This window comes from Streptomyces sp. NPDC001415 (genome assembly GCF_053597395.1).
Genome location: NZ_JBSFIE010000015.1, coordinates 113118 through 169809, shown reverse-complemented (window position 1 = coordinate 169809; position 56692 = coordinate 113118). Strand labels below are relative to the sequence as shown.

Annotated in this window: 47 protein-coding genes and 1 tRNA gene (2 of these 48 only partly in view); 27 read left to right on the top strand and 21 right to left on the bottom strand. The window is 70.9% G+C overall.

Annotated features, from left to right (window positions below; translation table 11 throughout):
• A protein-coding gene (locus ACWC2B_RS21605) for a GntT/GntP/DsdX family permease (RefSeq protein ID WP_450718876.1) crosses the window boundary here: on the bottom strand, positions 1-1080 show its 5' portion. Its footprint begins 327 nt before the window's first position; only the first 1080 of its 1407 coding nucleotides appear in the window; it begins with the start codon at positions 1078-1080; the stop codon falls past the left edge of the window.
• Between the two features lie 12 nt (positions 1081-1092).
• On the bottom strand, positions 1093-1599 hold the full coding sequence (locus ACWC2B_RS21600; RefSeq protein ID WP_450718874.1) for a gluconokinase: 507 nt from the start codon (positions 1597-1599) through the stop codon (positions 1093-1095).
• Between the two features lie 215 nt (positions 1600-1814).
• Here ACWC2B_RS21600 and ACWC2B_RS21595 point away from each other — a divergent pair, with 215 nt between their 5' ends.
• Both ACWC2B_RS21595 and ACWC2B_RS21590 read left to right on the top strand, forming a co-directional pair.
• Positions 1815-2516 carry a FadR/GntR family transcriptional regulator gene (locus ACWC2B_RS21595; protein ID WP_450718872.1) on the top strand — a complete coding sequence of 234 codons (702 nt, stop codon included), beginning with the start codon at positions 1815-1817 and terminating at the stop codon, positions 2514-2516.
• Between the two features lie 230 nt (positions 2517-2746).
• Positions 2747-4204, top strand: coding sequence for an amino acid permease (locus ACWC2B_RS21590; RefSeq protein WP_450718870.1), 1458 nt, complete (start codon positions 2747-2749; stop codon positions 4202-4204).
• A gap of 52 nt (positions 4205-4256) precedes the next feature.
• Here ACWC2B_RS21590 and ACWC2B_RS21585 read toward each other — a convergent pair whose 3' ends face one another.
• Positions 4257-4964 carry a TetR/AcrR family transcriptional regulator gene (locus tag ACWC2B_RS21585; protein WP_450718868.1) on the bottom strand — a complete coding sequence of 236 codons (708 nt, stop codon included), beginning with the start codon at positions 4962-4964 and terminating at the stop codon, positions 4257-4259.
• A 69-nt stretch (positions 4965-5033) separates the two neighbouring features.
• Between ACWC2B_RS21585 and ACWC2B_RS21580 the strand changes: the two genes are divergently transcribed.
• The 4 genes from ACWC2B_RS21580 to ACWC2B_RS21565 all read left to right on the top strand — a co-directional run bounded on the left by ACWC2B_RS21580 (position 5034) and on the right by ACWC2B_RS21565 (position 10055).
• Positions 5034-6575: an APC family permease gene (locus ACWC2B_RS21580; RefSeq protein WP_450718866.1), complete on the top strand. Its 1542-nt coding sequence runs from the start codon at positions 5034-5036 to the stop codon at positions 6573-6575.
• Between the two features lie 67 nt (positions 6576-6642).
• Positions 6643-8286, top strand: coding sequence for an amidohydrolase (locus tag ACWC2B_RS21575; protein ID WP_450718864.1), 1644 nt, complete (start codon positions 6643-6645; stop codon positions 8284-8286).
• Between the two features lie 48 nt (positions 8287-8334).
• A complete protein-coding gene (locus tag ACWC2B_RS21570) occupies positions 8335-9420 on the top strand; it encodes an S-(hydroxymethyl)mycothiol dehydrogenase (protein ID WP_450718862.1) in 1086 nt (361 codons plus the stop codon).
• The gene (locus ACWC2B_RS21565) at positions 9420-10055 is read left to right on the top strand and encodes an MBL fold metallo-hydrolase (protein ID WP_450718860.1); all 636 of its coding nucleotides are present in this window, start codon (positions 9420-9422) and stop codon (positions 10053-10055) included. Before ACWC2B_RS21570 ends, ACWC2B_RS21565 begins: the two co-directional genes overlap by 1 nt.
• A 52-nt stretch (positions 10056-10107) precedes the next feature.
• On the opposite strand, the gene ACWC2B_RS21560 is transcribed toward ACWC2B_RS21565, so the two are convergent.
• The 4 genes from ACWC2B_RS21560 to ACWC2B_RS21545 all read right to left on the bottom strand — a co-directional run bounded on the left by ACWC2B_RS21560 (position 10108) and on the right by ACWC2B_RS21545 (position 13294).
• The gene (locus ACWC2B_RS21560; RefSeq protein WP_450718858.1) at positions 10108-10974 is read right to left on the bottom strand and encodes an amidohydrolase family protein; all 867 of its coding nucleotides are present in this window, start codon (positions 10972-10974) and stop codon (positions 10108-10110) included.
• A complete protein-coding gene (locus ACWC2B_RS21555; protein ID WP_450718856.1) occupies positions 10971-11282 on the bottom strand; it encodes an L-rhamnose mutarotase in 312 nt (103 codons plus the stop codon). Before ACWC2B_RS21555 ends, ACWC2B_RS21560 begins: the two co-directional genes overlap by 4 nt.
• Positions 11279-12238, bottom strand: coding sequence for an aldo/keto reductase (locus ACWC2B_RS21550; RefSeq protein WP_450718854.1), 960 nt, complete (start codon positions 12236-12238; stop codon positions 11279-11281). Before ACWC2B_RS21550 ends, ACWC2B_RS21555 begins: the two co-directional genes overlap by 4 nt.
• A gap of 120 nt (positions 12239-12358) precedes the next feature.
• Positions 12359-13294, bottom strand: coding sequence for a pseudouridine synthase (locus tag ACWC2B_RS21545; RefSeq protein WP_450718852.1), 936 nt, complete (start codon positions 13292-13294; stop codon positions 12359-12361).
• 196 nt (positions 13295-13490) lie between these two features.
• Here ACWC2B_RS21545 and ACWC2B_RS21540 point away from each other — a divergent pair, with 196 nt between their 5' ends.
• Positions 13491-15017: a beta-ketoacyl-[acyl-carrier-protein] synthase family protein gene (locus tag ACWC2B_RS21540; protein WP_450718850.1), complete on the top strand. Its 1527-nt coding sequence runs from the start codon at positions 13491-13493 to the stop codon at positions 15015-15017.
• 61 nt (positions 15018-15078) lie between these two features.
• On the opposite strand, the gene ACWC2B_RS21535 is transcribed toward ACWC2B_RS21540, so the two are convergent.
• Positions 15079-15166: transfer RNA gene (locus ACWC2B_RS21535), tRNA-Leu, on the bottom strand.
• Positions 15167-15353: 187 nt separating this feature from the next.
• Here ACWC2B_RS21535 and ACWC2B_RS21530 point away from each other — a divergent pair.
• From ACWC2B_RS21530 to ACWC2B_RS21520, 3 genes are all read left to right on the top strand, one after another.
• Positions 15354-16685 (top strand): M20/M25/M40 family metallo-hydrolase, encoded by a 1332-nt coding sequence (locus tag ACWC2B_RS21530; protein ID WP_450718848.1) that lies wholly within the window; start codon positions 15354-15356, stop codon positions 16683-16685.
• Between the two features lie 184 nt (positions 16686-16869).
• The gene (gene chpH, locus ACWC2B_RS21525; protein ID WP_189962051.1) at positions 16870-17103 is read left to right on the top strand and encodes a chaplin ChpH; all 234 of its coding nucleotides are present in this window, start codon (positions 16870-16872) and stop codon (positions 17101-17103) included.
• 139 nt (positions 17104-17242) lie between these two features.
• Positions 17243-18094: a chaplin family protein gene (locus ACWC2B_RS21520; RefSeq protein ID WP_450718845.1), complete on the top strand. Its 852-nt coding sequence runs from the start codon at positions 17243-17245 to the stop codon at positions 18092-18094.
• A gap of 79 nt (positions 18095-18173) precedes the next feature.
• Here ACWC2B_RS21520 and ACWC2B_RS21515 read toward each other — a convergent pair whose 3' ends face one another.
• Positions 18174-18362: a DUF5703 family protein gene (locus ACWC2B_RS21515; RefSeq protein WP_018535088.1), complete on the bottom strand. Its 189-nt coding sequence runs from the start codon at positions 18360-18362 to the stop codon at positions 18174-18176.
• A gap of 47 nt (positions 18363-18409) precedes the next feature.
• Between ACWC2B_RS21515 and ACWC2B_RS21510 the strand changes: the two genes are divergently transcribed.
• Positions 18410-19081, top strand: coding sequence for a hypothetical protein (locus ACWC2B_RS21510; RefSeq protein WP_450718843.1), 672 nt, complete (start codon positions 18410-18412; stop codon positions 19079-19081).
• A 68-nt stretch (positions 19082-19149) separates the two neighbouring features.
• Here the strand turns inward: ACWC2B_RS21510 and ACWC2B_RS21505 are convergent, their stop codons facing one another.
• Positions 19150-21561: a helix-hairpin-helix domain-containing protein gene (locus ACWC2B_RS21505; protein WP_450718841.1), complete on the bottom strand. Its 2412-nt coding sequence runs from the start codon at positions 21559-21561 to the stop codon at positions 19150-19152.
• A complete protein-coding gene (locus ACWC2B_RS21500; RefSeq protein ID WP_450718839.1) occupies positions 21558-22541 on the bottom strand; it encodes an aldo/keto reductase in 984 nt (327 codons plus the stop codon). The genes ACWC2B_RS21505 and ACWC2B_RS21500 overlap by 4 nt, the downstream gene beginning before the upstream one ends.
• Before the next feature lie 170 nt (positions 22542-22711).
• Here ACWC2B_RS21500 and ACWC2B_RS21495 point away from each other — a divergent pair, with 170 nt between their 5' ends.
• On the top strand, positions 22712-23767 hold the full coding sequence (locus ACWC2B_RS21495) for an LLM class F420-dependent oxidoreductase (protein ID WP_450718935.1): 1056 nt from the start codon (positions 22712-22714) through the stop codon (positions 23765-23767).
• A gap of 263 nt (positions 23768-24030) precedes the next feature.
• The gene (locus ACWC2B_RS21490; RefSeq protein WP_450718837.1) at positions 24031-24819 is read left to right on the top strand and encodes a ferritin-like domain-containing protein; all 789 of its coding nucleotides are present in this window, start codon (positions 24031-24033) and stop codon (positions 24817-24819) included.
• Here the strand turns inward: ACWC2B_RS21490 and corA are convergent, their stop codons facing one another.
• Entirely contained in the window at positions 24820-25815 is a 996-nt protein-coding gene (gene corA, locus ACWC2B_RS21485) for a magnesium/cobalt transporter CorA (protein WP_450718835.1), read from the bottom strand. It abuts the gene before it with no gap.
• 59 nt (positions 25816-25874) lie between these two features.
• Between corA and ACWC2B_RS21480 the strand changes: the two genes are divergently transcribed.
• The 4 genes from ACWC2B_RS21480 (at position 25875) to mshC (ending at position 29349) form a co-directional block, all read left to right on the top strand.
• Entirely contained in the window at positions 25875-26561 is a 687-nt protein-coding gene (locus tag ACWC2B_RS21480) for a histidine phosphatase family protein (protein ID WP_450718833.1), read from the top strand.
• A gap of 68 nt (positions 26562-26629) precedes the next feature.
• Positions 26630-27220, top strand: a complete 591-nt coding sequence (locus ACWC2B_RS21475) for a DUF3090 domain-containing protein (RefSeq protein ID WP_344375820.1) — start codon at positions 26630-26632, stop codon at positions 27218-27220.
• Positions 27184-28005, top strand: a complete 822-nt coding sequence (locus ACWC2B_RS21470; RefSeq protein WP_450718831.1) for an SCO1664 family protein — start codon at positions 27184-27186, stop codon at positions 28003-28005. Before ACWC2B_RS21475 ends, ACWC2B_RS21470 begins: the two co-directional genes overlap by 37 nt.
• A 114-nt stretch (positions 28006-28119) precedes the next feature.
• Entirely contained in the window at positions 28120-29349 is a 1230-nt protein-coding gene (gene mshC / locus ACWC2B_RS21465; RefSeq protein WP_450718829.1) for a cysteine--1-D-myo-inosityl 2-amino-2-deoxy-alpha-D-glucopyranoside ligase, read from the top strand.
• A 112-nt stretch (positions 29350-29461) separates the two neighbouring features.
• On the opposite strand, the gene ACWC2B_RS21460 is transcribed toward mshC, so the two are convergent.
• From ACWC2B_RS21460 to ACWC2B_RS21445, 4 genes are all read right to left on the bottom strand, one after another.
• Positions 29462-29986, bottom strand: coding sequence for a hypothetical protein (locus tag ACWC2B_RS21460; RefSeq protein WP_450718827.1), 525 nt, complete (start codon positions 29984-29986; stop codon positions 29462-29464).
• A gap of 55 nt (positions 29987-30041) precedes the next feature.
• Positions 30042-31778, bottom strand: coding sequence for a S8 family peptidase (locus ACWC2B_RS21455; RefSeq protein ID WP_450718825.1), 1737 nt, complete (start codon positions 31776-31778; stop codon positions 30042-30044).
• A 374-nt stretch (positions 31779-32152) separates the two neighbouring features.
• A complete protein-coding gene (locus tag ACWC2B_RS21450) occupies positions 32153-33559 on the bottom strand; it encodes an NADP-dependent succinic semialdehyde dehydrogenase (RefSeq protein WP_450718823.1) in 1407 nt (468 codons plus the stop codon).
• Between the two features lie 90 nt (positions 33560-33649).
• Complete coding sequence (locus tag ACWC2B_RS21445) at positions 33650-34633, bottom strand: PAC2 family protein (protein ID WP_450718821.1); 984 nt, start codon at positions 34631-34633, stop codon at positions 33650-33652.
• Between the two features lie 367 nt (positions 34634-35000).
• On the opposite strand from ACWC2B_RS21445, the gene ACWC2B_RS21440 reads away from it, so the two are divergent.
• The 6 genes from ACWC2B_RS21440 (at position 35001) to ACWC2B_RS21415 (ending at position 42917) form a co-directional block, all read left to right on the top strand.
• Positions 35001-36320: an enolase C-terminal domain-like protein gene (locus tag ACWC2B_RS21440; protein WP_450718819.1), complete on the top strand. Its 1320-nt coding sequence runs from the start codon at positions 35001-35003 to the stop codon at positions 36318-36320.
• On the top strand, positions 36317-37093 hold the full coding sequence (locus ACWC2B_RS21435) for an SDR family NAD(P)-dependent oxidoreductase (RefSeq protein ID WP_450718817.1): 777 nt from the start codon (positions 36317-36319) through the stop codon (positions 37091-37093). The genes ACWC2B_RS21440 and ACWC2B_RS21435 overlap by 4 nt, the downstream gene beginning before the upstream one ends.
• A 26-nt stretch (positions 37094-37119) precedes the next feature.
• On the top strand, positions 37120-38154 hold the full coding sequence (locus ACWC2B_RS21430) for a sugar ABC transporter substrate-binding protein (RefSeq protein WP_450718815.1): 1035 nt from the start codon (positions 37120-37122) through the stop codon (positions 38152-38154).
• A gap of 2 nt (positions 38155-38156) precedes the next feature.
• Complete coding sequence (locus ACWC2B_RS21425; RefSeq protein ID WP_450718813.1) at positions 38157-39695, top strand: sugar ABC transporter ATP-binding protein; 1539 nt, start codon at positions 38157-38159, stop codon at positions 39693-39695.
• 41 nt (positions 39696-39736) lie between these two features.
• Entirely contained in the window at positions 39737-40735 is a 999-nt protein-coding gene (locus ACWC2B_RS21420) for an ABC transporter permease (protein ID WP_450718933.1), read from the top strand.
• A 265-nt stretch (positions 40736-41000) separates the two neighbouring features.
• On the top strand, positions 41001-42917 hold the full coding sequence (locus tag ACWC2B_RS21415) for a serine/threonine protein kinase (protein ID WP_450718811.1): 1917 nt from the start codon (positions 41001-41003) through the stop codon (positions 42915-42917).
• 59 nt (positions 42918-42976) lie between these two features.
• Here ACWC2B_RS21415 and ACWC2B_RS21410 read toward each other — a convergent pair whose 3' ends face one another.
• The 5 genes from ACWC2B_RS21410 to ACWC2B_RS21390 all read right to left on the bottom strand — a co-directional run bounded on the left by ACWC2B_RS21410 (position 42977) and on the right by ACWC2B_RS21390 (position 48866).
• The gene (locus ACWC2B_RS21410; protein ID WP_450718809.1) at positions 42977-43648 is read right to left on the bottom strand and encodes a FadR/GntR family transcriptional regulator; all 672 of its coding nucleotides are present in this window, start codon (positions 43646-43648) and stop codon (positions 42977-42979) included.
• A 143-nt stretch (positions 43649-43791) separates the two neighbouring features.
• Positions 43792-45402: an FAD-dependent oxidoreductase gene (locus ACWC2B_RS21405; RefSeq protein ID WP_450718807.1), complete on the bottom strand. Its 1611-nt coding sequence runs from the start codon at positions 45400-45402 to the stop codon at positions 43792-43794.
• Between the two features lie 5 nt (positions 45403-45407).
• Positions 45408-46934, bottom strand: coding sequence for a glycerol kinase GlpK (glpK, locus tag ACWC2B_RS21400; RefSeq protein ID WP_450718805.1), 1527 nt, complete (start codon positions 46932-46934; stop codon positions 45408-45410).
• Positions 46935-46973: 39 nt separating this feature from the next.
• Positions 46974-47750: an MIP/aquaporin family protein gene (locus ACWC2B_RS21395; protein WP_450718803.1), complete on the bottom strand. Its 777-nt coding sequence runs from the start codon at positions 47748-47750 to the stop codon at positions 46974-46976.
• Positions 47751-48101: 351 nt separating this feature from the next.
• Entirely contained in the window at positions 48102-48866 is a 765-nt protein-coding gene (locus ACWC2B_RS21390) for an IclR family transcriptional regulator (RefSeq protein ID WP_450718801.1), read from the bottom strand.
• A 290-nt stretch (positions 48867-49156) separates the two neighbouring features.
• Between ACWC2B_RS21390 and metH the strand changes: the two genes are divergently transcribed.
• From metH to ACWC2B_RS21370, 4 genes are all read left to right on the top strand, one after another.
• The gene (gene metH, locus ACWC2B_RS21385) at positions 49157-52669 is read left to right on the top strand and encodes a methionine synthase (RefSeq protein ID WP_450718799.1); all 3513 of its coding nucleotides are present in this window, start codon (positions 49157-49159) and stop codon (positions 52667-52669) included.
• Between the two features lie 129 nt (positions 52670-52798).
• Positions 52799-53500: an HAD family hydrolase gene (locus ACWC2B_RS21380; protein WP_450718797.1), complete on the top strand. Its 702-nt coding sequence runs from the start codon at positions 52799-52801 to the stop codon at positions 53498-53500.
• Between the two features lie 493 nt (positions 53501-53993).
• A complete protein-coding gene (locus ACWC2B_RS21375; RefSeq protein ID WP_450718795.1) occupies positions 53994-55598 on the top strand; it encodes an ABC transporter substrate-binding protein in 1605 nt (534 codons plus the stop codon).
• A 71-nt stretch (positions 55599-55669) separates the two neighbouring features.
• A protein-coding gene (locus ACWC2B_RS21370; RefSeq protein WP_450718931.1) for an ABC transporter substrate-binding protein crosses the window boundary here: on the top strand, positions 55670-56692 show its 5' portion. 570 nt of this gene lie beyond the right edge of the window; 1023 of the gene's 1593 nt are visible here — the first part of the coding sequence; its start codon is at positions 55670-55672; its stop codon lies beyond the right edge, outside the window.

Sequence of the window (56692 nt, the reverse complement as noted above, 5' to 3'; positions counted from 1 at the left end):
GTCCTTGGAGAGGTCCAGGATCATCCGGCCGACGCCCACGTCGATCAGCGTCTGCTTGAAGCCGCCGCCCGCGCCCACGATCAGCAGGATGCCCGCGATCGGGGCGAGGGACTTCTCGACGGTCGTCGAGATCCGCTCCCTGGTGAACCCGGCCGCCCGCCCCAGCGTGAAGATGCCGACCAGGACGGCCGCGAGCAGCGCGATCAGCGGCGAGCCGATGACGTCGGTGACCCGCTGGACGTGGTTCTTCGGGTCGTCGACCACGATGTCGACCAGCGCCTTGGCCAGCATCAGGACGACCGGAAGGAGCACGGTGGAGATGGTCGCGCCGAAGCCCGGCCGCTTCTCCAGGTCCTGGGAGGGGCGGGTCGGCACCATCTTGTCCGGGGCCGGGATGTCGACCCAGCGGGCCGCGTACCTGGAGAACACCGGCCCCGCGATGATCACCGTCGGAACGGCGACGACCACGCCGAGCGCCAGCGTCACCCCGAGGTTGGCGCCGATCGCGTCGATGGCGACGAGCGGCCCCGGGTGCGGTGGGATCAGCCCGTGCATCACGGACAGTCCGGCGAGCGCGGGGATGCCGATCCGCATCAGGGAGTAGTTGCCGCGCTTGGCGACGAGCAGCACCACGGGAATCAGCAGGACGATGCCGACCTCGAAGAACAGCGGGAGCCCGATGATCGAGGCGATCGCCACCATCGCCCAGGGCATCGCCCGTTCGCCGGACTTCCCGGCCTTGGCCAGGATGGTGTCGACGATCTGGTCCGCGCCGCCGGAGTCGGCGAGCAGCTTGCCGAGGATGGCGCCGAGCGCGATCAGTACGCCGACGCCCGCCACCGTGCTGCCGAGGCCGCCGCTGAAGCTGGCGATGGCCTTGTCGAGCGGGGCGCCCGAGAAGGCGCCGAGCGCCAGCGAGCCGATGGTCAGGGCCAGGAAGGCGTGCAGCTTGAACCTGGTGATGAGCAGGACGATGACGGCGATGCCCGCGAGTACCGCAACGCCCAGCTGGGTGTTGCCGGCCGAGGTGATCGGCTGCGTGGCGTCCGCTGCCAGGAACTCGACGCTGAGTCTGGTCACGGTGGGGATTCCTTAGGTGGTGAGCGTTCGCAGCGCGGCGGCGGCCCGCTCCGCGATGTCCTCGGGGGTGCCGGACACGTCGACGGCGACGCCCGCCTCGTCCCGGCCAAGGGGCTCCAGGGCGGCGAACTGCGAGTCCAGCAGCGCGGCCGGCATGAAGTGCCCCCTGCGCTCGGCCATCCGGTGCTCGATGAGCGCGCGGTCGCCGGTCAGGTGCAGGAAGACGAGGCCGGGGGCGGCCGCTCGCAGCCGGTCGCGGTAACTCCGCTTGAGCGCGGAGCTGGAGACGACCCCGCCGAGCCCGGCCCGGCCGTGCGCCCAAGCGCCGATCGCGTCGAGCCAGGGCAGGCGGTCGTCGTCGTCCAGCGGGATCCCCGCGGACATCTTGGCGACGTTCGCCACGGGGTGGAAGTCGTCGCCCTCGGCATAAGGAACGCCGAGCCGTTCTGCGACCAGCGGCCCGATGGTCGTCTTGCCGGTCCCGGCGACGCCCATCACGACGATGGTGGGGGAGTTCATGCGGGTGGTGCCTCGCTGTCTTCGTCGACATCGATGTCCGTCGCGCACACTCAAACCCATTAGGTACGACATATTCAAGAGGTCACGCTTTAAAAGTCATACTTTTGAGATCTGGCGCTGCGGCGCCGAGGCTCGCAGCGCCGAGGAGGCCCCCAGTGCTGAGGCCCGCAGCGCCGAGGCGCCAGGGCCCCGACGGCGGCCCTTAGGCTTGCCCCATGACGACTCAGGCCCGGGGGCTCCACACGCATGTGCTCGACAGCCTGGGTCTGGCGATCACCGCGGGCGAGTACCCGCCGGGCAGTGTGCTGCGCACCGACGAGCTGGCCCAGCGCTTCGACGTCTCGCGCACCGTGGTCCGCGAAGTGGTCCGCGTCCTCGAATCCATGCACCTGGTCGAGTCCAGGCGCCGCGTCGGCGTGACGGTGCGGCCGGCCGAGCAGTGGAACGTGTACGACCCGCAGGTGATCCGGTGGCGGCTCGCGGGCGCCGACCGGCCGCGCCAACTGCGCTCGCTGACGGTGCTGCGCTCCGCCGTGGAGCCGGTCGCCGCCGGGCTCGCCGCCATGAAAGCCACCCCGGCCCAGTGCGCCGACCTCACCGAACAGGCCCTCGGCATGGTCGCCACCTCGCGCGGGCGCCAGCTGGAGGCGTACCTCGTGCACGACGTCGCCTTCCACCGGATCGTGCTCAACGCGTCGGGCAATGAGATGTTCGCCCGGCTCGGGGACGTGGTGGCCGAGGTCCTCACCGGCCGCACCCACCACCAGGTGATGTTCCCCGATCCGGATCCGGCCGCCGTCACTTTGCATGTGCGGGTGGCCGAGGCGGTGCGCGAACGGGATGCCGCGGAGGCCGAGCGGCTGACCCGGGAGATCGCTGTCGGCGCCCTTCAGGAACTGGACGTACTCGCTCCATAGGTACCCTAGGCAACAAAAAACGCTCAGCGGATACCTTTTAGTTACCTCTGAAACACCTCAAATCTGTCTCTACGTGACATTGGACACTGCCAAACTGTGCCGACAGCCGGGACTATGGGCCGCTGGTCCGTGCCAAGGTGACGACTAGTCCCTGCCAAGGTGACGACCTGCATCACCGGTACGGCCGGTCCCGCACGACCGCATGACCCCTCACAAAGGCGAACTACTCCATGAGTGACCGCACCATGCCTGCGGCCGAGACCCAGGATGTCCCCGCGGGGGCATCGACGGGCACCCCCCACATCGACGCCGGTGATGCCGGTTACAGCAAGGACCTCAAGTCCCGCCACATCAACATGATCGCCATCGGCGGCGCGATAGGCACCGGCCTCTTCCTCGGTGCCGGCGGCCGGATGGCCGGCGCGGGCCCCTCGCTCGCGATCGCGTACGCGGTCTGCGGCGTCTTCGCCTTCTTCGTCGTACGGGCCCTCGGCGAGCTCGTGCTCTACCGCCCCTCCTCAGGCGCCTTCGTCTCCTACGCCCGTGAGTTCATGGGCGAGAAGGGCGCCTACACGGCGGGCTGGCTCTACTTCCTGAACTGGTCGACCACCGCCGTCGCCGACATCACCGCGGCCGCGACCTACGCCCACTTCTGGGCCATGTTCAGCGACATCCCGCAGTGGGTCTGCGCGCTCGTCGCGCTCGCGGTCGTCCTCGCCGCCAACCTCATCTCGGTGAAGTACTTCGGCGAGATGGAGTTCTGGTTCGCGATCATCAAGGTCGTGGCACTGGTCGCCTTCATGATCGTCGGCATCTACCTCGTGGTCACCCAGCACGACGTGGACGGCACCACGCCGGGCTTCGGCAACATCACCAGCCACGGCGGCATCTTCCCGATGGGCATGCTGCCCATGCTGCTCGTCATCCAGGGCGTCGTCTTCGCGTACGCCTCGGTCGAGCTGTGCGGCGTCGCCGCAGGCGAGACGGAGAACCCGCAGAAGATCCTGCCCAAGGCGATCAACTCGATCATGTGGCGGGTCGGCATCTTCTACGTCGGCTCCGTGGTGCTGCTCGCCCTGCTGCTGCCGTACACCGAGTACTCCGAGAACCAGAGCCCGTTCGTCACCGTCCTCGACAAGATCGGCGTGCCGGGTGCGGCCGGCGTGATGAACCTGGTGGTCCTCACCGCGGCCCTCTCCAGCCTCAACTCGGGCCTGTACTCCACCGGCCGGATCCTGCGCTCGATGTCGCTGGCCGGCTCGGCGCCCAAGTTCGTCGGCGTCATGAACAAGGGCAAGGTGCCCTACGGCGGTGTCCTGTTCACCGCCTTCTTCGGAGTCCTCGGCGTCGCCCTGAACAAGTTCGTGCCGGACGACGCCTTCGAGATCGTGCTGAACTTCGCCTCCATCGGCATCCTCGGCACCTGGGCGATGATCATGATCTGCTCGCTGCTGTTCTGGCGCCGCGCGCAGGAGGGCAGCCTGCAGCGCCCCTCCTACCAGCTGCCCTGGGCTCCGTACACGCAGATCGTGACGCTGGTCTTCCTCGCGTCCGTGGCGTTCCTGATGTGGTACGGCGGCGGCGTCGGCCGCACCACGATCTACTGCCTCCCGATCATCGCGGCACTGCTGGTCGGCGGCTGGTTCCTGGTCCGCAAGCGGGTCGGCGCGATCGCCTCGGGCGAGTAACCCTGGCTCCTTGAGAGGGCGGCACCCCTGGTTGCGGGGGTGCCGCCCTGTTTCATGCCCGTACGTGCTGCAAGCGGGCCGCGGCCGCCGCGAGCATCATCTCCAGGGCCGCCGGATAGGCGCTGCGGCCCATTTCCGCCACCAGCGTCGACGCGGTCGCGGCCACATGCGGATGGGTGTCCGCCGGGAGCCGCGCGTACCGCTCCCGCCATGTCCGCTCCTCCAGGGTCCGGGACTCCTTCGGCAGGGTGTGCACGGCCGCGTCGAGGGCCGCGAACGACAGCGTCTGGTCGACGAACACGTGGTAGATCCGCACCGCCTCGGCGTCCGGGAACCCGGCTCCGCGCAGGATCCCGAGGATCGTCTCGACCGACCGCATCTCGTTGACCCGCCCGGTGACCCGCGTGCAGGTCAGCAGCGCCGCCTGCGGATGGGCCTGGTAGTCGGCGTGGATGCGCAACCCGAGCGAACGCAGGTCGGCCCGCCACTCGCCGGTCGGCCGCCAGGCCTTCAGGGTGCGGCCGATCAGCTCGTCGGCCAGCGCCAGCAGCAGGTCGTCAGTGTCGTGGAAGTACCGGTACAGCGCGCTCGGGTCCGCGCCGAGCGCCGTGCCGAGCCGGCGCACGGTCAGCGCCGCCGCCCCGTGCTCGCCGATCAGCCGCAGAGCCGTCTCGACGATCAGCTCCTCGGACAGGACCGTGCCCCGCTTGGTGGGCCGGCGCCGCCGCCGCTCCCCGTCCGCCACGACTCGCTCGCTCATGGCCCGCACCCTACGAAGGGGCGGCCTTTATGACAACAGCGTTGACGCAGCGACTCCCCGAAGAGTTCGATGTGCCGCCATCGGGGCCGAAAAGCGCCCCTCGGCGAAGGAGCGACCGTGCGCACTCCCTACGGCAGTGACCCACCCGTTCTCCGCAAGAGCCTCGGCGTCCTCGACGGCGTCGCCATCGCGGCCTCCTCCACGGCGGCCACCACCAGCATCGGCATCGGACTCGGCGTCACGGCCGGCGCCGTGGGCCTGCACCTCCCGATCGTCATGCTGCTCGCGTTCGTGCCCATCCTGGGCATCGCGAGCGCGTACACGCGGCTCAACAAGGTCGAGCCCAACATGGGCAGCGGCTATGTGTGGGTGGGTCGCTCGCTCAGCCCCTGGCTGGGCTTCCTGACCGGCTGGATCGGCATCGTCTCGACCGTCGTCTTCCTCTCCTACACCACCGCCGTCACGGGCTCCGCCCTGCTCCAGCTGGCGGGCGAGGCGGGCCTGCACGAGCTCGGCGGGCTGCGCCTGGATCCCGACTCCACGGCTCAGTCCACCGCCATCGGCATCGTGATCCTGGTCGCCGTCACCTTCACCGCGGTCGTCGGCACCCGCTCGGCCGCCACCCTCCAGAAGTGGCTCCTGGTCTTCGAGTACGCGGTGCTGCTCGGCTTCTGCGGCTACGGGCTGATCAAGGGCCCGCACCCCTTCAGCCTCGACTGGCTGAACCCGTTCACCATCCCCTGGGGCCAGGCCCTCGCCCAAGGGCTGCTGCTCTCCGTCTTCTGCTTCTGGGGCTTCGAGTCGACGTTCAGTGTGAACGAGGAGATCAAGGACCCCGAGGACGCCTCGAAAGCCGGACTCATCACCCTGTTCACCATGCTCGGCCTGTTCCTGCTCGGCTCCTTCGCGTTCCAACGCGTGCTCTCCGAGGACGAGTTGGTCGGCCACGGCGCGCAGGGCCTCACCTTCTTCGGCGACCGGCTCGCCGCCCAGCCGCTCGCGGCCCTGCCCCTGGTCGCGCTCACCTTCTCGGCGGTCGCCTCGCTCCAGTCCGGTGTCATCCCCACCGTGCGCGGCATGTTCGCGATGAGCCGCGACCGCACGCTGGGCCCGCTCTGGCTCAAGGTCAGCCCCCGGTACGGGACTCCGGCGGCCGGCACGATCGCGATCGGCTGCGTAGCCGTGGCCATCGCCGTCCTCTCGCTCCTCATCCCCAAGATCGGCGACCTGATCCTCGCCTCCGTCAACGCCATCGGGATCGTCGTGTCCCTGTACTACGCGCTGACCGCCCTGGCCGCCGCGAGCCGCTTTCGCGGAGCGCTGAAGGAGAGCGTGGGCGAGGCCGTACGCGCCGTCGTGATCCCGGTCCTGAGCGCGCTGTTCCTGCTCGGCCTCGGCGGCTACCTCGGCTGGACCTTCTACACCTCCGCCGACCACTTCGAAGTCAGCCCCGACAACGGGTGGTTCATGCTGTCGTGCCCCGCGGTGATGCTGCTCAGCGGCTTCGCCGCCGCGGCCTGGGCGAAGTGGGTAAGGAAATCCCCGTACTTCGTCACCGGCCGCTCGACCATGGAAACCGACCCGGCACCGCTGGGCGCGGAAGCCGTATGAACCACCGGTACTTGCTTCTTCAGGTCCGAACCACCCGTACCACCCTCTGACAGAAACGGATCCACGCATGCGCCACACCACCGCCGACCTGGTCTTCACCGGCGGCCCGGTCCTCACCCTGGACGCCGCCCGCTCGCGAACCACCACCGTGGCCGTCACGGGGGACCGCATCACCGCCGTCGGCCACGACGGAGTGCGCGAGCTGATCGGCCCGAAGACCGAAGTCGTCGACCTGGCAGGGAAGTTGCTGATCCCCGGCTTCCAGGACGCCCACGTCCACCCGGTGTCGGCGGGCATCGAGCTCGCGCGCTGCGACCTCGCGGGCCTCATTACGGCGGCCGACACCCTGGCGGCCGTACGGGCCTACGCCGACGCCCACCCCGAGCAGGAGTGGATCACCGGCGGCGGCTGGTCGATGGAGGCCTTCGAGGGCGGCAGCCCGACCCGTGGCCTCCTCGACCGCGTGGTGGCCGATCGGCCCGTCTACCTCCCCAACCGGGATCACCACGGAGCCTGGGTCAACACCCGCGCCCTCACGCTCGCCGGGATCACCCGGGACACCCCCGACCCGGCCGACGGCCGCATCGAGCGCGACGCGTCGGGCGAGCCCACCGGGCTGCTCCAGGAGGGTGCGATGGACCTGGTCGGCCGGCTGACCCCCCGCTCCACCCCCGCCGAACGGCTCGCGGCCCTGCTGCGCGCCCAGGCCCATCTCCACTCGTACGGGATCACCGCCTGGCAGGACGCGATCGTCGGCGACTTCGGCTCGATGGACGACCCCGCCGACGCCTATGTGACCGCCGCCCGCGACGGCTCGCTGACCGCGCGGGTCGTCGGCGCCCTGTGGTGGGACCGCGAGCGCGGCGCCGAGCAGATCCCCGAACTGGTCGAGCGGAGGCGGGAGTTGAGCCACGGCCGGTTCCGCGCCGGATCGGTGAAGATCATGCAGGACGGTGTCGCCGAGACCGGCACCGCCGCCCTGCTCGGCCCGTACCTCGACGCCTGCGGCTGCGCCACCGCCAATACGGGCACGTCCTTCGTCGACCCCGCCGAACTGCGCCGCTACGTAACGCAGTTGGACGCCCTGGGCTTCCAGTGCCACTTCCACGCGCTCGGCGACCGGGCCGTGCGCGAGGCGCTCGACGCGGTGCGGGCGGCCCGCGAGACCAACGGCTGGAGCGACACGCGGCCGCACCTCGCCCACCTTCAGATCGTCCACCCCGACGACATCGAGCGTTTCCGCGCGCTCGGCGCCACCGCCAACATCCAGCCCCTGTGGGCCTCGCACGAGCCCCAGATGGACGAGCTGACCATCCCCTTCCTCGGCGAGGAACGTGCCGGATGGCAGTACCCGTTCGCGGCGCTGCTCCACTCCGGGGCGACCGTGGCGGCGGGCTCGGACTGGCCGGTCAGCAGCCCGGATCCGATGCAGGGCATCCACACGGCGGTGAACCGGATCGCGCCCGGCGAGAAGGGGCCGGCCTTCCTCCCCTCGCAGCGCATCACCCTGACCGCGGCGTTCGCCGCGTACACCGCCGGAACGGCCCATGTGAACCACCTCGACGACACGGGCTCGATCCGCCCGGGCGCCCTCGCGGACCTCGCGGTGCTCGACCGGGACCCGTACGCGGGGCCGCCGGAGGAGATCGGCGCGACCCGCGTGCTGGGGACCTATGTCGGCGGCCGACGGGTGCACGATGCCACCTCGTAGGGTGTATTCCTGATACACCGGACGGTACGAACCAGAGAGTGGGGCGGCATGTCGCAGCAGGTCCAAGGGGTCATCGCACCGGGGAAGAACCAGCCCGTACGGGTCGAGACCATCGTGGTGCCCGACCCGGGCCCCGGCGAGGCGGTGGTCAAGATCCAGGCCTGCGGCGTCTGCCACACCGACCTGCACTACAAGCAGGGCGGCATCAACGACGACTTCCCGTTCCTGCTCGGCCACGAGGCGTCCGGGATCGTGGAGTCGGTGGGCGAGGGCGTCACCGACGTCACGCCCGGCGACTTCGTGATTCTCAACTGGCGTGCGGTGTGCGGCAGTTGCCGGGCCTGTCTGCGCGGTCGTCCGCAGTACTGCTTCAACACGCACAACGCGCGGCAGAAGATGACCCTGCTGGACGGCACCGAGCTGTCACCCGCTCTCGGCATCGGGGCGTTCGCCGAGAAGACGCTGGTGGCGGCGGGCCAGTGCACCAAGGTCGACCCGGCGGTGTCCCCGGCCGTGGCGGGCCTGCTCGGCTGCGGCGTGATGGCCGGCATCGGCGCGGCCATCAACACCGGCAACGTCGGCCGGGGCGACTCGGTCGCCGTCATCGGTTGCGGCGGCGTCGGTGACGCGGCGATCGTGGGCGCCCGGCTCGCGGGCGCGGCCAGGATCATCGCCGTCGACATCGACGACCGCAAGCTGGCCACGGCGAAGTCGATGGGCGCCACGCACACGGTCAACTCCCGTGCGCAGGACGCCGTCGAGACGATCCGCGAGCTGACCGGCGGCAACGGCGCGGACGTCGTCATCGAGGCGGTGGGCCACCCCGAGACGTACAAGCAGGCGTTCTACGCCCGCGACCTGGCGGGCACGGTGGTTCTGGTCGGCGTGCCGACCCCCGAAATGACCCTGGAACTCCCGTTGTTGGACGTCTTCGGCCGCGGAGGCGCCCTGAAGTCCTCCTGGTACGGCGACTGCCTGCCGTCCCGCGACTTCCCGATGCTGATCGACCTGCACCAGCAGGGGCGGATCGACCTCGGAGCGTTCGTCACCGAGACGATCGCGCTGGACGAGGTCGAAAAAGCCTTTGAGCGGATGCACGAAGGCGATGTGCTGCGCTCGGTGGTGGAGTTCTGATGACCGTTCGCGCACGAATCGATCATCTGGTCACGTCCGGCACGTTCGCTCTCGACGGCGGTACGTGGGATGTCGACAACAACGTGTGGATCGTCGGGGACGAGGAGGAGGCGATCGTCATCGACGCGGCGCATGACGCCGAGGCGATCCTGGCGGCGCTGGGCGGCCGCCGACTGAAGGCGATCGTCTGCACCCACGCCCACAACGACCACATCGACGCGGCGCCGGCGCTGTCGTCGGCAACGGGCGCCCCCATCCTGCTGCACCCCGCTGACCTCCCGCTCTGGAAGCAGACCCACCCGGACCGCCTCCCGGACGGCGAACTGACGGACGGCGAGCGGCTGTCGATCGCGGACGTGGAGCTGGAGGTGCTCCACACCCCGGGCCACGCTCCGGGCGCGGTCTGCCTGTACGCCGAGGCGCTGGGCACGGTCTTCACGGGCGACACGCTGTTCGCAGGCGGCCCGGGCGCGACGGGCCGCTCCTTCTCGCACTTCCCCACGATCATCGACTCGCTCAGGGAGCGGGTGCTGGTGCTGCCGGGGGAGACGGTGGTGCGGACGGGGCATGGGGAGGCAACGACGGTCGGCGCGGAGGCGCCGCACTTGGGGGAGTGGGTGGGGCGGGGGCACTGACTCCGGGCTTTCACCCCCGGCGGGCTCAGGGAAAGGGGCGGGGTGGGGCGGACTACCCCGGCCCCGGCAACCCGTACACCCCCCGAGCCGTCCCCCCGAACACCGCCGACCGCTCGCCCGGGCTCAACTCCGCCAGCAGCTCCCGAGCCACCCCCACCACACCCCCGTACGACGCCGCCAGCACGCACACCGGCCAGTCCGACCCCCACAGAACCCGCCCCGCCCCGAACGCATCGAGCACCGTTTCGGCGTACGGCCGAAGGTCCGCCGGGGTCCAGGAGGTCCAGGCGGCCTCCGTCACCATCCCCGACAGCTTGCACACCGTGTTCGGCAGGGAAGCCAGCGCCCGAACGTCCGAGGCCCACGGCTCAAGAGCTCCCGAGGCGATCGGCGGCTTCCCCAAGTGGTCCAGTACAAAGGTGAGTTCGGGGTGCAGAGCGGCGACCCGCGCGCACGCGGGCAGCTGGTGCGGCAGGACCACGAGGTCGTACGCGAGCCCAGCGTCCGCAACCGCCCCCAGCCCCCGCCGCACATCGGCGCGCGACAGCCATTCGGGATCCTTCTCGCCCTGCACCTGGTGCCGGATCCCCACCAGGCGCCCGCCGCCGGGCAGCCCGCGCAGCCGGGCCAGCTCATCGGCGACGCCCGGCGAGGTGAGGTCGGTCCAGCCGACCACTCCGGTCACGAGATCGCTGCCGTCCGCGAGCGCGAGAAGCTCCGGGGTCTCCTCGGCCACGGTCACGGTCTGGACGACCACCGTCGCCGTAACCCCGGCGGACGAGGCCTCGGGCCTCAGGTCGTCCAGCGTGAAGTCCCGCCGCAGTGGCGCGAGTTGGGGCCCGGAGATCCAGTCCTGGTCGCGGACTCCCAGCTCCCACACATGATGATGGGAGTCGACGAGACCGGGCGGCCCGCTCACAGCTCCCACACCACCGGCAGCCCGGCCTGCGCCCCTTCGCTCGAATAGTCGTGCACGACATCGAGCAGTTCGCCCATCCGAACCTGCCAAGCCACATTCGCAGGCAATTCCGCCAACTCGCTCAGCAGACGACCGTAATCCGCGCATTCGATCAAATGGAACAGCTCGGTGCCGCTGCGCCAGATGGTCCAGGACGTGGCCCCGGCGGCGGAGATGGCAGCCGTGAGTTCCGCGGGCACCTCGCGGTGCGCGGCCTCGTACTCCTCGATCCGGTCGGCCCAGACCCGTGTGTGCAGCGCGACCCTCATATGCCCAGCTCCTCCCACAGCGCATCCGGCACCGACGAGGCGAACATGGCGGCGGTGTCGGCGACTTCGGCCGCCGAACGCGCCCCGGCCAGCACGCTCGCCACCGCCGGATGCCGCAGCGGAAACGCAAGCGCGGCGGCCCGCAGCGCGACCCCGTGCCGCGCGCAGACCGCCTTGATCTTCAGCGCCCGTTCGACGAGCTCGGGGGGAGCGGCCGCGTAGTCGTACGTCGCGCCGGGCCGCGGATCGGCGAGCAGCCCGGAGTTGAAGACCCCGCCGACCACCACGTTCTTGCCGCGCGCGGCGGCCTCCGGCAGCAGCTCCTCGGCCGCACTCTGGTCGAGCAGCGAGTAGCGCCCGGCGCAGAGCACGGCGTCCACGTCCGACTCGCGCAGGAAGCGCGCCAGTAGCCCGGTCTGGTTCATGCCGGCGCCGATGGCCCGTACGACTCCTTCCGCGCGCAGCCGTTCCAGCGCCGGGTACGCCTCGCGGAGCGCCTGCTCGCCGTGGTCGTCCGGGTCGTGCAGGTACGCGATGTCGATCCGGTCGAGCCCGAGCCGTTCCAGGCTGGCCTCGATGCTGCGGCGCACCCCGTCCGCGCTGAAGTCCCAGCGGCGCCGGTGGGTGGCCGGGACGGCGAAGCCCTCCGCGAGGTCGTCCCCGCCGAGGTCGTCCCCGCCGCCTTCTCGGGGCTCCAGGATCCGGCCGACCTTCGTGGAGAGCGTGTACGCCTCGCGGGGCCTGCCCCGCAGCGCGGCCCCCATCCGCCGCTCGGAGAGCCCGAGTCCGTAGTGCGGCGCGGTGTCGAAGTAGCGGATGCCGACGTCCCAGGCCGCGTCGAGAGCGCCCCGGGCCGTTTCGTCGGACAGGGGCGTGAAGAGGTTGCCGAGGGCGGCGCCGCCCAAGGACAGAGCGGTCACCGGACAGGCGCCCGCACCCAGCGAGGTAGCACGCATGCCCGCATATTTATCAGACCTTTGCGGGGTTCAGGCACCCCCGAGACCCCAATTTCCGTACAGGGAAGCCTTATTGGTCCGATGTATGGCCGATGCATGGCTCCCTCGCCCTTGAGATCTTCAGGCGCTCGGCCAACCCGCCAGCCGGAGCCCGCTCTCAAACCGGTGGACCCGCCCGTCCACCGGATCGGTGAACTCCAGGACCTTGGCGAGCAGTTGCAGCGGCGCCACGAAGTCGTCCGGCGCGGCCTCCGGCAGGACCACCGGATACACCGGATCGTTGAGGATGGGCAGCCCGAGCCCGTGCATGTGGACCCGTAGCTGATGGGTGCGGCCGGTCGCGGGCAGCAGGCGGTAGCGGCCGAGGCCGCCGCGCCGCTCGGCCAGCTCGATCCGGCTCTCGGCGTTGGGCTCGCCCGCCTCCTCGCGGGCGGCGATGACCCCGCGCTCCTTCACGATCCGGCTGCGTACGGTCACGGGCAGCGCCACCCCGGGGTCGTACGCCGCCACCGCCTCGTACTCCTTGCGCACCCGGCGGCCGCTGAACAGGTTCTGGTAGGCGCCCCGGTCCTCGGGGCGTACGACGAACAGGGCGAGGCCTGCCGTCAGGCGGTCGAGGCGGTGGGCGGGCTGGAGCGCGGGCAGCGCCAGATCCCGCCGCAGCCGGGCCACCGCCGTCTCGGTGATGTGCCGGCCCCGCGGTGTGGTGGCGAGGAAGTGCGGCTTGTCCGCGATCACGATCCGCTCGTCGCGGTACACGATCCCGATCTCGAACGGCACCGGAACCTCCGGCGCGAAGTCCCGGTGGAACCACACGTACATCCCGGCCCGGTACGCCTCCGCCCCGCTCAGTGCCCCCTCGGCCCCGACGAACCGCCCCTCGCGCAGCATCGAGGCCACCCGCTCGGCGCCGACCGCCCCCTCGAACCGGCCAAGCAGATGATCACCGACCGTCGCCCAGAGACCCTCCGGGTCGGCGGGCAGCCGCACACGTACCGGATCGATGCCGTCGCGCTGAGCGAGCGGGGCGGCCGGGGGCCTGGATCTGCGTCTCACGGAACCAAGAGAACCCCACCGGACCCCGCAGAAGCAAGAATTCCCAGGTCAGCGCTGCTTCCGGGCGGGACAGGGCCGAAGGAAGCAGATGGGGCGGGCCTTCCGGGCCTGCTTTCTTCGCGATCGGGAGGCATGCTGCCTGAAGGGATCGAGTACGAAATATCCGGATCTGTCGCAATCGAGGCAAAGGGCAACGATGAATGAAGAGTCGGTTATGGGCGGCAAGTGCTGCCTGCTCACCACGGGCGAATTGGTGCCCGGGGACGTCATCGCGACGGATCCGGACGGCCCCTGGCACGTGGTGGTGCGCACCGCGCCCGCGACCGAGACGAAGACCAGGCTGCAACTGCGCCCCCTGACCGGCGGCCCGGACCTGGAGCGCGTGCTGCCGCGCTACGAACGCCAGGTCGTCCGTACGACGCGGGTCGACCCGGCCGACCCGCCGGACCCCGCGCAGTGGGCCGCGCCCCGGCGCCGCCGGGTCGTGGTGACCGGCCTCGGTGCCGTCAGCCCGCTCGGCGGCGACGTGCCGGGTCTGTGGCAGGGCCTGCTCGAAGGCCGCTCCGGGGTCTCGGTGGTGGAGGGGCCCGGCTTCGACGGCCTGCCGGTACGGCTCGCGGCCCGAGCCGCCGTCGACCCCGCCGAACTGCTGCCGAGGACCGAGGTGCGGCGGATGAACCGTTCCACCCAGTTCGCGTTGCTCGCCGCCCGCGAGGCCTGGCGGGACGCCGGACTCGACCTCGCCGGAACCGTGGCCAGCGGCCTGCGCCCGGCCCGTACCGGCGTGTCCATCGGCACGATCATCGGCGGCGCGCCCGTCATGGTCGAGAGCCGGCTCACGCTCATCGCGCGCGGGCCGAGGGCGGTCTCCCCGTACACCACGCCCATGACCGTGCCGTCCGCCTCGGCCGCCCGGATATCCAAGGACCTCGACATCCGCGGCGAGGCCAGGACCTTCGTGTCCGCCTGCGCGTCCGGTACGGAGGCGATCGGGCAGGCCATCGACGCCATTCGCGCCGGCCGGGTCGACCTCGTCGTCGCGGGCGGCACGGAAGCCGTGATCACCCCGGAGATCCTGGCCGCCTTCGCCGCGATGCGGGCGGTCTCGACCCGCAACGACCAACCGGCCCAAGCGTCAAGGCCGTTCGACGAGGCGCGCGACGGATTCGTGCTCGGCGAGGGCGCGGGCGTACTGATCCTGGAGGACGAGGAGCACGCCCGGGCACGCGGCGCCCGCATCTACTGCGAGGCGGCCGGCTGGGGCCTGTCCGCGGACGCCTTCCACATGGCGGCCCCCGAACCCGAGGGCCGTGGCGTCGAAGCCGCGCTGCGGTCCGCCCTCGCGGACGCCGGGGCCACACCCGCCGACGTCGCCCACGTCAACGCGCACGCCACGGCGACCGTCGACGGAGACCGTACCGAAGCCCGCGCTCTGGGCCGCCTGTTCGCCGGCCACACCCGCGACATCCCGGTCACCGCGAACAAGGGCGCCCTGGGCCACCTCCAGGGCGGCGCGGGCGCCGTGGAGGCCGTCGCCACGATCCTCACCCTGCGCGACGGCCTGATCCCCCCGACGGTCGGCTGCGACCACCCCGAGGAGGGCCTGGGCCTGGACATCGTCCGCGGCACCCCCCGCCCCCTGCCACCGTGCGGCGACATAGTCCTGAGCAACTCCTTCGGCTTCGGCGGCCACAACGCGGTGCTGTCTTTCCGACGGGCCTGAGCCGAGGCCTGAACTCGGGGCCACCGAAACGCAAAAGACCCCACCGAAGTGGGGTCCCAGCTGGTGTCCGAGGGGGGACTTGAACCCCCACGCCCGATAAAGGGCACTAGCACCTCAAGCTAGCGCGTCTGCCATTCCGCCACCCGGACAAGGTGTCTGTCTCGCGGGCCGTGCCCGTTCCGACGTGGAAAACAATAGCAAACATCCGGGGGTGCTCGATCACCCCCTTGGCCTGCGTGAACACGGGATGTCGGCGGGAAGCCGCCCTTGGGTGGTGCGGGGGCGCGGGGGCAGGATGGGGGTGGACCACACGGAGCGACAGCGGGAGGAAGCAGCGTGAGCGAGTCGAGCACGACCCGGACCGGCGGCGTGACCGGTGAGGACGAGGTCGTCGACCTCTGTCGCGATCTGATCAGGATCGACACCAGCAACTACGGCGACCACTCCGGCCCCGGTGAGCGTGCCGCCGCGGAGTACGTCGCGGAGAAGCTCGCCGAGGTCGGCCTGGAGCCGAAGATCTTCGAGTCGCACAAGGGCCGCGCCTCCACCGTGGCCCGCATCGCGGGCGAGGACCCGTCGCGGCCCGCGCTGCTCATCCACGGCCACACTGACGTCGTACCGGCCAACGCCGACGACTGGACCCATGACCCCTTCGCCGGTGAGATCGCCGACGGCTGTGTGTGGGGCCGCGGCGCGGTCGACATGAAGGACATGGACGCGATGACCCTCGCGGTCGTACGCGACCGGCTCAGGAGCGGCCGCAAGCCCCCGCGCGACATCGTCCTCGCCTTCCTCGCGGACGAGGAGGCCGGCGGCACGTACGGGGCGCGCTTCCTCGTGGACAAGCACCCCGAACTCTTCGAGGGCGTCACCGAGGCCATCAGCGAGGTCGGCGGTTTCTCCTTCACCGTCAACGAGAAGCTGCGGCTCTACCTCGTGGAGACGGCCCAGAAGGGCATGCACTGGATGAAGCTGACCGTGGACGGCACCGCCGGGCACGGCTCGATGATCCACAAGGACAACGCCATCACCGAGCTGTCCGAGGCCGTGGCGCGGCTCGGCCGGCACAAGTTCCCGGTGCGGGTGACCAAGACGCTGCGGCACTTCCTCGACGAGCTCTCGGACGCGCTCGGCACCGAGCTCGACCCGGAGAACATGGACGAGACGCTGGCCAAGCTCGGCGGCATCGCCAAGCTCATCGGCGCCTCCCTCCAGAACACCGCCAACCCGACCCAGCTGGGCGCGGGTTACAAGGTGAACGTGATCCCCGGGCAGGCGACCGCCCATGTCGACGGGCGCTTCCTGCCGGGGTACGAGGAGGAGTTCCTCGCCGACCTGGACCGGATCCTGGGGCCGCGCGTCAAGCGCGAGGACGTCCACGCGGACAAGGCGCTGGAAACCACCTTCGACGGCGCCCTGGTCGACGCCATGCAGGTCGCGCTGCAGGCCGAGGACCCCATCGCGCGCGCCGTGCCGTACATGCTCTCGGCCGGCACCGACGCCAAGTCCTTCGACGACCTCGGCATCCGCGGCTTCGGCTTCGCGCCTCTGAAGCTGCCGCCGGAGCTCGACTTCGCCGGGATGTTCCACGGCGTGGACGAGCGGGTCCCGGTCGACGGCCTGAAGTTCGGCGTACGGGTCCTGGACCGGTTCATCGACGCGTCCTGAGGCCGGCAACGGCCTCCGGGCGGTCGGGTGCGTGCCGAAACGACGCTGCACTAATCGTTTGAACGTACGTATCCGACTGAGAAGAGTGAATGCACTCATATGCTCGTAGCCCAATAACTTCCTCCTCGTTACAGGGTGTGCGGTCCGCGGCTGGGACCGCACATTTGCCAACAAGGAGGAAGTAATGATCAAGAAGGTCGTCGCTGCTGCGGCTGTCACTGGTGGTCTGGTTCTCGCGGGTGCGGGCCTGGCTGTCGCCGACGCGGGCGCCGAGGGTGCCGCTGTGCACTCCCCGGGTGTCGTGTCCGGCAATGTCCTCCAGGTTCCCGTGCACGTCCCGGTGAACGTGTGCGGCAACACGGTCTCCGTGATCGGGCTGCTGAACCCCGCCTTCGGCAACACCTGCATCAACAAGTGACGTTGTGCCTCAACCCGTGAGGGTCTGAGCCGGGCGGCCCCGGAGTGCGCGCCATGCACTCCGGGGCCGCCGGGCATTTCAGCCCGGGCGCAACGGCGCATCCGGGCTTTCCGGAAGGCAGAAGGCAGGGAACGAATCTATGCGACAGGTCACCCGCAAGGGACTGATCACCATGGCGGCCGCGACCGGCGTCATCGCCATGGGCAGCGGCGCCGCGCACGCCGACTCGGCGGCCCGGGGCGGCGCCACGAACTCGCCGGGCGTACTGTCCGGCAACACGGTCCAGGCCCCGGTGCACGTGCCGGTCAACGCCTGCGGCAACACCGTCAACGTCATCGGCGCGCTCAACCCGGCGTTCGCCAACAGCTGTGCCAACAAGGGCGGCGGGGCCGTGGCGACCGGCCACACCAGCAATTCGCCCGGTGTGGGCTCCGGCAACACCATCCAAGCACCCATCGACGTACCCGTGAACCTGTGCGGGAACAGCGTGAACGTGGTGGGTGTGGGCAACCCGGCGTTCGGCAACGACTGCGTCAACGACGAGAGCGGCCGGCCCGGTCAGCCGCAGCACCCGGGACACCCCGGGCACCCTCAGCACCCCGGTCAGCCCCACCACCCGGGCAAGCCGCACCACCCCGGGAAGCCGCACGAGCCGGGCCAGCACCAGCCGCCCTGCACCCCTGAGCAGCCGGGCCACCCCCAGCAGCCGGGGCACCCCGGGGTTCCGCAGAACCCGGTCAGCCCGATCGCGCACCAGCCGGCCAAGCCCTCGCAGCCCGGCGTGCCCGCCGCGCCTGGTAAGCCCGGTACGCCTGGGACGCCCGGCACGCCCGGTGCCCCGGTCACCCAGACCGTGACCGCGCCGAAGGCCCCGGCCGCCGCGCTCGCCCAGACCGGCTCCGAGGGCATGGGCTTCGCCGCCCCGGCCGCCGCCGGTCTGCTGCTCGGCGGAGCGGTGCTCTACCGTCGCGGACGCGCCGCGCAGCGGTAATCCGGAGCCGTGACGCACGGCTGTCATGACGGAGCGGGCCCCGCACATCCGCGGGGCCCGCTCCGTCATCACCGCGGGCTCACCATGTGGCCCGCACCTGGCGGATGATCCGCCTGCGCAGCCGCACTCGGCGGCTGCCGTCCCGGCGCAGACTCAGTCGGTCCAACTCCCAGTGTCCGTACTCGGCATGGTCGGTCAGCAGCCGTGTCGCCTCCTTGCGGGACACCCCGCGCGGGACGTACACGTCGACAAATTCGTATTCCGGCATCGCATCTATTGTGCGGGCAGAGGCCAGGTACGGATAGCGTCTGCACTATGTCTGATGCTGCGCAGCCCACCGCTGCCGAGGTACGTGCCGCCGCCGAGGCGGTCAAAGCCGCGCTGGACCGTCACCTCGATGCGGTGGAACGCCGCACGGGGGACGACGATCCCGACGTGTACGAGGCGTTCAACGCGCTCGCGGCGGCCGCCGAGGCGTACGACGAGCGGCTCTACGACCGCTACGACGAGGTGACCCCCTTCGAGATCCCCGGCGCCGACGACTCCCTGCCGCCCTACGCGGGCCCCGAGGAACCCAACGCCCTGAGCGTCCTCATCCGGCGCGACTACGCCGTCGCCGAGCCCCAGCGACTGCTCGCCCAGGCGCAGCGGATCACCGATCTCGACCCCGAGGCGGAGGAGACGGACGAGGGCGAGCGCCCGGCCCCGGTCGTCGGCAGCAGCGTCCACGCCGCGCTCGGTGTGCTCTTCGGCGAGTACGAACCGGACGAAATCGCCTCCCGGCACAAGGAGTTCGGCCTGGAGGAGGGCGACTCCACGCTGTGGGTGTCGGCCGCCGACGAGCTCCCGGAGCCGGGCGAGTGGCTGAGCACGCCGTTCGACCACACCGACCCCCAGCGTGTGGTGTGCCGCTTCGACGTGAGCGCCGTCTTCGACGAGGAGCTGGAGGACGACCTCGACGAGGAGGACCTCCGGCCGACCCCCTGACCCGGCTGTCACGGCAGAGGCCGCGCACCCCACGAGCGGGGTGCGCGGCCTCTGCCGTGGGCGGCGTACTACTCCGCGGTCTTCAGAAGGCCGTGCAGGAGCGGGGTCAGGCGGGTCGTGCGCGGTGCCGGGAGGATCTCCGCGACGGCGCGGGGGAGTGCCTGGTCCACGCCGTGGACGACGGACAGGTGCCGCTCCGCGCGACCGAACGCCGTATAGACCCACGCCCGGTTGAGCCCCTGCGCCGCGTCACCCGGCAGCACCGCGACCACCGCGGGCCAGCGCATCCCGACCGCCTGGTGCGCGGTCAGCGCCCAGCCGTGCCGCAGCGCGGACTCGACCCGCTCCTTCGGTACGAGGACGGGGGTGCCGGCGCAGTCGAGCCGCAGGCCCTCCGCGTCCGCCCCGACGACCGTGCCGATCGCCGTACGGCCCGGGGCCTGGGCGTACGCCACCTTGTCGGCCGGGTCGAAGCCGCCGAAGCGGCCGGGGCCGGGGTTGAGGCGCTGCTTCAGCGCCGCGTTCAGCGCGCGGGTGCCCGCCGAGCCGCCGTGGCCCACCGTGATCACCTGCGTCTGCTCCGGCGGGATGCCGATCGCCCGGGGGATCGAGTCGGCGAGGAGCTGCACACAGCGGTGGACGGCCTCGCCCGCGTCCCGCACCGGGACGATCACGACTTCCTTGCCGGGCGCCTCGACCTGGTTCAGCTCGCCGATGCCGATGCCCGAGACCAGCTCGCCGACCGGCCCGGGGTCGGGCAGCCTTGACGCCACCACGGGGCAGACCCGGGCGGCGAGCACGTCGTGGAAGACCAGGCCCGCGCCCGCCGGGCCGAGCACCCCGGGGTCCCCGCTCAGTACGAGACGGCAGCCGTCGGGCAGCGACTCCACCAGCATCGCCGCGGTCTCCACGTCGAGCTGTGTCGCGTCCTGCACCACCAGGACGTCGAGGGCGAGCGCCCCGTCCGCGTCCCGGCCCGGGCCGTCGCCCGACAGCAGGCCCGCGACCGTGAACGCGGCCAGCGGGCCGGTCAGTTGGGCCAGGCGGAGCTTCCCGTCCGCGGTGTGCGCGGCGCCCGCGGCACGCAGTCCGGCCGCCGCGGCCGCCGTCACCACCGCCGCCGACTCGGCGCGCGCGGCCTCGCCGCCGGTGTGCGCCACCAGGCCGCTGCCCGCCACCGCGCGGACCAGCTCGCCGCCCTCCGGCCACACCGAACCGTCGTCCCGCACCGGCGAGTTGAGCAGCCGGGCAAGCCCGTCGGCCAGGCTCTCCTCGGCCAGGGCGTACCGGTCGAGCCCGAGCAGCACCTCGACCGGCTCGGCGGGTTCCGCCGCCGACTCGGCGCCTTCGGCATCCTCGGAGGGCTCCGGCTCGTCCGCCAGGCCGTCCTGGAAGACCAGCACCACGCCCTCGGCGACGGCCTGCTGCACCGCCTCGTCCGGGTCGGGGACGGACCGCGCGGCCAGGGCCTTGCGCACGTCGTCGGCGGCCAGCGCGGTGTGCCCCTGCACGGCGGCCCGCTCCAGGATCCAGCCGACCAGCGCGGCCGCCCTGCGCTCGTCGTCCGGCCGGCACTCGGCGCCGAGCAGGGCCCGGGCGAAGCCGTCGGCCTGCTCGGGCCGCACCCCGGGCACCCCGAGGAGCTGCCAGGGGTCCGCGCCGAGCCGCTCGGCCGCCTGCTCCCCGAGGACGCCGGTGACCTGGGCGGCCAGCGCCTCGGGCGCGCCACCCCGGGTCAGCACGTCACGTACGGAGGCGAGGGCCTCGGCCGAAGTGGCGGGTGCCTGGGCGGGCTCGGGCGCCCGGGGGCGTACCGGAGCGGCCTGCTGGGCGGGGGCGGGCTTGCGGGGGGCCGGGGCCGGGCCGCCGAAGAACGCGGCTCCCGACTTCTCGCCGCTCTCCACGGCCCGTACGGCAGCGAGGAGATCGGCCGCCCGGCCGCTCAGCTTGGTGCCGGCCGGGATCGGCGCCTCCTTCTCCGCCTTGCGCCGCTCGATCCTGGCCCGCAGCTCCCGCTGGGCCGCGAGCTCGGCCGCGGCCTCGGAGAGCTCGGGCGCCTGGGCGTCGGTGGCCCCGGAAGCGGCGGTGGTCCCGGCCTCGCCCTCGGCACCCTCGGTATCGGCGGTCTCCGACCCGTCGGCGGGCTGGGACTCTTCGGTGCTTGCGTCAGCGGTCCCGGTCTCGCCCTCCGCGCCCTCGGAACCCTGGGCGTCCGTGGCCGCGGACTCCTCGGCAGGCTCGGCCACTTGGGCGAGAGAGCCGGTCGTCTCGGAGTCGCCGCCGGGGGTCGGCTCGGGCTCGGCGGCGGTCGTCGTCCCGGGGCCGTCCGCGGCCGCGGCTTCCGCGCCATCCACAGCGGGGTCGCCGACGGCGTCGGCCGCCGCGTCGGCGGTCGCCTTCGCGGGCTCGGGCGCCACCTCCGCCGCGGCGGATTCGTCGGCCGTGGATCCAGGGGCCGAGCCCTGGGGAAGCGCAGTCACAGCGTGCTCCAGTCCTGATCGGGATAGCGGTGCACGGGCGCCGACACGTCGTCGAGCGCCTGGCAGATCTCGTCAGGAAGACTAAGGGCCTCCACTGACAATGCGGCCGTGAGCTGCTGCGCGTTGCGCGCGCCGACGATCGGCGCCACCACTCCCGGCCGGTCCCTCACCCAGGCCAGCGCCACCTGAAGCGGTGTCGCGGCGAGTCCGTCCGCCGCTATGGAGAGGGCCTCGACGATCCGGCCGGCCGCGTCGTCGAGATAGGGCGCGACGAACGCCGAGAGCCCCTCCGACGCGCCGCGCGAGTCCGTCGGCGTCCCGTGCCGGTACTTCCCCGTCAGCACGCCCCGGCCGAGCGGCGACGAGGGCAGCAGGCCGACCCCCAGGTCCAGGGCGGCCGGAAGGACCTCGCGCTCCACTCCGCGCTGGAGCAGCGAGTACTCCATCTGGGTGCTCGCGAGCCGCGTGCGTACCCCGGGCGCGGCGAGTTGCCAGGTCGCGGCCTTGGCGAGCTGCCAGCCGCTGAAGTTGGAGATCCCCGCGTAGCGAGCCCGTCCGCTGCTGACCGCGATGTCGAGCGCCTGGAGGGTCTCCTCCAGGGGCGTACCGCCATCGAAGGCATGCACCTGCCAGAGGTCCACATAGTCGGTCCCGAGCCGCTCCAGGGAGGCGTCGAGGGCGCTCAGCAGATGGCCGCGCGAGCCGTCGAAGCGCCGGTCGGGGTCGGGCACGCTGCCCGCCTTGGTCGCGATGACCAGGTCCCTGCGCGGCGCGAGCCGCTCCACCAACTGCCCCAGGAGGTACTCCGCGTCCCCGCCGCCATACACGTCCGCCGTGTCGATGAGGGTGCCGCCCGCCTCCCAGAACGCCTTCAGGAGTTCGGCGGCGTCCTGCTCGCCGACGTCCCGGCCCCATGTCAGGGTGCCGAGCCCGATCCGGGATACGCGCAGGCCCGTGCGGCCGAGATGCCTCTGCTCCATGGGCGCTGAGATTACTGGCCAGGGGCCCACGGGGAGAGAGCCTGTGGACAACTCTGCCCTGCCGCATCGGGTCCACGCGCGCTAGAGTCCCCGACACAGGAACGTTACTCATGAGTAAGACGCGGGAGTGGGCGCGTGCGTACGCGTCCCGACGAGTAAGGGGATCGGCCATGCGGCTCGGCATCAACCTCGGCTACTGGGGCGCGGGAATGGACGGCGACAACCTCGCCGTCGCCAAGGAGGCGGACAAGCTCGGCTACGACGTCTGCTGGGCGGCCGAGGCCTACGGCTCCGACGCGCCCACCGTCCTCGCCTGGGTCGCCGCGCAGACCGAGCGCATCGACGTCGGCTCCGCGATCCTCCAGATCCCGGCCCGCCAGCCCGCCATGACCGCGATGACGGCCGCCACCCTCGACTCGCTGTCCGGCGGCCGCTTCCGCCTGGGCCTCGGCGTCTCGGGACCGCAGGTCTCCGAGGGCTGGTACGGCGTCAAGTTCGACAAGCCGCTCGCCCGCACGCGGGAGTACGTCGAGATCGTCCGCAAGGCGATGACGCGCGAGCGCCTCTCCTATGAGGGCGAGCACTGGACGCTGCCGCTGCCTGGCGGCCCCGGCAAGCCCATCAAGCTGACCGTGCACCCCGAGCGCGAGCACATCCCGCTCTACATCGCCGCCATCGGCCCCAAGAACCTGGAGCAGACCGGCGAGATCGCCGACGGCGCACTGCTGATCTTCCCGGCCGCCGAGCACATCGAGGCCACCGCGATCTCCCACATCCGCGCGGGCCGTGAGAAGGCCGGCCTGACGATGGACGGCTTCGACGTCTGCCCGACGCTGCCGATCTCGCTCGGCGCCGACGCGGACGTCCCCGCCCTCGCCGACACGTTCCGCCCGTACACCGCGCTGTACGTCGGCGGCATGGGCAGCCGCAAGCAGAACTTCTACAACCAGCTCGCGCAGCGCATGGGTTACGAGAAGGAAGCCGCCGAGATCCAGGACAAGTACCTGTCCGGCGACAAGGCGGGCGCGGGGGCCGCGGTCCCGCAGCAGCTCATCGACTCGACCACGCTGCTCGGCTCGGTCGAGCGGATCGCCGACCGGATGCAGGCGTACGCCGCCGCCGGCGTCACCACGCTGACCCTGGCCCCGGCCGGCTTCACACTCGACGAGCGGCTCGCCTCGCTGCGCGCGGGCACCGAGGCGCTGGAGCGCGGGGGCCTCGCCTGAGAGCGGATCGTCCAAGGAGATGTCACCGCGGCCGTGGTGGGGGGCAAGGAGATGGTCACCGCGGCCGTGGTGGGGGCTCGGGGGTCTTCCCCGCCACGGCCGTCACGTCTGACAACGCCCGGACACACCGCCCGGTTACGGCGGTGTGGGCACCGCACATTCCTTCGTTCGGCCCAGTGGTACCGGACCCCTGTTGCCGCCGGTCGTATGCCGCATTTGACTCGGTTTCGCATGGTCATGGTGCGCACCCCGGAGGTACGGCGATGCTCTCGGCCAAGAGCCTGTTCCAGGAGATCCTCGACAACGACGAGTCGTTCCGGCTCTTCTGCTCCATCGCGGCCAGCGGCGAGTCCCAGGGCGGCTGGGAGAACGGCCGGATCGCCACCCTCCTGCCCGACGCGTGCCGTGCCCTCGCCCCCAAGGTCGCCCGGCACGGCGCCGACGAGGACAAGCACGGGCGGATCTTCAACGCGCTGATGAAGAAACGCGGGCTGACCCCGGTCGACGTACCGCCCGACACCGACTACACGATGCTGCTCGAACAGCGCGGCATCGGCCTCGGCCACGAGCAGCTCCGGGGCGTGGTGCCGCTCACCGAACGGGACGTCGTCGTCTACCTCGCCCACAGCCGGGTCACCGAGCAGCGCGCCTCCGAACAGATGGAGCTGCTGCGCAGACACTTCGGCGCGGACCCCGGCATCGGCCGGGCGGTGCGGATGATCTCCGACGACGAGGACAACCATCTGGCGTACTGCCACGAGGAGTTGCTGCGCCTGGCCCGCGCCGGACACGGCCCCACCATCCAGCGCGTACTGCGCGAGTGCGCGCTCGCCGAGATCCGGGTGTACCGCGACGTCAGCCTCGCCGTGATGGCCCACATGGGGAGGATCCTCGACTGGCCGCGCGCCAAGGCGGCGGTCCTCGCGGCGGGCATCCACGCGGTGTACGCCTACGAACGGCTCGGCGGATGGCGGCGGATGGTCAGCCTCACCATGCCCGAGCGGCGCGACGCGCTGGGCGGCCCGGCCGTCCCCGCGCCCGGATTCGCGTAGCTACATCCAGCCCCGCCGCTTGAACAGGCGGTACAGGCCGAACTCCAGGACCGCCATCAGCAGGATCAGCGCCGGATAGCTCCACGCCCAGTGGAGTTCCGGCATGTGGTCGAAGTTCATGCCGTAGACGCCGGCCAGCATCGTGGGAACCGCCGCCATCGCCGCCCACGCCGAGATCTTCCGCATGTCGTCGTTCTGGCGGACGCTCACCTGGGCGAGATGGGCCGAGAGGATGTCGGAGAGCAGCCGGTCCAGGCCCTCCACCGCCTCGTTGGTCTTCATCAGGTGGTCGTCCACATCGCGGAAGAACGGCTGCGACCTGGCGTTCACGAACGGCACGCCCGCGCTCGCGAGCCGCTGCACGGGCTGCGCGAGCGGGCCGGTCGCCCGGCGGAACTCCAGGAGCTGCCGCTTGAAGGTGTAGATCCGCGACGCGGTGTTCTTCGTGTCGCCGCCGCCCGTCGGCGAGAAGATCTGCGCCTCCAGCTCCTCCAGGTCGGTCTGGAGCTCCGCCGCCACGTCCGTGTAGTGGTCGACGACCGCGTCGCTCACCGCGTACAGGACCGTCGTCGGCCCGTGCTTGAGGAGCTCCGGCTCGGCCTCCAGCCTGCGCCGCACCGCCTTGAGCGGGGCGCCCTCGCCGTGCCGGACGCTCACCACGAAGCAGTCGCCCACGAAGAGCATCAGCTCGCCGGAGGTCACGGTGTCGCTGTGCGGCTCGTACACGACCGGCTTCAGGACCATGAACAGCGAGTCGTCGTAGACCTCCAACTTCGGTCGCTGATGCGCCTTCAGGGCATCCTCCACGGCCAGCCTGTGCAGTCCGAACTCGGTGCTGACCAGGTCGAACTCCTGCTCCGTGGGCTCGTAGAGACCCAGCCACAGGAAGCTGTCACCGATGGCGCGCGCCTGGTCGAGGGCCTTCGAGAAATCCCTCGGGCCGTCGGTGCGGCGCCCCTCGCGGTAGATGGCACAGTCGACGATCATTGCGGGCATTGTCCCTTGATCGGGAGCCGCCCGCACCCGGGGGCCGCCGGGCGCCTAGGCTGGCGGGCATGGCCACGCTGATCCTCGTACGCCACGGACGTTCCACCGCCAACACGGCGGGGGTGCTGGCCGGCTGGACGCCGGGTGTCGCCCTCGACGAGCGCGGCCGCGCCCAGGCCGCCGCCCTGCCCGCCCGGCTCGCCTCCGTGCCGCTCGCCGCCGTCGTCACCAGCCCGCTGGAGCGCTGCCGCGAGACCGTGCAGCCGCTCCTGGACGCCCGCCCCGGACTGCCGCTGCACCCCGAGGACCTGATCGGCGAGTGCCACTACGGCGACTGGTCGGGCCGCAAGCTCTCCGAGCTCTCCACCGAACCGCTGATGGAGGTCGTGCAGCAGCACCCCTCCAACGCGGCCTTCCCCGGCGGCGAGTCGATGCGCGCCATGCAGGCCCGGGCGGTCGAGGCCGTACGGGACTGGAACACCCGGATCGAGACCGAGCACGGCCCCGACGCGGTGTACGCGATGTGCTCGCACGGCGACATCATCAAGTCGATCGTGGCGGACGCCCTCGGCATGCATCTCGACCTCTTCCAGCGCATCTCGGTGGAACCGTGTTCCCTCACCGTCATCCGCTACACCCGCCTGCGGCCCTTCCTCGTACGCCTCGGGGACACCGGCGACCTCGCCTCGCTGGCCCCGCGCGAGAAGGCCCCGGACGAACAGGCCGAGGTCGGTGGCGGTGCGGGAGCACCGTGATCGCCGCGCGCAGTAGGGTGGACGCGCCGAAAACCGCTGCTCCAACTCCGAACTAGGGAGACCAGAACGTGTCCCGTCAGGTGTTCTTCTACGACCCGCCGGACCGTTTCGTGGCCGGCACGGTCGGGCTGCCCGGGCGCCGTACGTTCTTCCTCCAGGCGTCCGCGGGCAGCCGCACCACCAGCGTCGCCCTGGAGAAGACCCAGGTCGCCGCGCTAGCCGAGCGGATCGACGAGCTGCTCGACGAGGTCGTGCGCAGGACCGGAGGAAACGCTCCTGTGCCCGCCGTGGCCCCGCCCGACGTCACGGACACCGCGCCGCTCGACTCGCCCGTCGAGGAGGAGTTCCGGGTCGGCACCATGGCACTGGCCTGGGACGGCGACGAGCAACGCATGATCATCGAGGCGCAGGCCCTGGTCGAGCTCGACGCGGACACCGAGGACGACCTCGCCGAGGCCGAGGAGCGGATGCTCCAGGACGAGGAGAACGGCCCGCCGATGCTGCGGGTGCGCCTGACCGGAGCCCAGGCCCGGGCCTTCGCCAAGCGGGCCCTGGACGTCGTGAACGCGGGCCGGCCGCCGTGCCCGCTGTGCAGCCTGCCGCTCGACCCGGAAGGACACGTATGCCCGCGCCAGAACGGATACCGCCGCGGAGCCTGACCTCCGCCGAGCTCCTCACCAAAGGCGAGCTCACCGTCCTCGGGCGGATCCGCGAGGCGTCCAACGCCGTCCTCTACTGCTCCGTCGCGTACGGGGACGACAGCGCGGAGTGCGTCTACAAGCCCGTCGCGGGGGAGCGGCCGCTGTGGGACTTCCCCGACGGCACGCTCGCCCAGCGCGAGGTCGCCGCGTACGAGGTGTCGCAGGCGACCGGCTGGGACCTCGTGCCGCCCACCGTGCTGCGTGACGGGCCCTACGGCGAAGGCATGGTCCAGCTGTGGATCGAGCCGGTCGAGGGCGACTCCGGGCTGCTCGCGCTCGTCGAGGACGAGGAGCCCGCCGAGGGCTGGAAGGCGGTCGCGCTCGCGGAGGTCGGCGAGGGCCGCACCGCACTGCTCGTGCACGCGGACGACGACCGGTTGCGGCGCCTCGCCGTGCTCGACGCGGTGATCAACAACGGGGACCGCAAGGGCGGGCATCTGCTGCCCGCGCCCGACGGGCGGCTGTACGGGATCGATCACGGGGTCACGTTCAACGTGGACGACAAGTTGCGGACGCTGCTGTGGGGGTGGGCGGGCGAGCCGCTCACCTCGGAGGCGGTGGGCGCCTTGAAGGGCCTGGCCGAGGCCCTTCGACCCCTGGAGCCGCTCGCCGTCCGGCTGGGCTCGCTGATCACGGAGGCGGAGCTGGAGGCCGTGCGGGCGCGGGTGGCGGCGCTGCTGTCCACAGGGGTCCACCCCACCCCTTCGGGGGAGTGGCCGGCCATTCCATGGCCACCGGTCTGAGCTGTCCCGGGGTGGGGACCTAGCACCCCTGGTCCTGGCGGCGCAAGAGGGCCTATTCGGCCAACACCGGGATCCGGTTCGTATCCGGAACGTGCGTCCGGTTACGCTCAAGACATGCATGCCTGGCCCGCTTCTGAGGTCCCCGCCCTGCCCGGCAAGGGCCGCGACCTCCGGATCCACGACACCGCGACCGGCGGTCTGGTCTCCCTCGACCCCGGTCCCGTCGCCCGTATCTACGTCTGCGGGATCACCCCGTACGACGCGACCCACATGGGTCACGCGGCGACCTACAACGCGTTCGACCTCGTTCAGCGCGTGTGGCTCGACACCAAGCGGCAGGTTCACTACGTCCAGAACGTGACGGATGTGGACGACCCCTTGCTGGAGCGAGCCATCCGCGACGGCAAGGACTGGGTGGAGCTCGCCGAGGGCGAGACCGCGCTGTTCCGCGAGGACATGACCGCCCTGCGGCTGCTCCCCCCGCAGCACTACATCGGCGCGGTCGAGGCGATACCCGGGATCGTCCCGCTCGTCGAGCGGCTGCGGGACGCGGGCGCGGCGTACGAGCTCGAAGGGGACATCTACTTCTCCGTCGAGAGCGACCCGCACTTCGGCGGAGTCTCGCACTACGACGCCGAGTTCATGCGGGCGCTGTCCGCCGAGCGCGGCGGCGACCCCGAGCGGCCCGGCAAGAAGAACCCGCTCGACCCGATGCTGTGGATGGCCGCCCGCGAGGGCGAGCCGAGCTGGGACGGCGCCTCCCTCGGGCGCGGCCGCCCCGGCTGGCACATCGAGTGCGTCGCCATCGCCCTCGACCACCTCGGCATGGGCTTCGACGTGCAGGGCGGGGGCTCCGACCTGGTCTTCCCGCACCACGAGATGGGCGCGTCCCACGCCCAGGCGCTGACCGGCGAGTACCCCTTCGCCAAGGCGTACGTGCACGCCGGCATGGTCGCCCTGGACGGCGAGAAGATGTCCAAGTCCAAGGGCAACCTGGTGTTCGTGTCGAAGCTGCGGCGCGACGGCGTCGACCCGGCCGCCATCCGACTGGCCCTGCTCTCCCACCACTACCGGGCCGACTGGGAGTGGACCGACCAGGTGCTCCAGGACGCCGTCGAGCGCCTCGGGCGCTGGCGGGCCGCCGTGTCGCGGCCGGACGGCCCCTCCGCGGACGCCCTGGTCGAGGAGGTGCGCGAGGCTCTCGCCCATGACCTGGACGCGCCCGCCGCCCTCGCCGCGGTCGACCGCTGGGCCGAGCGCCAGGACGCCGACGGCGGCACGGACGAGGCCGCCCCCGGTCTCGTCTCCCGCACGGTCGACGCCCTCCTCGGTGTCGCCCTCTGAGCACAGGCTCTGAGTACAGGCTCTGAGTACAGGCCCTGAGCACAGGCTTTGAGCACAGGCGGGCGCCGGGCGGGAACATTCCCACCCGGCGCCCTCTGTGCGGGAGTTGGCGCTACTGCTTGTTCACCACGATCGCCTGGATGACGCTGTTGGTGTTGTCGTAGAACCCGATGACCTGCTGCCCGAACGCGAAGGCTTCCTGGACCTCGTCATGCGTGACGGGGTTGGGGTTCGCCAGCTGGCGCCAGTTGCCGTCGATGAACAAGTACAGGATCGACGGCTGGCCGGGGAGCGGGGTCACGACGTCCCAGAACTTCGTGGCGATGCCGCTGACCAGGGCGGCGCTGTTGACCGCGGCAGGCAGCACGAGCGGCTGGCCGATGGACTGCTGACCCTGCTGGCCGCCCATCTGCTGGAGCAGCTGCTGGTAGGGCTGCTGCTGGCCGAGCTGCTGGAGCTGCTGCTGGATCTGCGGCGGCAGTTGCTGCTGCTGGCCGTACTGCGGGGTGAACCCCTGCTGGCCGTAGCCCTGCTGCTGGCCGAAGCCCTGCGGCGGGGACGTGCTGGGGCCCTGCTGGCCCATCTGCTGACCGTACTGCTGCTGGTGCTGCTGGCTCATCTGCGGGGTGGTGCTCATGCGGGTGTCACCTTCCCTTTTGTGAGTTCCGTTGGCTGCCCGGTGTCCCTGGGACTCAGCCGGCGACCACCAGGCCGACGACCTCGTCGTCCGAGAACCAGACGCGTATGTCCGGCCGTCCGGCCGCGAAGGCGGAGTGCACCGCCTGGCGGAGTTCGGGCGCGGGATTGTTCAGGTTGCGCCATGCCCCGGCCACGAACAGCCGGAGCCTCGGGGGCAGTTCATGGGGGTACGGGATCAGTTCGTCCCAGTACCGTTCGGCCTGGCCGGTGCCGACCGTCGAGGGCATCAGACGGGTCACCGCGGCCTTGATGTCGGGCCGGTTGCCGATGCGCTGGGAGGCGGGCCTGCCCGGCGCGTCCTGCTGCGGCGAACCGGTCGACCGCAGGATCGTACGGGCCCGCTCCGGCGTCATCGGGTCCTGCCCGGCGGCCTTCAGCATGCCCTGCAGCGAGGCGAGGGCACCGACCACGATGGGCGAGGCCGACGACGTCCCGGAGAATGTGTCCGTGTACCAGGCGATCTCCTCGGCACCGCCCTGGAGGTCGCCCGCCCGGTCCCAGAATCCTCCGGTCGTGGTGGTCTCGCGGCCCCAGCCCTGGGCGTCCATGCGGGCGCCGTAGTTGGAGAACGCGAGCCGCGAGCGGTCCGGGCCGTGGTCGCGGCCGTGGGTGCCGGGAGGCGGGGCGCCCGCGCCCACCAGGACCGCGCCCGAGGACTGGTTGGACGGGTTGAACGGGTTGCGCCAGTCCTGCGGGAACCCCTCGGGGCGCCGCTCGTACAGCGCGTCGTCCAGGCTCTCGGCGCCGTTGCCGCCGGCCGCCACCACCAGGACGCCCTTCGCGGTCGCCCAGCGGATGGCCGCGAAGTCGTCCGGCCACCACTCGATCGGGATGTAGCCCTCCTGGTCGTCACGGTCCTGGAAGTCGAACCTCGGCCCCGGGCGGTGCAGTTCGATCAGGACGATGTCACCGGGCGAGAGCCGCTCGGCCGCGGCATGGATCGCCGCCGCCGTGCCGATGCCCTGGAACGAGGCGGCCGCCGTGACCGCCTCCGGGGCGATCCCGGTGACGCCCTTGTCGTCCCGGTCGCCGCCGATGACCCCGAGGACGGCCGTGCCGTGGTTGCGCCACGCCACGTCCTGCACCGGGTTGCCGACCACGATCCCGGCGAGCTTGTCCGCCAGGTCCTCGTGGCCCAGCTGCCAGGCGCCCTCGACGTCGATGACGGTGACGCCCTCGCCGGAGCCGCCCGGCCGCAGCCACGCCCAGTAGGCGTCGACGCCCTCGGGCGCGGGGTTCAGATAGCCCTGCCGGCCGGTGTAGTCGGGCGTCGCGGGGGCGCCCTCCTTCAGCCGCTTGATCGTCTCCTCGTCGCGGCCCGTCAGCGAGGCGGGCACGGCGCCCGGCTTCACATAGGCCGTCTCGACCTCGGGCAGTGCGGCGAGCCGTGCGCTCAGCTCCGTGGCCCGCTCGCCCGCACCGCGTACGCGGTAGTAGAGGGACAGGTCCGGGAGTGCCTCGCGGGAAGCGCCCCGCGGGACCTGCGCCAGTCGCTCCTCGCGGCCGAACAGCGGCTCCAGGGCGATCTGTTCATCGTTGAGGAACATCGAGAGAGCCGAGGTGTCGGCTCCGGAAGCCGAGCGGACACCCTCAGCGCCGACGCGCAACCGGGCCTCGGCCCGCGCGACGACGATCAGTTCCGGCTCGGCTCCGTGATAGGTGAATCCAGCTCCATCGGGTCCTGGCCCCGCCGTTCCGGGGCCCTGGCCCGGGTGAATCCGATCGGTCATCGCTTCCGCCGCTCCCCTCGGGTGCTGTGCTTGGCGTGCCTACGGGGACACACCTTGCTACCGCAGCGCCGGAACGTAAACCCCGCTTGCGCGAACAAAGTTTGAAATCAAGCTGAATGGGCACCCCGTGCATTTGGACCGGAAACCGATGTCACGCCGCAATTAGGCCAAACACGGCGGAGGTTGGGGTCTCCCGGTGGGGCGCGAGCGGCCTGTGTGACAGGGAAGTTGACGTGTCTGTGCGGGGTGGCCGGATACGCGTCCGGGCGCCGGTGTGACGGCCCCGGCCCGCTTTCCGGTTTACGACGACGGCGGGGCCGGGGCGCGGCCTGTTCCAACTGCCCCTGGAGACCGGTCAGTTGAGGGAGGGGCGGTCAGGAATCCGAAGGCTCCGCGGCGTGCCACACCGTCGTCACGTTGCAGAACTCGCGGATGCCGTGGCCGGAGAGCTCGCGGCCGTAGCCGGAGCGCTTCACACCTCCGAACGGGAAGGCCGGGTGCGAGGCGGTCATCCCGTTGAAGAACACCCCGCCCGCCTGGAGGTCCCGTACGCACCGGTCGACCTCGGCGCTGTCACGCGTCCAGACGTTCGAACTGAGGCCGAACGGGGTGTCGTTGGCGACCGACAGCGCCTCGTCGAGGTCCCGCACCCGGTACAGGGTGGCGACCGGACCGAAGGTCTCCTCCTGGTGGATCCGCATGTCCGCGGTGATGCCGGCGAGCACGGTGGGCAGGTAGAACCAGCCCCGGTCGCTCCCCTCGGGGCGGCTTCCGCCGCACAGGGCGGTCGCTCCCTTGCGTACGGCGTCGTCGACGAGCTCCTCCAGGTCGGTCCGGCCCTGCTCGCTGGCCAGCGGGCCGACGTTCGTGTCCTCCAGGAGCGGGTCGCCGACCTTCAACTCCCGCATTCCCGACGTGAATTGCTCGGCGAACGCGTCGTAGACGTCCGTGTGGACGATGAAGCGCTTGGCGGCGATGCAGGACTGGCCGTTGTTCTGCACCCGGGCGGTCACCGCGGTCCGCGCGGCCCGCTCCACATCGGCGGAGGGGAGGACCAGATAAGGGTCGCTGCCGCCGAGTTCGAGCACGGTCTTCTTGATCTCGTCGCCGCAGATCGCCGCGACCGAGCGGCCCGCCGGCTCGCTGCCGGTCAGCGTCGCAGCCGCCACCCGCCGGTCGCGCAGCACCTTCTCGACCCCGTCGGAGCCGATGAGCAGGGTCTGGAAGCAGCCGTCGGGGAAGCCCGCCCGGCGGAACAGGTCCTCCAGGTACAGCGCGGTCTGGGGCACGTTCGAGGCGTGCTTGAGCAGGCCGACGTTGCCCGCCATCAGCGCGGGCGCCGCGAACCGTACGACCTGCCAGAGCGGGAAGTTCCACGGCATCACGGCGAGGACCACGCCGAGCGGCCGGTAGTGGACCCGGGCCCGCGCGGCGCCGGAGTCCTGGACGTCGTCCTGCGCGGGCTCCTCGTCGGCGAGCAGCGCTGCCGCGTGCTCGGCGTACCAGCGCATCGCCTTCGCGCACTTCGCCGCCTCGGCCCGCGCTGCCGCGACGGGCTTGCCCATCTCCAGGGTCATGGTGCGCGCGATGTCGTCCCGGTCGCCGTCGAGCAGGTCGGCGGCCCGCAGCACGAGCCGCGTCCGCTCCTCGAAGCCGGTCGTGCGGTAGTCGGCGAAGGCGGCCTCGGCCGTGGCGAGGCGGCGCTCCACCTCCTCGGGCCCCATGGCACCGAAGCTCTTGAGCGTCTCACCGGTAGCCGGATTCACCGTGGCGATGGCCATGACGTACGACACCTCCCGAAGGCACTGGTCCTTCGACCTTCCCGCGCGAGGGGAGGCGCCGCAACGCGAACCGGGGCCCGGCCCCGAGGGCTACTCCTCGGGGGACTCCTCGCCGGGGTCCTCCTTCTTCGGGGGCTTCGGCGGCCGGGTGCGCCCGCTGGAGGTGTCCCGCAGATAGGACCCGTCGGCCTCGGTGGCGGGGCCGCCCGCCGTGGCCTGGCCGGGGCCCGGCCCGCCGTCGCGCCGACGCAGATAGCGCTCGAATTCGCGGGCGATCGCCTCGCCGGACGCCTCGGGCAGATCCGCGGTGTCCCGCGCCTCCTCCAGCGTCTGGACGTACTCGGCCACCTCGCTGTCCTCGGCGGCCAGTTGGTCGACGCCGAGCTGCCAGGCCCGGGCGTCCTCGGCGAGTTCGCCGAGCGGGATCCTGAGGTCGATCAGGTCTTCCAGGCGGTTGAGCAGGGCGAGCGTGGCCTTGGGGTTCGGCGGCTGGGACACGTAGTGCGGCACCGCGGCCCACAGGCTGACCGCGGGAACTCCCGCATGTGTGCAGGCCTCCTGGAGGATGCCGACGATGCCCGTGGGGCCCTCGTACCGGGTCTCCTCCAGATCCATGGTGCGCGCCAGGTCCGGGTCGGAGGTCACGCCGCTGACCGGCACCGGCCGGGTGTGCGGGGTGTCGCCGAGCAGCGCGCCCAGGATCACCACCATCTCCACGCCCAGCTCATGGGCGAAGCCCAGGATCTCGTTGCAGAACGAGCGCCAGCGCATCGACGGTTCGATGCCGCGCACCAGCACCAGGTCGCGCGGCTTGTCGCCGCCGACCCGGACCACGGAGAGCCGGGTGGTGGGCCATGTGATCTTGCGGACTCCGCCGTCCAGCCACACGGTGGGCCGGTTGACCTGGAAGTCGTAGTAGTCCTCCGCGTCCAGCGCCGCGAAGACCTCGCCCTTCCATGCCCCGTCCAGGTGCGCGACCGCGGAGGAGGCGGCGTCGCCCGCGTCGTTCCAGCCCTCGAACGCGGCGATCATGACCGGGTCGACCAGCTCGGGAACGCCCTCCAGCTCGATCACCCAGTGCCTCCCTCAGAAGTTCCCTTGCGTACGTCCCAACCTTACGGCTTCAGACCTACCCATCCGCAGCCCCCGTGCACGGCCCTCCGGCATCGGGGGTGACACGGGAATGAAGGGGCCTCGGGCGGGGCAGCACCGCATTCGGATGGTGATTCATCCGAGCTGTGCGGCGCAAATTCGTGCACGACCCTGGACGCTGGTGCTCGGGCGGGGATATACATCGGATGACCGGAAGAGATCCGATGTCCAGACGGATGTTCCCGTAAAGGTTCCTGCGGACGTTCGTTCAGTGATTCATCGGTTCATTCCGGCGGAGATCCACGGGTAGTGCCACGGGTAGATCCACGTGTTCATCCAGGGGGCGTGCATGAGGCCGAGCGTCACAGGGTTCGAGGTACACGACATCCGCTTTCCCACCTCGGAACAGCTCGACGGCTCGGACGCCATGAACCCCGACCCCGACTACTCGGCCGCCTATGTGGTGCTGCGCACCGACGACGGCCACGAGGGCCACGGCTTCGTCTTCACCATCGGCCGCGGCAACGAGGTGACCGCCGCCGCCATCGAGGCGCTGCGGCCCTACGTCGTCGGCCGCCCGGCACCGGCCACCGCGGCCGACCTTGCGGCCCTGCACCACGACCTCACCCACGACTCCCAACTCCGGTGGCTGGGGCCGGAGAAGGGGGTCATGCACATGGCGGCGGGCGCCGTCGTCAACGCCTCCTGGGACCTGGCGGCGACCACGGCGGGCCTGCCCGTGTGGGAGTTCCTCGCCTCGATGTCGCCCGAGGACCTCGTCTCGCTCGTCGACTTCCGCTACCTCACCGACGTACTGACCCGGGATGAGGCGCTCGCCCTCCTGCGCGCCGCCGAACCCGGCCGCGCCGAACGCGCCCGGCTCCTGCGTGCCGAGGGCTACCCCGCCTACACCACCTCGCCCGGCTGGCTCGGCTACGACGACGACAAGCTGGTCCGCCTCGCCAAGGAGGCCGTCGCCGACGGCTTCGTCCAGATCAAGCTGAAGGTCGGCGCCGACCTCGACGACGACGTCCGCAGGCTCGGCCTGGCCCGCGCGGCCGTCGGCCCCGGCATCCGCATCGCCGTGGACGCCAACCAGCGCTGGGACGTCCCCGAAGCGATCCGCTGGATGGCCGCGCTCGCCCCGTACCAGCCGCACTGGATCGAGGAGCCGACCAGCCCCGACGACATCCTCGGCCACGCCGCCGTGCGGGCCGGGCAGCCGGTGAAGGTCGCCACCGGCGAACACGTCGCCAACCGGGTCGTGTTCAAGCAACTCCTCCAGGCGGGCGCGGTCGACTTCGTGCAGATCGACGCGGCCCGGGTCGCCGGGGTGAACGAGAACCTGGCGATCCTGCTGCTCGCCGCCAAGTACGGCGTGCCCGTCTGCCCGCACGCGGGCGGGGTGGGCCTGTGCGAACTCGTCCAGCATCTCGCCATGTTCGACTTCGTCGCCGTCTCCGGCAGCCGTGAGGACCGGGTCATCGAGTACGTCGACCACCTCCACGAGCACTTCGCCGCGCCCGCCGTCGTCGAGGCCGGCCGCTACCGCGCCCCGACCGCCCCCGGCTTCTCCGCCCGCATGCACCCCGCGACCATCGCCGCCTACCGCTACCCGGACGGCCCGCAGTGGCTGGCCCGCCGCCCGGCCCAGGAGGTCAACTCATGAGCAGCGCAAGGGACTTCGAGGACATGGCTGCCCTTGTCACGGGCGGCGCCTCGGGCATCGGCGCCGCCGTCGCCGAACTCCTCATGGAGCGGGGTGCCCGCGTCGCCGTACTCGACCGGAACATCAAGGGCGCCCCGCCCGGCACCCTCGCCCTGGAGGCCGACGTCACCGACGACGCGGGTGTACGGGACGCGGTCGCCCGGGCCGCCCGGGAACTCGGTGCCCTGCACACCGTCGTCTCCAACGCGGGCATCGGAGCCGTCGGCACCGTCGAGGACAACGACGACGCCGAATGGCGCCGGGTCCTGGACGTCAACGTCCTCGGCATGGTCCGGGTCGCCCGGCACACGCTGCCCCATCTGCGGCGCGCGGCCGGGGAGCGGCCCGGCCGCGCGTCCCTCACCCAGACCTGCTCCATCGCGGCCACCGCCGGGTTGCCGCAGCGCGCCCTGTACAGCGCGGCCAAGGGCGCGGTCCTCTCCCTCACCCTGGCCATGGCCGCCGACCATGTGCGCGAGGGGGTGCGGGTCAACTGCGTCAACCCCGGCACGGCGGACACCCCTTGGGTCGCCCGGCTGCTCGACCGGGCGGACGACCCGGAGGCCGAGCGGGCCGCCCTCCAGGCCCGCCAGCCGATGGGCCGCCTCGTCTCGGCGGCCGAGGTCGCCGCCGCGATCGCCTACCTCGCGAGCCCGGCGGCGGCAGCCGTCACCGGCACGGCGCTCGCGGTCGACGGCGGCATGCAGGGCCTCCGCCTGCGACCGAGTACCTGAGCCGCAACTCCACCAAGGACGGGACCATGAGAGTGCGTACGACAACCGCCGCCTGCACCGCACTTGTCGCCCTCGCGTTGCTCACCGGCTGCAACCGCGAGTCCGGCGGCGGTACGGGCTCGCAGAAGGTCGGCATCGACCTGCCGCGCAGCGACGGCGACTTCTGGAACTCCTACCAGCAGTACATCGAGCAGGGTGTCAAGTCCGGCGAGGTCTCCGCGCTGCCGCTCGCCAACTCCCAGAACGACGTGGGCAAGCTGGTCGCCGACGTCACCGCCTTCACCGACCAGGGAGCCAAGGCCGTGGTCATGGCCCCGCAGGACACCGGCGCGATCGCCTCCACCCTTCAGAGCCTGAGCCAGCGGGGAATCCCGGTGATCAGCGTGGACACCCGCCCGGACAAGGGCGACGTCTACATGGTGGTGCGGGCCGACAACAAGGCGTACGGCGAGAAGGCCTGCAAATACCTGGGGGAGCAGCTCAAGGGGAAGGGTGAAGTCGCCGAATTCCAGGGCGACTTGAGCTCCATCAACGGCCGCGACCGCTCGGAGGCCTTCAAGTCCTGCATGGACAAGGGCTACCCCGGCATCAAGGTCCACGAGCTGGCCACCGACTGGAAGGGCGACGTGGCCTCCGCCAAGCTCCAGTCCACGCTCGCCGCCCATCCGGGCCTGAACGGCATCTACATGCAGGCCGGCGGCGTCTTCCTCCAGCCGACGCTGGCCCTGCTCCAGCAGAAGGGCCTGCTGAAGCCGCCGGGCACCGCGGGCCACATCACCATCGTCTCCAACGACGGCATCCCCGAGGAGTTCGACGCGATCAAGGCCGGAAAGATCGACGCGACCGTTTCCCAGCCCGCCGACCTCTACGCCAAGTACGCGCTGTTCTACGCGAAGGCGGCCCTGGACGGAAAGACGTTCAAGGCGGGCCCGACCGACCACGGCTCCACCATCATCAAGATCCCCAACGGCTACGAGGACCAGCTGCCCGCCCCCCTTGTCACCAAGGCCAACGTCGACGACGCCTCGCTCTGGGCGAACCAGCTGCGGAAGAAGAGCTAGCCATGGCACCCGGACCCGCCCTGCACGCCCACGGCATCGTCAAACGCTTCGGGCCCACACTCGCCCTCGACGGCGTCGGCCTGACCGTGCGCCCCGGCGAATCGCACGCGCTCGTCGGCCGCAACGGCGCCGGAAAGTCCACCCTCGTCGGCGTGGTCACGGGGCTGCACCGGCCGGACGCCGGCACCGTCTCGTTCGGCGGCGCGCCCGCACCGGCCTTCGGCGACCGGGCCGGCTGGCAGTCCAAGGTCGCCTGCGTCTACCAGAAGTCCATGGTCGTACCGGACCTGACCGTCGCCGAGAACCTCTTCCTGAACCGCTTCGAGGGCGAACGCATCCGCTGGAGCCGACTGCGCCGCCGCGCCGCGGACCTCCTCGCGGAGTACGGAGTGAACGTCGACCCGGACGCCCGCGCAGGTCAACTCCCCGTGGAACAGAGGCAGTTCGTCGAGATCGCCCGCGCCCTGTCGTTCGGCGCCCGACTGATCGTCCTGGACGAGCCGACCGCGCAGCTCGACGCCCGCGGCATCCAGCGCCTGTTCACCAAGCTCCGCGAACTCCAGTCGCAGGGCGTCGCGTTCCTGTTCATCTCGCACCACCTCCAGGAGGTGTACGACCTGTGCACCGCGGTCACCGTCTACCGCGACGCCCGCCAGGTCCTCACGGCCGCCGTCGCCGACCTGCCCAAGGACGAACTGGTCGCGGCGATGACGGGCGAGCGGCCGGGCGCGGCCGGCCCCTCCTGGCGTGCGGCCGCCGGTCCCGCAAGGGCTTCGGAGCCGGTCCTGCGCACCGAAGGGCTCGCGCTCGACGGGGAGTTCGAGGCGCTCGATCTCGCGGTGCGCCCAGGCGAGGTGCTCGGCGTCGCCGGAGCCGCGGCCAGCGGGAACACGGCTCTCGGCGAGACGCTGGCCGGGATGCGCCGGGCCACCGCCGGCCGGGTCACCGTGCACGGCCGGGTGGTGAAACCGGGCAGCGTGCCGCACGCCCTGGACGCGGGCATCGGCTACATCCCGGAGGACCGGCACCGCCAGGGCCTGGTCCCGAACCGCTCGGTCGCCGAGAACGCGACGCTCACCGTCACCGATCAGCTGGGGCCCTGGGGGACCGTACTCCCTTCCAGGACAAGGGAGTTCGCGCGCTCGATGATCGGCTCGCTCGACATCCGGACGCAGGGCCCCGAACAGCCCGTGTCGGGCCTGTCGGGCGGCAACCAGCAGAAAGTCGTGGTGGCCCGCGCGCTGGCCCGCGGACCGGTGGCCCTCGTCGCGGTACGACCCACGGCGGGCGTGGACGTGAAGTCCAAGGACGCGCTCCTCGGTGTGGTGCGGCAGGTGGCCGACGACGGCAGCGCGGCGGTGATCATCTCCGACGAACTCGACGACCTCAGGGTGTGCGACCGGGTGCTCGCGCTGTTCCACGGGCGGGTCGTCGCGGAGTACGACAGCGGGTGGACCGACGGCGAGTTGGTCGCGGCGATGGAAGGTGTACAGGGCATGGACGGCACGGCGGACGCGGACGGTACGGGGGAGCGGCCATGACCGATACGGCGACCGATACGGCGACCGGGGCGCCGGCCGGAATGCGGGACACCAGCGCCCTGGGGCGCCTCGCCCACATCCGCTGGAGCGACTTCTCCCTCGTGCCCGTGATCCTCGTCCTGATGGTCATCGGCTTCATCGTCTCGCCGGTGTTCCTCACCTCGGACAACCTGATCAGCGTCATCCAGCAGTCCTCCGAACTGAGCCTGCTGGTGCTCGGCCAGGCCCTGATCCTGATCTGCGGCCGCATGGACCTGTCCCTGGAGTCGACGATCGGCATCGCGCCGGTCATCGCCATGTGGCTGGTCCTGCCGTCCTCGGCCGCGGCCGGCCGCTTCTCGGGCGTCGGCCTGCTGCCCGGCTGGACGGCGATCCCGGTGTGCCTCCTGGTCGGGCTCGCGATCGGGGCGTTCAACGGCTTCCTGATGCTGAAGCTCAACGTCAACGGGTTCATCGCGACGCTCGGGATGCTGACGATGCTGCGGGGCCTGCACGTCGGCATCACCGGCGGTCGCTCCATCATCGACATGCCGCCCTCCTTCCGCTACCTCGGCATGACGGACTGGCTCGGCGTACCCGCCGCGGTCTGGATCTGCCTCGCGCTCTTCGCGATCGGCGGGGCGGCGCTGGCGTGGCTGCGGCACGGGCGGGCGCTGTACGCGATCGGGGGGAACCCGGAGGCGGCGCGGGCGGCGGGCATCCGGGTGGACCGGGTGACGTGGATCGTGCTGGGGATCGGCGGCCTGCTCGCCGCGTTCGCGGGGATTCTGTACACGGGGCACTACGGTTCGGTCGCGGCGAACCAGGGGAACGGGTGGATCTTCCAGGTGTTCGCGGCGGCGGTGATCGGCGGCATCAGCCTGAAGGGCGGGCGGGGCACGCTCTTCGGTGCGCTGACCGGGGTTCTGACCCTTCAACTGGTCGTGAACGTGATGACGTTGGGCGGGGTTCCGGCGCTCTGGAACCAGTTCCTGAACGGGGCGATCATCATCGTGGCGCTGGTGATCAGCCGCTTCGCAAGCGGCGAAAAACAGGATTAGGCTCCCCTCTCACCCTCCTGGGGCTCCGCCCCAGACCCCGTTCGCGCTGGAAGGGCGCTCGTCCTCAAACTCCCCCAAGGCCTCAAGGGCCAGGGGGGACCCCATGACGGGCTGGGAAGTGCACCCTGCCAGGATCGACGCCGCTACGGCCGCGGGGAACTGCGCGAGCGGTCGGGATGGGGGTGGGGCGGGAAGTTGGATACCCTCTCGCGGTTGGCTTCGGGGCATCGGCGGGCCGAACTGCCGTGACAGGGGACGAATTTTCATGAGCGCACCTTCCACCGACCTTTTCCAGCCCCTGGGGCCCGACGACCCGGCCACGGTGGGCGGTTACCGTCTGACGGCCGTGCTGGGCGCGGGCGGCATGGGCAAGGTGTACCTCACCTACACCCCGGGCGGGCGGCCGATCGCGCTCAAGGTGATCAGGCCCGAGTTCAGCGAGGACCCCGAGTTCCGGCGGCGCTTCCAGCAGGAGGTGAAGGCGGCGCAACGGGTGCAGGGCCTCTACACCGCGCCCGTCATCGACTTCGACACCGAGGGCACCCAGCCCTGGCTGGCCACGGCCTACGTACCCGGCCCCTCCCTCGCGCACGCGGTGGCCCGGCACGGGCGGCTGCCGCTGCGCAGCGTGCTGCTCCTTGCCGTCGGAGTCGCCGAGGCGCTGCACGTCATCCACGGCGCGGGCATCGTCCACCGTGACCTGAAGCCCGCGAACGTACTCCTCGCCGCAGACGGTCCCCGCGTGATCGACTTCGGCATCGCCCGCGCGGCGGACGCCACTTCCCTGACCGGGCACGGCGTCAGCGTCGGCACGCCCGCGTTCATGGCGCCCGAGCAGGCCTCCGCCGGCACGGTCACCCCCGGCACCGACATCTTCGCCCTCGGCCAGATCCTGGCGTACGCGGCCATCGGGGCGCCCGCGTACGGTGAGGGGTCCTCGCACGCCGTGCTGTACCGCATCGTGCACGAGGAACCCGACCTCAGCGCGCTGCCGGAGGAACTGCGGCCCCTGGTGACGCGGTGCCTCAGCCGCGACCCGGCGGACCGGCCCACCCTGACCGAGGTCATCCAGCTGTGCCACGACCTCTCGCCCGCCCCGCTCCGCCAGGGTGAGGACTGGCTGCCCCAGGAGGTCGCCGGTTCCATCACGGAGCGTCTCCGGCTGCCCGAACCGGCGAAGACCCCGCCGCCGCGGCCCGCCGTGGCCCCGACGCCGACCGAAGTCTCCCCACAGCCTCCGACGCAGGGCGCGTCCCCGTACGCCCCGACCGGTCTCGGCGTAGCCGCCGCGCCGACGCAGAGCGCCCCCGCCGCGCCGACGCACGCACCGAACGGTCCCGCCGCCCCCGCCGCCCCGGGCGCGGTGCCGTCCGGCCATCCCGGCTATCAGACGCCGCCGCCCGGGTACCAGACCCAGCCGGGTTACCAGACGCCGCCGCCCGGGTACCAGACCCAGCCGGGTTACCAGACGCCGCCGCCCGGGTACGGGCCCGGCTACCCCGCCCCGGCGCCCTCCCGCCACCCCGGCTACCCGCCCGCCGCGCCGAAGCGCAAGCGGACAGGGCTGATCGTCGCCGGGTCCGTCGTTGCGGCGGTGATCGGCATCGTGGTCATCGTTTCCCTGCTGCCGAACGGCTCCGGCGACAAGGGCAAGAGCAGCTCACGTGCCACGGGTGGAAGCAGAGCCGGGGGTGCGAGCAAGGCCGCCGGCAGCGGAACCCAGAGCGGCGGATCCAGCGGTAAGAACCAGAAGCCCGCCGATCCCACCCCGGTCTCGTACCAGGGCATCAACCTGACCGCCAATTACCAGCTCATGCTGGCCGACAACCCGCCGCGCCCCGGCACCGGCGGCAGCGCCGGCGTGTCGTACAACCACGGCGACCTGTACTTCTACATGGACACCCTCTTCGGGGACACGAAGGTCGGGACCGACAACGGCAAGCTGGTCGTCCTGAACAACTCGGAGAAGGGTTCGCTGGAGACCTGCCGCGCCGAAACCCGTTACACCGAGAAGATCGGCCTCGACCAGCTCACGGACGGGTCGGAGATCTGCGTGCTCAGCGACGCGGGCCACATCGCGGTGGCGACGTACCGCGGCAAGTCCGGTACGAACGACCCGAGCAAGTACATCACCCTCGACCTCAAGGTCTGGCGCAACGCCGAGGAGCCGAGGAAGCACTGACACACACGCCGGGTGCCCGGGTTCCCGGGGGCACTGCCCCCGGGAACCCGCCTCCCGGGCTACAGCGTTGACCTGAGCCACTGCTCCACGCTGGCGATGTGCACCGTCGCCCAGGACCGCGCCGCCTCCGCGTCCCGGTCCCGCAGCGCCGCGAGGATGGCCCGGTGCTCGTGCAGGGTGCGGCTCACCGCGTCCTCCTGAGTCAGGCCCCGCCAGATGCGGGCCCGGGTCGTCGGGCCGGACAGCCCGTCGAGGAGCGAGCACAGCACCGAATTCCCCGACCCCGCCACGATGCCCCGGTGGAATTCGAGGTCGGACGCCACCAGTTCCTCCACGGAGGGCGAGTCCCCCAGGGCGTCCAACTGGGCCGAAAGCGCGTCGAGTTCGGCATCGCTGATCCGCGCCACCGCCATCGCCGTCGCGGCCGGCTCCAGAATGCGCCGTACCGCGAGGAACTCCAGGACCGTGTCGTCGCGGTGGAAATCGACGACGAAGCTCATCGCCTCAAGCAGCAACTGCGGGTCCAGGCTGGTGACATAGGTGCCGTCGCCTTGGCGGACGTCCAGGATGCGGATCAGGGACAGCGCCCGCACCGCCTCGCGCAGGGAGTTGCGGGACAGGCCCAGCTCCGCCGCCAGTTCGCTCTCCTTGGGGAGCCGGTCGCCCGGGCGCAGCGCACCGGAGACGATCATTTCCTTGATCTTCTCGATGGCCTCGTCGGTGACAGCCATGGGCGACCTCCATACATCCGATGTATCGGCCCCCATTATGCGCGTTCCGCACTCGCCGCGATCCCCCGGAGGGCCCGAACCGCATGCCGAAGGGGCGACCCCCGGAGAGGGGGCCGCCCCTTGAGCATGCGGCTGACGAGTCGTCAGTTCTTCTTCTGCAGCAGGTTGTCGACCTTGTCGCGGATCTCGTCCGTGGCCAGACCCCGAATCGTCAGGGTCGTACGGCGGCGCAGCACGTCGTCCGCCGTCTCGGCCCACTCGTGGTCGCGGGCGTACACGACCTGCGCCCAGATCTCCGGCGCGTCCGGGTGGATGCGCTCGGCGAGGGTCGCGTCGTCGTTGGCCAGGCGCGCGATGTCGAAGGACAGCGAACCGTAGTGCGTGGCCAGGTGCTTGGCGGTGTCGGCCGCCATGCGCGGGCCGGGCGCCGGGCCGTCCACCATCAGGCGGTGGGCGACGGCGCGCGGGTTGGCTATGCCGGGCAGAGGCATCTTGCCGGGGAGCTGCGAGATGGGCTCGAAGTCGTCGCCGAGCGGGTGGCCCGGCAGCTGCTCCAGCTTCTTCATCACCGTACGGCCGATGTGGCGGAACGTCGTCCACTTGCCGCCGGCCACCGACAGCATGCCGCCGCGGCCCTCGGTGACGACCGTCTCGCGCTTGGCCTTGGAGGTGTCGCCCGGACCGCCGGGCAGCACCCGCAGACCGGCGAAGGAGTACGTGATCAGGTCGCGCGACAGCTGCTGGTCGCGGATCGAGAACGCGGCCTCGTCGAGGATCTGCGCGGTGTCCGCCTCGGTGACGCGGACGTCCGCCGGGTCGCCCTCGAACTCCTCGTCGGTGGTGCCGAGCAGGAGCATGTCCTCCCAGGGGAGGGCGAAGGTGATGCGGTACTTGTCGATGGGGGTCGCGAGCGCGGCCTTCCAGGGGGCGGTGCGCTTGAGGACCAGGTGCGCGCCCTTCGAAAGACGTATGGAGGGAGCCGAGTTCGGGTCCTCCATCTTGCGCAGGTGGTCGACCCAGGGGCCGGTCGCGTTCAGGACGAGGCGGGCGTCGACGCCGAACTCCTCACCGTCCATGCGGTCCTTGAGGTCGGCGCCCGTGACCCGGCCCCGGGTGAAGCGCAGGCCGGTGACCTCGGCGTGGTTGAGGACGACCGCGCCGGCCTCGACGGCAGCGCGGACCGTCATCAGCGCCATGCGGGCGTCGTTCATCTGGTCGTCGCCGTACACGGCCACGGCCTTCAGGTTGTCCGTACGCAGCTCCGGCACGTCCGCCGCGGCCTTCGCGGGGGAGAGCAGGTGGCCGACGCCGTCGCCGAAGGCGGACAGGGCCGAGTAGGCGAAGACGCCGGCACCCAGCTTGGCGGCGCCGTGCGGGCCGCCCTTGTACACGGGCAGGTAGAACGTGAGCGGGTTGGCGAGGTGCGGGGCCACCTGACGGGACACCGCACGCCGCTCGAAGTGGTTCTCCGCGACCAGCTTCACCGCGCCGGTCTGCAGGTAGCGCAGACCGCCGTGGAGCAGCTTGGAGGAGGCGGAGGAGGTGGCGCCGGCGAAGTCACCGGCGTCCACCAGGGCCACCCGCAGACCGGACTGCGCGGCGTGCCAGGCGGTGGAGATGCCCAGGATGCCGCCGCCGATGACCAGGAGGTCGTACGTCGCCTTGGACAGTTGCTCCCGAGTCTCGGCGCGGCTCGGGTGGGAGCCGGAGGCCGGGTGCGTCCCGAGGGCAGGGACGCTCTGCAGGGTGGTCATGTCGATTACTCCTCGTCCTCGATCCAGCCCATGGTCCGCTCTACGGCCTTGAGCCAGTTCTTGTACTCGCTGTCACGCTTGTCGGCGTCCATGCGAGGGGTCCATTCCGCCGCCCGGCGCCAGTTGGCGCGCAGCGCGTCGGTGTCCGGCCAGAAGCCGACGGCCAGACCGGCGGCGTAGGCGGCGCCGAGGCAGGTCGTCTCGGCGACCATCGGACGCACGACCGGCGCGTCCAGGAAGTCCGAGAGGGTCTGCATCAGCAGGTTGTTGGAGGTCATGCCGCCGTCGACCTTCAGCGCGGTCAGCTCGACGCCCGAGTCCTTCGTCATGGCGTCGGTGATCTCGCGGGTCTGCCAGGCGGTGGCCTCAAGGACGGCGCGCGCGATGTGCGCCTTGGTGACGTACCGGGTGAGGCCGGCGATCACACCACGGGCGTCGGAGCGCCAGTACGGGGCGAACAGGCCGGAGAAGGCCGGCACGAAGTAGGCGCCGCCGTTGTCCTCGACACTCGACGCGAGCGTCTCGATCTCGGCCGCGGTCTTGATCATGCCCATCTGGTCGCGCATCCACTGGACGAGCGAGCCGGTGACGGCGATGGAGCCTTCGAGGGCGTAGACCGGCTTCTGGTCGCCGATCTGGTAACCGACCGTCGTCAGCAGGCCGTTGTAGGAGTTGACGGGCTTGTCACCGGTGTTCATCAGCATGAAGGTGCCGGTGCCGTAAGTGGACTTGGCCTCGCCCTCGGAGAAGCAGGTCTGGCCGAACAGGGCCGCCTGCTGGTCGCCGAGCGCGGAGGCGACGGGGATGCCGTCCAGGACGCCGCCCTTGGCGTGTCCGTACACCTCGGCGGAGGAGCGGATCTCGGGCAGCACGGCCGCCGGGATGTCGATGGACGAGAGGATCTTCTCGTCCCACGCCATGTCGTGCAGGTTCATGAGCAGCGTGCGCGAGGCGTTGGTGACGTCCGTGACGTGCACACCGCCGTCGGTGCCACCGGTCAGGTTCCAGATGACCCAGGAGTCCATGGTGCCGAAGAGGATGTCGCCGCGCTCGGCGCGCTCGCGCAGGCCCTCGACGTTGTCGAGCAGCCAGCGGACCTTCGGACCGGCGAAGTACGACGCGAGCGGCAGGCCGGTCTCGCGGCGGAAGCGGTCCTGGCCGACGTTGCGGCCGAGCTCCTTGCAGAGCGCGTCGGTACGGGTGTCCTGCCAGACCAGCGCGTTGTGCACGGGCTCGCCGGTGTTCTTGTCCCACATCAGCGTGGTCTCACGCTGGTTGGTGATGCCGATCGCCTTGACGTCGGCGGCGGTGATGCCCGCCTTCTCGATCGCGCCGGCCACGACTTCCTGGACGTTGGTCCAGATCTCGGCGGCGTCGTGCTCGACCCAGCCCGGCTTCGGGAAGATCTGCTCGTGCTCCTTCTGGTCGACCGAGACGATCCGGCCGTCCTTGTCGAAGACGATGCAGCGGCTGGAGGTGGTGCCCTGGTCGATGGCCGCGATGAACGGGCCGGTGCTGTGCGTGTCGCTCATGGGGTGCTCCCGGTAGGTCCGAAGGGGTCGCGTCGTGTCTCAGGCGAAGGCGATGTTGTAGATGCCACCGGCGATCGCGCCGCCGATCAGCGGGCCGACGACCGGGATCCAGGCGTAGCTCCAGTCCGAACCGCCCTTGTTGGGCAGCGGCAGCAGGGAGTGCACGATGCGCGGGCCGAGGTCGCGGACCGGGTTGATGGCGTAGCCGGTCGGACCGCCGAGCGAGAGACCGATGCCGACCACGACGAGTGCGGTGATCAGGACACCGATGACGCCGAGCCCCTTGCCGTCGCCGTTGAGGCCCTGCGTCAGGATCGCGAGGACCAGAATGATGGTGGCGATGACCTCCGTGACCACGTTCTGGACCACGTTGCGGATCTCCGGGCCGGTCGAGAAGACGCCGAGCACCGGCCCCGCCTCGTGCTCGCGGGCCTCGATCGCCTTGCCGTCGCCCACGATCTCGGGGTCGGTGAGGTGCGCGTGGAACTGGCCGTAGTAGGCGAGCCACACGAGGACCGCGCCGAGCATGGCGCCGAGGATCTGTCCGCCGAGGTACACGGGGACGTCGCTCCACTTGGTGCCGCCCTCGATCGCGAGACCCAGGGTCACCGCGGGGTTGAGGTGGGCGCCCGAGAGCGGGGCCGAGATGTAGGCGGCGGTCAGCACGGCGAAGCCCCACCCGAAGGTGATCGCGAGCCAGCCGGCGTTCCGCGCCTTCGAGCGCTTCAACGTGACGGCGGCGCACACGCCACCGCCCAGCAGGGTGAGAACGGCGGTACCAATGATCTCGCCGGTGAAGATGTCGTGGCTGGACACCCGCGACTCCTTTGTCCTTCGTCCAGGGGGAAATCCCAACAAGCGGAGCACCGGGTCCCTCCGGTGATCCGCGCCCTCAATGGCTGAGGGCTGTCCGGCCCATGGCGTTGTCACACTCTAACTCGTATTGCCGGTAGGTGTTCGACAATGCCGACCGCTGAACGGCAGTTTTGCCCCCGGGTTAACGGGACGTCAATACTTCTGTGACTGGAATCCCTGATCGTTACCAGGTGGTGCGAACCACCAAACATGGACCCGGTTCAGGGATCAAGATCATGTAGTGGTATGGCGCGAGCTGCTCCGGCCCGGTTCTGACCTGCGAAGGGGCTCCGGAGCGCCCGGCGCCGCGCCCTAGAAGCGGCCGGCGCCCAGGTCCCGCGAGACCGCGCGGGCGCAGTCGCGTACGGCGGCCACCAGCTCGGGCCGCACCTCGCCGTCCTTGCAGACCCGCTCCACGGCGCCCGTGACGCCCACCGCGCCGACCGGCATCCGGCGCCGGTCGTGGATCGGGGCCGCCACCGAGGCGACGCCCTCCCAGGTCTCCTCGATGTCCGAGCCCCAGCCGCGCGCACGGGTCACGTCGAGCAGCCCCTCGAAGTTCTCGGGCGCGGTGACCGTGTGGGGCGTGAACGCCTCGTGCATGTTGTCCACGGCCTCGGTGTGGGCCACCGGGTCGTACGCGGAGAGCACCTTGCCCAGGGCCGTGGAGTGCAGCGGCTGCATGGCGCCCACTTCGAGCACCTGGCGGCTGTCGTCGGGCCGGAAGACGTGGTGCATGATCAGCACGCCCTGCTGGTGGAGCACCCCCACGTACACGCTCTCGCCGCTGGACCGCGCCAGGTCGTCCGTCCATACCAGGGCGCGCGCCCGCAGCTCGTGGACGTCCAGGTAGCTGTTGCCCAGGCGGAGCAGCTCGGCGCCCAGCTGGTAGCGGCCCGAGGCCGGGTCCTGCTCCACGAAGCCCTCGGCCTGCAGGGTGCGCAGGATGCCGTGTGCGGTGCCCTTGGCAAGGCCCAGTGCGGAGGCCACCTCGGACAGGCCGAGCCGCCGCTCGCCCCCGGCGAGCAGTCGCAGCATGGCGGCCGCCCGTTCGAGCGACTGGATGTTGCGCGCCATCGCGCTCCCTCCCTTTCGGGCACTGCTGAACCGGCTGTCGCCGCTGAAGCGGCCGGCTCTGAAATCGACTGGTTCGACAATGCTGAACAGTATCGGCCGTTGCCGACCTCGTGTCACGGTGAGTGCTGCCCCTCCCCACACTTCAGGACACCGCCGTCCGGCCCCGCCCTCGCCGTCCGCCCCCTGATACACCCGCGCGCCGCCCGGGGGCGCCCGGTTAGGCTGGCCGCGTGCGCCCTCCCTCCGGAAGGCGCAAAGCCGACAGCCGTCGCACTCCAGGGAGCACATCCATGGCCTTGTTGCCGACCCCTTCCGCTGACAGCCGGACCCGTATCGACGCCCTTCGTGAGGCACTGGCCTCCCGGGTGGTGGTGGCCGACGGTGCGATGGGCACCATGCTGCAGGCGCAGGATCCCACCCTGGAGGACTTCCAGGACCTAGAGGGCTGCAACGAGGTCCTGAACGTGACCCGGCCCGACATCGTGCGCTCGGTCCACGAGGCGTACTTCTCGGTCGGCGTGGACTGCGTCGAGACCAACACGTTCGGCGCCAACCACACCGCGATGAGCGAGTACGACATCCCGGAGCGGGTGCACGAGCTGTCGCAGGCCGGCGCCCGCATCGCCCGCGAGGTCGCCGACGAATTCACCGCCTCGACCGGACAGCAGCGCTGGGTGCTCGGCTCGATCGGCCCCGGTACGAAGCTGCCGACGCTCGGCCACATCGGCTACCCCACGCTGCGCGACGGCTTCCAGGCGAACGCCGAGGGCCTGATCGCGGGCGGCGCGGACGCGCTGATCGTGGAGACCACCCAGGACCTGCTCCAGACCAAGTCCGCGATCCTGGGTGCCCGCCGGGCGATGGAGGCGACCGGGGCGGACCTGCCGCTCCTGGTCTCCCTCGCCTTCGAGACGACCGGCACGATGCTCCTCGGCTCCGAGATCGGCGCCGCGCTGACCGCCCTTGAGCCGCTCGGCGTCGACATGATCGGTCTGAACTGCTCGACCGGCCCCGCCGAGATGAGCGAGCACCTGCGCTACCTCACCCGGCACTCCCGCATTCCGCTGCTCTGCATGCCCAACGCCGGCCTGCCCGTCCTCACCCGGGACGGCGCGCACTTCCCGCTCGGCCCCGAGGGTCTGGCCGACGCGCAGGAGAACTTCGTCCGCGACTACGGCCTGTCCCTGGTGGGCGGCTGCTGCGGTACGACACCGGAGCACCTGCGCCAGGTCGTCGACCGGGTCCGCGGGACCGCCCCGGGCGAGCGTCACCCGCGCCCGGAGCCGGGCGCCGCCTCCCTCTACCAGACGGTGCCGTTCCGCCAGGACACCTCCTACCTGGCGATCGGTGAGCGGACGAACGCGAACGGGTCGAAGAAGTTCCGTGAGGCCATGCTGGAGGGCCGCTGGGACGACTGTGTGGAGATGGCCCGCGACCAGATCCGCGAGGGCGCCCACATGCTCGACCTCTGCGTCGACTACGTGGGCCGCGACGGCGTGGCCGACATGGCCGAGCTGGCCGGGCGTTTCGCGACCGCCTCCACCCTCCCCATCGTTCTGGACTCGACGGAACTCCCGGTCCTGCAGGCCGGGTTGGAGAAGCTCGGCGGCCGCGCGGTCATCAACTCGGTCAACTACGAGGACGGCGACGGGCCCGAGTCCCGGTTCGCGAAGGTCACCGCTCTGGCGGTCGAGCACGGGGCGGCGCTGATCGCGCTGACCATCGACGAGGAGGGCCAGGCCCGCACCGTCGAGACGAAGGTCGCCATCGCCGAGCGGCTCATCGCCGATCTGACCGGCAACTGGGGGGTGCACGAGTCGGACATCCTCATCGACGCGCTGACCTTCACGATCTGCACCGGCCAGGAAGAATCGCGCGGCGACGGCATCGCCACCATCGAGGCGATCCGCGAGCTCAAGCGCCGCCACCCGGACGTGCAGACCACGCTGGGCCTGTCCAACATCTCCTTCGGCCTGAACCCGGCCGCCCGCGTCGTCCTCAACTCCGTCTTCCTGGACGAGTGCGTGAAGGCCGGGCTCGATTCGGCGATCGTGCACGCCTCGAAGATCCTGCCGATCGCCCGGCTGGAGGAGGAGCAGGTCAAGGTCGCCCTCGACCTGATCTACGACCGCCGCGCCGAGGGCTACGACCCCCTCCAGAAGCTCATGGAGCTGTTCGAGGGCGCCACGATGAAGTCGATGAAGGCGGGCAAGGCCGAGGAACTCCTCGCCCTGCCGCTGGACGAGCGCCTCCAGCGCCGCATCATCGACGGCGAGAAGAACGGCCTGGAAGCCGACCTCGACGAGGCGCTCCAGACCACGCCCGCCCTCGACATCGTCAACAACACCCTGCTCGAAGGCATGAAGGTGGTCGGCGAGCTGTTCGGCTCCGGCCAGATGCAGCTGCCGTTCGTGCTCCAGTCCGCCGAGGTCATGAAGAGCGCGGTCGCCCACCTGGAGCCGCACATGGAGAAGTCGGACGCGGAGGGCAAGGGCACCATCGTGCTGGCCACCGTGCGCGGTGACGTCCACGACATCGGCAAGAACCTCGTCGACATCATCCTGTCCAACAACGGCTACAACGTCGTCAACCTCGGCATCAAGCAGCCGGTCTCCGCGATCCTGGAAGCCGCCCAGGAACACCGCGCCGACGTCATCGGCATGTCCGGCCTCCTGGTCAAATCCACCGTGATCATGAAGGAGAACCTGGAGGAGCTCAACCAGCGCAAGCTGGCCGCCGAGTACCCGGTCATCCTCGGCGGCGCGGCCCTGACCCGGGCCTATGTCGAGCAGGACCTGCACGAGATCTACGAGGGCGAGGTCCGCTACGCCCGCGACGCCTTCGAGGGCCTGCGCCTCATGGACGCCCTGATCGGCGTCAAGCGCGGCGTGCCCGGCGCCGTCCTCCCGGAACTCAAGCAGCGCCGGGTGCCGAAGAGGGACACGGCCGCCGTCCTGGAGGTGGAGGAGCCGCAGGGCTCGGTGCGCTCCGACGTGGCCACCGACAACCCCATCCCCACCCCGCCGTTCTGGGGCACCCGCGTCATCAAGGGCATCCCGCTCAAGGAATACGCCTCCTGGCTCGACGAAGGCGCGCTGTTCAAGGGCCAGTGGGGCCTGAAGGAGGCCCGCAAGGGCGGACCGACGTACGAGGAGCTGGTGGAGACCGAGGGCCGCCCGCACCTGCGCGGCTGGCTCGACAAGCTGCACACCGAGGGCCTGCTCGAAGCGGCCGTCGTCCACGGCTACTTCCCGTGCGTGTCCAAGGGCGACGACCTGATCCTGCTGAACGACGACGGCTCCGAGCGCACCCGGTTCACCTTCCCGCGCCAGCGCCGAGGACGGCGGCTGTGCCTGGCGGACTTCTTCCGCCCGGAGGACTCCGGCGAGGTCGACGTCGTCGGCCTCCAGGTCGTCACCGTCGGCTCGAAGATCGGCGAGGAGACGGCCAAGCTCTTCGAGGCCAACGCCTACCGCGACTACCTCGAACTGCACGGCCTGTCCGTCCAGTTGGCCGAGGCCCTCGCCGAGTACTGGCACGCCCGGGTCCGTTCCGAGCTGGGCTTCGCCGGTGAGGACCCCTCCGACGTCGAGGACATGTTCGCGCTGAAGTACCGCGGCGCGCGCTTCTCGCTCGGCTACGGGGCCTGCCCCGACCTGGAGGACCGGGCGAAGATCGCCGAGCTGCTCGAACCGGAGCGGATCGGCGTGCACCTCTCCGAGGAGTTCCAGCTCCACCCCGAGCAGTCCACCGACGCCATCGTCATCCACCACCCCGAAGCCAAGTACTTCAACGCCCGATGACAGGGCGCCGGAGATAATTCAGCGCGCGTTCAGCGGGCCGGACGTACACTGGTCGGCCCAGTCAAGGCCGGTCGCTTTTCCCAGCTGGGGAAGGCGACCGGCCTTCTCGTCCCTCCAGGAGGTGTGCCGATGACCAGTACGGTCCCCGCAGCCATGACTCGTACAGCCGAAGGTGCAGCCCTCCAGGCCGTCTTTCTCGACATGGACGGCACCCTCGTCGACACCGAGGGCTTCTGGTGGGACGCCGAGCGCGACGCCTTCGCGGCCCTCGGGCACGTCCTGGACGAGTCGTGGCGGGACGTGGTGGTGGGCGGCCCGATGACGCGCAGCGCGGGCTTCCTCATCGAGGCCACCGGCGCCGACATCACCCTGGCCGAGCTGACCGTACTGCTCAACGAACGCTTCGAGGCACGGATCGCCCGAGGGGTGCCGCTGATGCCGGGCGCCGCCCGGCTGCTGAGCGAGCTCGCCGCCCACAACATTCCGACGGCCCTCGTCTCCGCCTCGCACCGCCGCATCATCGACAAGATCGTGCACTCGCTCGGCCCGTCCAACTTCGCCCTGACCGTGGCGGGCGACGAAGTGGCCCGTACCAAGCCGCACCCCGACCCCTACCTGATCGCCGCCGGCGGACTCGGCGCCGACCCGGCCAGGTGCGCGGTCGTGGAGGACACCGCGACCGGTGTGGCCGCGGCCGAGGCGGCCGGCTGCCGGGTGGTCGCGGTGCCGTCCATCGCCCCGATCGCGGCCGCCTCGGGCCGGGTCGTGGTCGGCTCCCTCGAAGAGGTCGACCTGGCATTTCTGCGCACCCTGATCACCAGGATGAACTGAAGAGCCTGTCACAGAGCGTGCGCCGCTGAATGCAGCGGAAACTCATCGCAGCCGCGCGTTCATTTTCCGTGACGCCCACCGTGACGAATTCGCACCCTGTCAAAGGGACCCGAGTGGTGACGTTCGTCACCTGACAGGGGGTCGACAGGAGCCCGATCCGGGCACTCCGGGCCCCCTGGACGCACCCTTGTGTCCCGTTTGATGATCCGGTGTACGAATCATTCCGCCACCCCGATATCGGTGCGCCAGTATTGCGGCGGACCGATTGATTCCCCGTGCACCAGAGCCAGTTCCAGCTTTTCGCGCGGCGCGCACTAATCTCGTCCGAGAACTTCGCCGCACCCTCATCTGCCCCGCCGCACACCAAGCGACCGGGACCGCAGGTCCGATCGCACAAACCCGGCCCGATCGCCCCGCCCCGAACGGGCGGACGCGGCGGAGTGTCCCGTACACCGCTGTACCCCAAAGTGCCGGACAAGGGAGATCGTCCAGGATGAACCGCAAGACTTTGGTGCTGCCGGCCCTGGTGGGCCTGCTCGCCCCCGTGCTCGCCGCGTGTGGCGGATCGGAGAGCGGGGGAGACGGCGGCAAGACCATCGTCGTGGGCACCACGGACCAGTTCGTGGCAACCAAGGACGCCCCTGCCCCCTTCGATCCGGCGCATGCCTATGAGACCGGCATCTGGAACGTGATGCGCCAGACCACGCAGTCGCTGGTCCACGTTCCGCGCGGCGGCGGCCTGCCGGTCCCCGACGCGGCCTCCTCCTGCAACTTCACCGACAAGGAGAACGAGAGCTACCGCTGCACCCTGCGCAGCGGCCTCGAATTCGCGGACGGCACCAAGGTGACCGCCGACGACGTGAAGTACTCCATCCAGCGCGTGCTCGACATCAAGGACGACAACGGTCCCTCCGGTCTCCTCGACAACATCGACACCATGGAGACCAAGGGCGACGCCGAGATCGTCTTCCACCTCAAGACGCCGGACGCCACCTTCCCGTACAAGCTCGCGACGCCCGCCGCGGGAATCGTGCAGAAGGACAAGTACGGTCCGAAGAAGCTCCGCGACGGCTTCGAGATGGACGGCTCCGGGCCGTACAAGATGAAGGCCGAGGTCAAGGACGGCGAGCAGGCGGTGAAGTTCACCTTCACCAAGAACTCGAACTACAAGGGCGACGTCAAGCTCGCCAACGACAAGGTCGAGCTGCGCTCCTTCCCGACCGCCGAAGCCATGGGCACCGCGCTCGCCAAGGGCGAGATCGACATGATGACCCGCGCGATGACGCCGGGGCAGATCCAGCAGATGCAGGTCAGCCCCAGCAAGGACATCAACCTGGTCGAGATGCCCGGCCTGGAGATCCGCTACCTCGGCTTCAACACCGAGGACCCGTCGGTGAAGAACAAGGCCGTGCGCCAGGCGCTGGCCCAGGCCATCGACCGCAGCCAGCTCGTGAGCAAGGTGTACGGAGCGACCGCCGAGCCGCTGTACTCGCTGATCCCGACCTCGATCGCCGGGCACACGAACTCGTTCTTCAACAAGTACGGCGAGGGCAGCAAGGCCAAGGCCCAGGCCATCCTGAAGAACGCCAACATCCAGACGCCCGTCAAGCTCACCCTCAACTACACCAAGGACCACTACGGTTCGATCACCGAGGACGAGTTCAAGAATCTGTCCTCGCAGCTGAACGCGACTGGGCTTTTCAGCACTACGATCCAGGGAACCGAGTGGTCGAAGTTCCGTCCGGCGCAGAAGAAGGGTGAGTACGCGGTCTACGGCCTCGGCTGGTTCCCCGACTTCCCCGACCCGGACAACTTCGTCGCCCCGTTCTTCGGCAAGGACAACTTCCTCAACACCCCGTACGTCAGCAACGACATCCGCAACACGCTGATCCCGGCGTCGCGAGTGGCCGCCGACCGCAACCAGGCGGCCAAGCCGTTCGAGTCGATCCAGGACATCGTCGCGGGTGATGTCCCGGTCATCCCGCTGTGGCAGGGCAAGCAGTACGTCGCTGCCCGCAGCGACATCACCGGCACCGAATGGGCCATCAACTCCTCGTCCGACCTGCAGCTGTGGGAACTGGCGCGAGGCAAGAAGTAACGCACGACCCGGCCGCGATCTCTCCGTGCCGGCCAGTAATTTCCGTAAGCAGGACTGTGAGGCACGTGCACGTGAAGATCCGGAACCGATGGCTGACAACCCCGCTCGCAGCGGGTGTGGCGGCCGGGCTCCTGAGCGGCTGCGGTACCCAGCAGGGCGGCGACGCCGCATCCGGCGACGGCGGTTCGGTGGTGATGGGGATGTCCGACGACATCCTGGCCACCGACCCCGCCTCCGGCTACGACCCAGGTTCGTGGCTGCTGTTCAACAACGTCTTCCAGTCGCTGCTCAGCTTCCCCAAGGGCAGCTCGACGCCGCAGCCGGAAGCCGCCCAGTCGTGCAGCTTCGACAGAGGCGGCTCCACGGTCTACCGCTGCACCCTGCGTCCCGGCCTCACCTTCAGCAACGGTGACAAGCTGACCTCCGAGGACGTCAAGTACTCCTTCGCGCGCGTCCTGAAGATCAACGACCCCAACGGCCCGGCGCCGATGCTCGCCACCCTGGGCAAGGTCGAGACCCCGGACGAGAAAACGGTCGTCTTCCACCTCAAGGTCCCGGACGCCACCTTCCCCAGCAAGATCGCCTCCGGCGCCGGCTCGATCGTCGACCACAAGGAATACCCGGCCGACAAGCTCCGCACCGACGGCAAGGCGGTCGGCTCCGGCGTCTACAAGCTGAACTCCTTCGGCGAGGACAAGGCCGCCTTCTCGGTCAACTCCTCCTACACGGGCACGGTCAAGGCCAAGAACTCCGGCATGACGCTGAAGCTCTTCCACGGCGACCAGAAGGCCCTGGCCGCCGCCCTGAACAAGGGCGACGTCGACCTCGTCTACCGAGGCCTCACCGCCAAGGACACCGCGGCCCTTCAGGCTTCGCCGACGGCGGACAAGAAGGGCATCGACGTCATAGAGGGCACCAGCGCCGAGGTCCAGGACCTGGTCTTCAACATGCAGGACCCGGTCCTCGGCAAGGTCGGGGTGCGCAAGGCGATCGCCTACCTCGTCGACCGCGAGGCCCTGGTGCGCAACGTCTACTCCTCCACCGCGACCCCGCTGTACTCGGTCATACCGAGCGGCATCACGGCCCACAACACC

Excerpts from the sequence above, each read along its gene's own strand:
- ACWC2B_RS21600 (WP_450718874.1), bottom strand. The coding sequence starts at position 1,599 with ATGAACTCCCCCACCATCGTCGTGATGGGCGTCGCCGGGACCGGCAAG.
- ACWC2B_RS21595 (WP_450718872.1), top strand. The coding sequence starts at position 1,815 with ATGACGACTCAGGCCCGGGGGCTCCACACGCATGTGCTCGACAGCCTG.
- ACWC2B_RS21590 (WP_450718870.1), top strand. The coding sequence starts at position 2,747 with ATGAGTGACCGCACCATGCCTGCGGCCGAGACCCAGGATGTCCCCGCG.
- ACWC2B_RS21585 (WP_450718868.1), bottom strand. The coding sequence starts at position 4,964 with ATGAGCGAGCGAGTCGTGGCGGACGGGGAGCGGCGGCGGCGCCGGCCC.
- ACWC2B_RS21580 (WP_450718866.1), top strand. The coding sequence starts at position 5,034 with ATGTGCCGCCATCGGGGCCGAAAAGCGCCCCTCGGCGAAGGAGCGACC.
- ACWC2B_RS21575 (WP_450718864.1), top strand. The coding sequence starts at position 6,643 with ATGCGCCACACCACCGCCGACCTGGTCTTCACCGGCGGCCCGGTCCTC.
- ACWC2B_RS21570 (WP_450718862.1), top strand. The coding sequence starts at position 8,335 with ATGTCGCAGCAGGTCCAAGGGGTCATCGCACCGGGGAAGAACCAGCCC.
- ACWC2B_RS21565 (WP_450718860.1), top strand. The coding sequence starts at position 9,420 with ATGACCGTTCGCGCACGAATCGATCATCTGGTCACGTCCGGCACGTTC.
- ACWC2B_RS21555 (WP_450718856.1), bottom strand. The coding sequence starts at position 11,282 with ATGAGGGTCGCGCTGCACACACGGGTCTGGGCCGACCGGATCGAGGAG.
- ACWC2B_RS21550 (WP_450718854.1), bottom strand. The coding sequence starts at position 12,238 with ATGCGTGCTACCTCGCTGGGTGCGGGCGCCTGTCCGGTGACCGCTCTG.
- ACWC2B_RS21540 (WP_450718850.1), top strand. The coding sequence starts at position 13,491 with ATGAATGAAGAGTCGGTTATGGGCGGCAAGTGCTGCCTGCTCACCACG.
- chpH (WP_189962051.1), top strand. The coding sequence starts at position 16,870 with ATGATCAAGAAGGTCGTCGCTGCTGCGGCTGTCACTGGTGGTCTGGTT.
- ACWC2B_RS21520 (WP_450718845.1), top strand. The coding sequence starts at position 17,243 with ATGCGACAGGTCACCCGCAAGGGACTGATCACCATGGCGGCCGCGACC.
- ACWC2B_RS21515 (WP_018535088.1), bottom strand. The coding sequence starts at position 18,362 with ATGCCGGAATACGAATTTGTCGACGTGTACGTCCCGCGCGGGGTGTCC.
- ACWC2B_RS21510 (WP_450718843.1), top strand. The coding sequence starts at position 18,410 with ATGTCTGATGCTGCGCAGCCCACCGCTGCCGAGGTACGTGCCGCCGCC.
- ACWC2B_RS21500 (WP_450718839.1), bottom strand. The coding sequence starts at position 22,541 with ATGGAGCAGAGGCATCTCGGCCGCACGGGCCTGCGCGTATCCCGGATC.
- ACWC2B_RS21495 (WP_450718935.1), top strand. The coding sequence starts at position 22,712 with ATGCGGCTCGGCATCAACCTCGGCTACTGGGGCGCGGGAATGGACGGC.
- ACWC2B_RS21490 (WP_450718837.1), top strand. The coding sequence starts at position 24,031 with ATGCTCTCGGCCAAGAGCCTGTTCCAGGAGATCCTCGACAACGACGAG.
- corA (WP_450718835.1), bottom strand. The coding sequence starts at position 25,815 with ATGCCCGCAATGATCGTCGACTGTGCCATCTACCGCGAGGGGCGCCGC.
- ACWC2B_RS21480 (WP_450718833.1), top strand. The coding sequence starts at position 25,875 with ATGGCCACGCTGATCCTCGTACGCCACGGACGTTCCACCGCCAACACG.
- ACWC2B_RS21470 (WP_450718831.1), top strand. The coding sequence starts at position 27,184 with ATGCCCGCGCCAGAACGGATACCGCCGCGGAGCCTGACCTCCGCCGAG.
- mshC (WP_450718829.1), top strand. The coding sequence starts at position 28,120 with ATGCATGCCTGGCCCGCTTCTGAGGTCCCCGCCCTGCCCGGCAAGGGC.
- ACWC2B_RS21460 (WP_450718827.1), bottom strand. The coding sequence starts at position 29,986 with ATGAGCACCACCCCGCAGATGAGCCAGCAGCACCAGCAGCAGTACGGT.
- ACWC2B_RS21455 (WP_450718825.1), bottom strand. The coding sequence starts at position 31,778 with ATGACCGATCGGATTCACCCGGGCCAGGGCCCCGGAACGGCGGGGCCA.
- ACWC2B_RS21450 (WP_450718823.1), bottom strand. The coding sequence starts at position 33,559 with ATGGCCATCGCCACGGTGAATCCGGCTACCGGTGAGACGCTCAAGAGC.
- ACWC2B_RS21440 (WP_450718819.1), top strand. The coding sequence starts at position 35,001 with ATGAGGCCGAGCGTCACAGGGTTCGAGGTACACGACATCCGCTTTCCC.
- ACWC2B_RS21435 (WP_450718817.1), top strand. The coding sequence starts at position 36,317 with ATGAGCAGCGCAAGGGACTTCGAGGACATGGCTGCCCTTGTCACGGGC.
- ACWC2B_RS21430 (WP_450718815.1), top strand. The coding sequence starts at position 37,120 with ATGAGAGTGCGTACGACAACCGCCGCCTGCACCGCACTTGTCGCCCTC.
- ACWC2B_RS21425 (WP_450718813.1), top strand. The coding sequence starts at position 38,157 with ATGGCACCCGGACCCGCCCTGCACGCCCACGGCATCGTCAAACGCTTC.
- ACWC2B_RS21420 (WP_450718933.1), top strand. The coding sequence starts at position 39,737 with ATGCGGGACACCAGCGCCCTGGGGCGCCTCGCCCACATCCGCTGGAGC.
- ACWC2B_RS21415 (WP_450718811.1), top strand. The coding sequence starts at position 41,001 with ATGAGCGCACCTTCCACCGACCTTTTCCAGCCCCTGGGGCCCGACGAC.
- ACWC2B_RS21410 (WP_450718809.1), bottom strand. The coding sequence starts at position 43,648 with ATGGCTGTCACCGACGAGGCCATCGAGAAGATCAAGGAAATGATCGTC.
- ACWC2B_RS21405 (WP_450718807.1), bottom strand. The coding sequence starts at position 45,402 with ATGACCACCCTGCAGAGCGTCCCTGCCCTCGGGACGCACCCGGCCTCC.
- glpK (WP_450718805.1), bottom strand. The coding sequence starts at position 46,934 with ATGAGCGACACGCACAGCACCGGCCCGTTCATCGCGGCCATCGACCAG.
- ACWC2B_RS21390 (WP_450718801.1), bottom strand. The coding sequence starts at position 48,866 with ATGGCGCGCAACATCCAGTCGCTCGAACGGGCGGCCGCCATGCTGCGA.
- metH (WP_450718799.1), top strand. The coding sequence starts at position 49,157 with ATGGCCTTGTTGCCGACCCCTTCCGCTGACAGCCGGACCCGTATCGAC.
- ACWC2B_RS21380 (WP_450718797.1), top strand. The coding sequence starts at position 52,799 with ATGACCAGTACGGTCCCCGCAGCCATGACTCGTACAGCCGAAGGTGCA.
- ACWC2B_RS21375 (WP_450718795.1), top strand. The coding sequence starts at position 53,994 with ATGAACCGCAAGACTTTGGTGCTGCCGGCCCTGGTGGGCCTGCTCGCC.